Origin of the sequence: Kocuria oceani, from assembly GCF_029524215.1 — a bacterium.
Classification (GTDB): Bacteria; Actinomycetota; Actinomycetes; order Actinomycetales; family Micrococcaceae; genus Kocuria; species Kocuria oceani.
The window spans coordinates 281391-336853 of the sequence record NZ_JARAMH010000004.1 but is presented as its reverse complement, the minus strand read 5'-3'; the positions used below and the strand labels follow the sequence as shown (position 1 = coordinate 336853).

General features: G+C 74.4%; 54 protein-coding genes, 3 tRNA genes and 1 pseudogene (2 of these 58 cut by a window edge). 28 read left to right on the top strand and 30 right to left on the bottom strand.

The window, feature by feature from the left end; translation table 11 throughout:
* Nucleotides 1-267 carry the 5' end (the start) of a hypothetical protein gene (locus tag PU704_RS06900; RefSeq protein ID WP_047803681.1) on the bottom strand. 339 nt of this gene lie to the left of the window's left edge, so 267 of the gene's 606 nt are visible here — the first part of the coding sequence; the start codon lies at nt 265-267; its stop codon lies off the left edge, out of view.
* Nucleotides 268-469: 202 nt separating this feature from the next.
* On the opposite strand from PU704_RS06900, the gene PU704_RS06895 reads away from it, so the two are divergent.
* The 9 genes from PU704_RS06895 (at nt 470) to PU704_RS06855 (ending at nt 9133) form a co-directional block, all read left to right on the top strand.
* Nucleotides 470-1153, top strand: coding sequence for a response regulator transcription factor (locus tag PU704_RS06895; protein ID WP_139318471.1), 684 nt, complete (start codon nt 470-472; stop codon nt 1151-1153).
* Nucleotides 1154-1206: 53 nt separating this feature from the next.
* Complete coding sequence (gene mshD, locus PU704_RS06890; protein ID WP_277550784.1) at nt 1207-2142, top strand: mycothiol synthase; 936 nt, start codon at nt 1207-1209, stop codon at nt 2140-2142.
* A 56-nt stretch (nt 2143-2198) separates the two neighbouring features.
* Nucleotides 2199-4478 (top strand): RNA degradosome polyphosphate kinase, encoded by a 2280-nt coding sequence (locus PU704_RS06885; RefSeq protein ID WP_277550783.1) that lies wholly within the window; start codon nt 2199-2201, stop codon nt 4476-4478.
* Between the two features lie 86 nt (nt 4479-4564).
* A complete protein-coding gene (locus PU704_RS06880) occupies nt 4565-5686 on the top strand; it encodes an NUDIX hydrolase (RefSeq protein WP_277550782.1) in 1122 nt (373 codons plus the stop codon).
* Nucleotides 5687-5717: 31 nt separating this feature from the next.
* Entirely contained in the window at nt 5718-6572 is an 855-nt protein-coding gene (locus PU704_RS06875; RefSeq protein ID WP_277550781.1) for a thymidylate synthase, read from the top strand.
* A complete protein-coding gene (locus PU704_RS06870) occupies nt 6569-7135 on the top strand; it encodes a dihydrofolate reductase (protein ID WP_277550780.1) in 567 nt (188 codons plus the stop codon). The genes PU704_RS06875 and PU704_RS06870 overlap by 4 nt, the downstream gene beginning before the upstream one ends.
* A gap of 69 nt (nt 7136-7204) precedes the next feature.
* Nucleotides 7205-7597, top strand: coding sequence for a GNAT family N-acetyltransferase (locus PU704_RS06865; RefSeq protein WP_277550779.1), 393 nt, complete (start codon nt 7205-7207; stop codon nt 7595-7597).
* 10 nt (nt 7598-7607) lie between these two features.
* Nucleotides 7608-8750: an aspartate-semialdehyde dehydrogenase gene (gene asd, locus PU704_RS06860; protein WP_277550778.1), complete on the top strand. Its 1143-nt coding sequence runs from the start codon at nt 7608-7610 to the stop codon at nt 8748-8750.
* A gap of 2 nt (nt 8751-8752) precedes the next feature.
* Entirely contained in the window at nt 8753-9133 is a 381-nt protein-coding gene (locus tag PU704_RS06855; RefSeq protein ID WP_238986044.1) for a GntR family transcriptional regulator, read from the top strand.
* A 13-nt stretch (nt 9134-9146) separates the two neighbouring features.
* Here the strand turns inward: PU704_RS06855 and PU704_RS06850 are convergent, their stop codons facing one another.
* From PU704_RS06850 to PU704_RS06795, 12 genes and pseudogenes are all read right to left on the bottom strand, one after another.
* On the bottom strand, nt 9147-9542 hold the full coding sequence (locus PU704_RS06850; protein ID WP_277550777.1) for a PGPGW domain-containing protein: 396 nt from the start codon (nt 9540-9542) through the stop codon (nt 9147-9149).
* A gap of 10 nt (nt 9543-9552) precedes the next feature.
* Complete coding sequence (locus PU704_RS06845; RefSeq protein ID WP_277550776.1) at nt 9553-10668, bottom strand: UDP-N-acetylmuramate dehydrogenase; 1116 nt, start codon at nt 10666-10668, stop codon at nt 9553-9555.
* A 10-nt stretch (nt 10669-10678) separates the two neighbouring features.
* Complete coding sequence (locus tag PU704_RS06840) at nt 10679-11929, bottom strand: MFS transporter (RefSeq protein ID WP_277550775.1); 1251 nt, start codon at nt 11927-11929, stop codon at nt 10679-10681.
* The gene (locus tag PU704_RS06835; protein ID WP_075871775.1) at nt 11926-12405 is read right to left on the bottom strand and encodes a MaoC family dehydratase; all 480 of its coding nucleotides are present in this window, start codon (nt 12403-12405) and stop codon (nt 11926-11928) included. Before PU704_RS06835 ends, PU704_RS06840 begins: the two co-directional genes overlap by 4 nt.
* Nucleotides 12402-12857: a MaoC family dehydratase N-terminal domain-containing protein gene (locus PU704_RS06830; protein ID WP_047803692.1), complete on the bottom strand. Its 456-nt coding sequence runs from the start codon at nt 12855-12857 to the stop codon at nt 12402-12404. The genes PU704_RS06835 and PU704_RS06830 overlap by 4 nt, the downstream gene beginning before the upstream one ends.
* Nucleotides 12858-13104: 247 nt before the next feature.
* Nucleotides 13105-13178, bottom strand: a tRNA-Met gene (locus PU704_RS06825).
* Between the two features lie 61 nt (nt 13179-13239).
* Nucleotides 13240-13311: transfer RNA gene (locus PU704_RS06820), tRNA-Thr, on the bottom strand.
* A 478-nt stretch (nt 13312-13789) separates the two neighbouring features.
* Complete coding sequence (locus PU704_RS06815) at nt 13790-14995, bottom strand: glycosyltransferase family protein (RefSeq protein ID WP_277550799.1); 1206 nt, start codon at nt 14993-14995, stop codon at nt 13790-13792.
* A 133-nt stretch (nt 14996-15128) separates the two neighbouring features.
* Nucleotides 15129-15788: pseudogene (locus PU704_RS06810) on the bottom strand (response regulator transcription factor); the annotation flags it as partial.
* Nucleotides 15789-15797: 9 nt separating this feature from the next.
* Entirely contained in the window at nt 15798-17396 is a 1599-nt protein-coding gene (locus PU704_RS06805) for a sensor histidine kinase (protein ID WP_277550774.1), read from the bottom strand.
* Between the two features lie 87 nt (nt 17397-17483).
* Nucleotides 17484-19355, bottom strand: coding sequence for a DEAD/DEAH box helicase (locus PU704_RS06800; RefSeq protein ID WP_277550773.1), 1872 nt, complete (start codon nt 19353-19355; stop codon nt 17484-17486).
* A 239-nt stretch (nt 19356-19594) separates the two neighbouring features.
* Nucleotides 19595-21106 carry a DUF2079 domain-containing protein gene (locus PU704_RS06795; RefSeq protein ID WP_277550772.1) on the bottom strand — a complete coding sequence of 504 codons (1512 nt, stop codon included), beginning with the start codon at nt 21104-21106 and terminating at the stop codon, nt 19595-19597.
* A 6-nt stretch (nt 21107-21112) separates the two neighbouring features.
* On the opposite strand from PU704_RS06795, the gene PU704_RS06790 reads away from it, so the two are divergent.
* Nucleotides 21113-22105, top strand: a complete 993-nt coding sequence (locus PU704_RS06790) for a DNA-3-methyladenine glycosylase family protein (protein ID WP_277550771.1) — start codon at nt 21113-21115, stop codon at nt 22103-22105.
* A 62-nt stretch (nt 22106-22167) separates the two neighbouring features.
* Entirely contained in the window at nt 22168-22887 is a 720-nt protein-coding gene (locus tag PU704_RS06785) for a VIT1/CCC1 transporter family protein (RefSeq protein WP_277550770.1), read from the top strand.
* Nucleotides 22888-22986: 99 nt separating this feature from the next.
* Here the strand turns inward: PU704_RS06785 and PU704_RS06780 are convergent, their stop codons facing one another.
* A complete protein-coding gene (locus PU704_RS06780; protein ID WP_075871779.1) occupies nt 22987-23364 on the bottom strand; it encodes a thioredoxin family protein in 378 nt (125 codons plus the stop codon).
* 116 nt (nt 23365-23480) lie between these two features.
* Between PU704_RS06780 and PU704_RS06775 the strand changes: the two genes are divergently transcribed.
* Nucleotides 23481-24518, top strand: coding sequence for an LLM class flavin-dependent oxidoreductase (locus PU704_RS06775; protein ID WP_277550769.1), 1038 nt, complete (start codon nt 23481-23483; stop codon nt 24516-24518).
* Between the two features lie 15 nt (nt 24519-24533).
* Here PU704_RS06775 and PU704_RS06770 read toward each other — a convergent pair whose 3' ends face one another.
* The 4 genes from PU704_RS06770 to PU704_RS06755 all read right to left on the bottom strand — a co-directional run bounded on the left by PU704_RS06770 (nt 24534) and on the right by PU704_RS06755 (nt 27033).
* Entirely contained in the window at nt 24534-25214 is a 681-nt protein-coding gene (locus PU704_RS06770) for a class F sortase (RefSeq protein ID WP_277550768.1), read from the bottom strand.
* A gap of 86 nt (nt 25215-25300) precedes the next feature.
* Nucleotides 25301-25993, bottom strand: coding sequence for a hypothetical protein (locus PU704_RS06765; RefSeq protein ID WP_277550767.1), 693 nt, complete (start codon nt 25991-25993; stop codon nt 25301-25303).
* A gap of 564 nt (nt 25994-26557) precedes the next feature.
* Nucleotides 26558-26639 (bottom strand) — tRNA-Tyr (locus tag PU704_RS06760).
* Nucleotides 26640-26724: 85 nt separating this feature from the next.
* Complete coding sequence (locus tag PU704_RS06755; RefSeq protein ID WP_277550766.1) at nt 26725-27033, bottom strand: hypothetical protein; 309 nt, start codon at nt 27031-27033, stop codon at nt 26725-26727.
* 139 nt (nt 27034-27172) lie between these two features.
* On the opposite strand from PU704_RS06755, the gene PU704_RS06750 reads away from it, so the two are divergent.
* Nucleotides 27173-27664: a YajQ family cyclic di-GMP-binding protein gene (locus PU704_RS06750; RefSeq protein WP_277550764.1), complete on the top strand. Its 492-nt coding sequence runs from the start codon at nt 27173-27175 to the stop codon at nt 27662-27664.
* Between the two features lie 15 nt (nt 27665-27679).
* Here the strand turns inward: PU704_RS06750 and PU704_RS06745 are convergent, their stop codons facing one another.
* Both PU704_RS06745 and PU704_RS06740 read right to left on the bottom strand, forming a co-directional pair.
* Nucleotides 27680-28792, bottom strand: coding sequence for a tyrosine-type recombinase/integrase (locus PU704_RS06745; RefSeq protein WP_277550762.1), 1113 nt, complete (start codon nt 28790-28792; stop codon nt 27680-27682).
* A 4-nt stretch (nt 28793-28796) separates the two neighbouring features.
* Entirely contained in the window at nt 28797-29273 is a 477-nt protein-coding gene (locus PU704_RS06740) for a helix-turn-helix domain-containing protein (protein ID WP_277550761.1), read from the bottom strand.
* 112 nt (nt 29274-29385) lie between these two features.
* On the opposite strand from PU704_RS06740, the gene PU704_RS06735 reads away from it, so the two are divergent.
* The 7 genes from PU704_RS06735 to PU704_RS06705 all read left to right on the top strand — a co-directional run bounded on the left by PU704_RS06735 (nt 29386) and on the right by PU704_RS06705 (nt 35358).
* The gene (locus PU704_RS06735) at nt 29386-29595 is read left to right on the top strand and encodes a helix-turn-helix transcriptional regulator (RefSeq protein ID WP_277550760.1); all 210 of its coding nucleotides are present in this window, start codon (nt 29386-29388) and stop codon (nt 29593-29595) included.
* Nucleotides 29596-29734: 139 nt separating this feature from the next.
* Complete coding sequence (locus PU704_RS06730) at nt 29735-31987, top strand: AAA family ATPase (RefSeq protein WP_277550759.1); 2253 nt, start codon at nt 29735-29737, stop codon at nt 31985-31987.
* A 156-nt stretch (nt 31988-32143) separates the two neighbouring features.
* Complete coding sequence (locus PU704_RS06725) at nt 32144-32434, top strand: hypothetical protein (protein ID WP_277550758.1); 291 nt, start codon at nt 32144-32146, stop codon at nt 32432-32434.
* On the top strand, nt 32431-32766 hold the full coding sequence (locus tag PU704_RS06720) for a WhiB family transcriptional regulator (protein ID WP_277550757.1): 336 nt from the start codon (nt 32431-32433) through the stop codon (nt 32764-32766). The genes PU704_RS06725 and PU704_RS06720 overlap by 4 nt, the downstream gene beginning before the upstream one ends.
* Nucleotides 32767-32782: 16 nt before the next feature.
* A complete protein-coding gene (locus PU704_RS06715) occupies nt 32783-33133 on the top strand; it encodes a hypothetical protein (RefSeq protein ID WP_277550756.1) in 351 nt (116 codons plus the stop codon).
* A 304-nt stretch (nt 33134-33437) separates the two neighbouring features.
* Complete coding sequence (locus PU704_RS06710; protein WP_277550755.1) at nt 33438-34595, top strand: phage major capsid protein; 1158 nt, start codon at nt 33438-33440, stop codon at nt 34593-34595.
* A gap of 331 nt (nt 34596-34926) precedes the next feature.
* Nucleotides 34927-35358 carry a terminase small subunit gene (locus PU704_RS06705; protein WP_277550754.1) on the top strand — a complete coding sequence of 144 codons (432 nt, stop codon included), beginning with the start codon at nt 34927-34929 and terminating at the stop codon, nt 35356-35358.
* Nucleotides 35359-35427: 69 nt separating this feature from the next.
* On the opposite strand, the gene PU704_RS06700 is transcribed toward PU704_RS06705, so the two are convergent.
* Complete coding sequence (locus PU704_RS06700) at nt 35428-35913, bottom strand: hypothetical protein (RefSeq protein ID WP_277550753.1); 486 nt, start codon at nt 35911-35913, stop codon at nt 35428-35430.
* Between the two features lie 305 nt (nt 35914-36218).
* Between PU704_RS06700 and PU704_RS06695 the strand changes: the two genes are divergently transcribed.
* Nucleotides 36219-36380: a hypothetical protein gene (locus PU704_RS06695; protein ID WP_158041281.1), complete on the top strand. Its 162-nt coding sequence runs from the start codon at nt 36219-36221 to the stop codon at nt 36378-36380.
* 92 nt (nt 36381-36472) lie between these two features.
* On the opposite strand, the gene htpX is transcribed toward PU704_RS06695, so the two are convergent.
* Nucleotides 36473-37357 carry a zinc metalloprotease HtpX gene (htpX, locus tag PU704_RS06690; RefSeq protein ID WP_277550752.1) on the bottom strand — a complete coding sequence of 295 codons (885 nt, stop codon included), beginning with the start codon at nt 37355-37357 and terminating at the stop codon, nt 36473-36475.
* A 189-nt stretch (nt 37358-37546) separates the two neighbouring features.
* Entirely contained in the window at nt 37547-39307 is a 1761-nt protein-coding gene (locus tag PU704_RS06685) for a zf-HC2 domain-containing protein (protein WP_277550751.1), read from the bottom strand.
* A gap of 298 nt (nt 39308-39605) precedes the next feature.
* Between PU704_RS06685 and PU704_RS06680 the strand changes: the two genes are divergently transcribed.
* The gene (locus tag PU704_RS06680) at nt 39606-40085 is read left to right on the top strand and encodes a Fur family transcriptional regulator (protein WP_277550750.1); all 480 of its coding nucleotides are present in this window, start codon (nt 39606-39608) and stop codon (nt 40083-40085) included.
* 89 nt (nt 40086-40174) lie between these two features.
* Here PU704_RS06680 and PU704_RS06675 read toward each other — a convergent pair whose 3' ends face one another.
* A complete protein-coding gene (locus PU704_RS06675) occupies nt 40175-41599 on the bottom strand; it encodes an SseB family protein (protein WP_277550749.1) in 1425 nt (474 codons plus the stop codon).
* Nucleotides 41600-41823: 224 nt separating this feature from the next.
* Between PU704_RS06675 and PU704_RS06670 the strand changes: the two genes are divergently transcribed.
* Together PU704_RS06670 and rarD are read left to right on the top strand one after the other, a co-directional pair.
* Nucleotides 41824-43080 carry a DUF6882 domain-containing protein gene (locus tag PU704_RS06670; RefSeq protein ID WP_277550748.1) on the top strand — a complete coding sequence of 419 codons (1257 nt, stop codon included), beginning with the start codon at nt 41824-41826 and terminating at the stop codon, nt 43078-43080.
* A 21-nt stretch (nt 43081-43101) separates the two neighbouring features.
* Complete coding sequence (gene rarD / locus PU704_RS06665) at nt 43102-44043, top strand: EamA family transporter RarD (protein WP_277550747.1); 942 nt, start codon at nt 43102-43104, stop codon at nt 44041-44043.
* Between the two features lie 183 nt (nt 44044-44226).
* Here rarD and PU704_RS06660 read toward each other — a convergent pair whose 3' ends face one another.
* The 5 genes from PU704_RS06660 to PU704_RS06640 form a co-directional block, all read right to left on the bottom strand.
* A complete protein-coding gene (locus tag PU704_RS06660) occupies nt 44227-44376 on the bottom strand; it encodes a methionine/alanine import family NSS transporter small subunit (RefSeq protein ID WP_075872687.1) in 150 nt (49 codons plus the stop codon).
* Nucleotides 44373-46163 (bottom strand): sodium-dependent transporter, encoded by a 1791-nt coding sequence (locus PU704_RS06655; protein ID WP_277550746.1) that lies wholly within the window; start codon nt 46161-46163, stop codon nt 44373-44375. The genes PU704_RS06660 and PU704_RS06655 overlap by 4 nt, the downstream gene beginning before the upstream one ends.
* Before the next feature lie 123 nt (nt 46164-46286).
* Nucleotides 46287-47354: a polyprenyl synthetase family protein gene (locus PU704_RS06650; RefSeq protein WP_075872689.1), complete on the bottom strand. Its 1068-nt coding sequence runs from the start codon at nt 47352-47354 to the stop codon at nt 46287-46289.
* An 11-nt stretch (nt 47355-47365) separates the two neighbouring features.
* Nucleotides 47366-48661, bottom strand: coding sequence for a geranylgeranyl reductase family protein (locus tag PU704_RS06645; RefSeq protein ID WP_277550745.1), 1296 nt, complete (start codon nt 48659-48661; stop codon nt 47366-47368).
* Nucleotides 48658-49362 carry a demethylmenaquinone methyltransferase gene (locus PU704_RS06640; RefSeq protein ID WP_075872691.1) on the bottom strand — a complete coding sequence of 235 codons (705 nt, stop codon included), beginning with the start codon at nt 49360-49362 and terminating at the stop codon, nt 48658-48660. Before PU704_RS06640 ends, PU704_RS06645 begins: the two co-directional genes overlap by 4 nt.
* A gap of 122 nt (nt 49363-49484) precedes the next feature.
* Between PU704_RS06640 and PU704_RS06635 the strand changes: the two genes are divergently transcribed.
* The 4 genes from PU704_RS06635 (at nt 49485) to PU704_RS06620 (ending at nt 53615) form a co-directional block, all read left to right on the top strand.
* Nucleotides 49485-50924: an isochorismate synthase gene (locus PU704_RS06635; protein WP_277550743.1), complete on the top strand. Its 1440-nt coding sequence runs from the start codon at nt 49485-49487 to the stop codon at nt 50922-50924.
* A gap of 159 nt (nt 50925-51083) precedes the next feature.
* Nucleotides 51084-51923, top strand: a complete 840-nt coding sequence (locus PU704_RS06630; RefSeq protein ID WP_277550742.1) for an ABC transporter substrate-binding protein — start codon at nt 51084-51086, stop codon at nt 51921-51923.
* Between the two features lie 77 nt (nt 51924-52000).
* A complete protein-coding gene (locus PU704_RS06625; RefSeq protein WP_047803359.1) occupies nt 52001-52795 on the top strand; it encodes an amino acid ABC transporter permease in 795 nt (264 codons plus the stop codon).
* A 10-nt stretch (nt 52796-52805) separates the two neighbouring features.
* On the top strand, nt 52806-53615 hold the full coding sequence (locus PU704_RS06620) for an amino acid ABC transporter ATP-binding protein (protein WP_277550741.1): 810 nt from the start codon (nt 52806-52808) through the stop codon (nt 53613-53615).
* A gap of 208 nt (nt 53616-53823) precedes the next feature.
* Here the strand turns inward: PU704_RS06620 and menD are convergent, their stop codons facing one another.
* Nucleotides 53824-55463, bottom strand: partial view of a 2-succinyl-5-enolpyruvyl-6-hydroxy-3-cyclohexene-1-carboxylic-acid synthase gene (gene menD / locus PU704_RS06615; RefSeq protein WP_277550740.1) — the 3' portion only. It continues 79 nt past the right edge of the window; the window shows 1640 of its 1719 coding nt (coding positions 80-1719); its start codon lies off the right edge, out of view — the gene reads right to left on this strand; it ends in the stop codon at nt 53824-53826.

Below are 55463 nucleotides of genomic sequence, written 5' to 3'. Positions count from 1 at the left end.
CAGGGCCACCCCCACGACCGCGGGCAGCCACACGAGCTGCTGACCGGGCAGGGTCTGGACGAGCAGCGCGGCCACGACGCCGGCGGCGCTCATGATCACGTTGTGCCGGTGCCGGGCGGCGATGCCGGTGGCGGCGGGCCAGCCGAAGCCGATCACCAGGGACATCCCGGCGGCCAGGAGCAGCGGCGCGGGACCGGCGACCACGACCGCGGCCAGGGCCGCCGCCAGACTGAGCACGCTGCACGCGGCGATCATGGCGTATCTCATGGCGATCGGATTCCTGCACTGTCGAGGGTCGGGGCCGGCGCCCGGACCGGCGCGACCGGGCGGACACGAGCAACGATAGCGGCTGGCCGGGAGAGGGGGCCGGGGCGCGCGGCGCCCCGCGTCGGGGCCGGGTCGCGCGGGCGGGGATCGGCGCCGACTTATACTGACAGCTCAGCCCGTACGCCAGAGTGGAGAAGCACGAGTGTTCCAGATCCTGATGCTGACCGACGCGGACGGTCCCTCGGCATCGGTGCTGCCGGCCCTCGACCTGCTCAACCACCGGGTGACGGTCGCCCCGACCCGCACCGTCTCGGGCAGCCTCGACGGCCGCCACCCCGACGTGGTGCTGCTGGACGGGCGCACCGACCTGATCACCGCGCGCAACCTCGCCCAGCTGCTCACCACGAAGGGCCTGGCGGCACCGCTGCTGATGGTCCTGACGGAGGGCGGGATGGCCGCGGTGGCCGCGAACTGGATGGTCGACGACGTGGTGCTCGACACCGCCGGCCCGGCTGAGGTCGAGGCCCGGCTGCGCCTGGCCTCCTCCCGCACGGCCGAGGCGCCCGAGGACGACACCCGGATCCGCGCGGGCTCGGTGGTCATCGACGACGCCGCCTACTCCGCCCACGTCAACGGCCAGCCGCTGAACCTGACCTACAAGGAGTTCGAGCTGCTGAAGTTCCTGGCCCAGCACTCCGGACGGGTCTTCACCCGCGCGCAGCTGCTGAGCGAGGTCTGGGGCTACGACTACTACGGCGGCACCCGCACCGTGGACGTGCACGTGCGGCGGCTGCGGGCCAAGCTGGGCGCCGACCACGAGCACCTGATCACCACGGTGCGTAACGTGGGCTACAGCTTCGCCACGAGCCGGAGCCGGGAGCACTGAGCACCGGCCCACCGGCCCGTCCGTCCCGCCGCCCCGTTCCGCAGGAGGTCCAGATGCCCCAGTCCGTGCCGTACGAGCTCGACCGCCCGGCCGTCGCCCCGGTCGAGGAGATCACGGGCCTCGCCTCCCGGGCCGAGGCCGCGGACGGCGACCCGCCGTTCTCCGACCAGACGCTCGTGGACCTGCGGACCGCACCCGGCGGACGGGTGCGCACGGTCCTCGCACGGGCCTCCGGCGGGGAGCTGCTCGGCGCGGCGGTCCGTGTCCAGGAGCCCGACGACGACGCCGCGCTCGTGGAGCTCGTGGTGGACCCCGGGCACCGCCGCGGCGGGATCGGGGCGGCGCTGGCCGCGGCCCTGGCCGAGGAGACCGCGGACGCGGTCCGGGCGTGGGCCCACGGCGGCCACCCCGGCGCGGCGGCGCTGGCCGCCCGGCACGGACTGGTGCCGGTGCGCGACCTGCACCGCCTGCTCCGCCCGCTGGGCGGCGCGCCCGACCTGCCCCTGCCCGAGGCGATGCCCGCCGGCTACCGGCTGCGGGCCTTCGAGCCCGGCCGGGACGAGGACGAATGGCTGCGCGTCAACGCGGCCGCGTTCGCCGGCCACCCCGAGCAGGGCCGGATGACCCTCGAGGACCTCCGGCAGCGGGAGGCCGAGCCCTGGTTCGACCCGGCGGGGTTCCTGCTGGCGGTCCGGTCCGGGGAGCCGGGCACCGTGGCCGGCTTCCACTGGACCAAGGTCCACCCCGGGGACGGCGAGCGCCCCGCCCTGGGCGAGGTCTACGCCGTGGGCGTCGCCCCCGAGCACCAGGGCACCGGCCTGGGCCGGGCCCTGACCGCCGCGGGGGTCAACCACCTCGCCCGGCAGGGTCTGGGCGAGGTCATGCTCTACGTGGACGGCGACAACACCGCGGCGCTGCGGCTGTACGAGCGCCTGGGCTTCCGGCCCTGGCACCTCGACGTGATGTACGCCCGCGACGCCCCCGCCTGACCCCTCCGCCCGCGCCCCGGCCCGGTCCCGCACCGGCCCCACCAGACAGGATCACCATGACCACGCACCAGCAGGACGCCCCGCAGCCCGCGCCGGCCCCGCACCCGGCCGCACCCCCGGAGGCGGAGCCGGCGGCGCCGTCCGCGGACGGCGCCGCCGAGCTGGCCGACGCCGCCCGCGGGCACGGGGACCGCGACCGGATCGACGACCCCGTGCCCGCCGCCCGGCAGGTGCTCGAGGGCTCGCACGGACCCGAGCGCTTCCTCGACCGGGAGGCCAGCTGGATCGCCTTCAACACCCGGGTCCTGGAGCTGGCGGAGGACCCGGACCTGTTCCTGCTGGAGCGGGTGCACTTCCTGTCCATCGTGGCCTCCAACCTGGACGAGTTCTTCATGGTCCGGGTGGCCGGTCTCAAGCGGCGCATCGCCACGGGCATCGCCCGGCCCGCGGCCTCGGGGCACTCCCCCGCGGAGCAGATGGCCACCATCGCGGTGCGCGCCCACGAGCTGCAGGAGCGCCACGCGCGGGCCTTCCACGACCTGGTCCGCCCCGAGCTGGCCCGGGAGGACATCCACCTCATCGGGTGGGAGGACCTCGACGACCCCACCCGGGAGCGGCTCACCCGGGACTTCCACCGGAAGGTCTTCCCGATCCTCACGCCGCTGGCGGTGGACCCGGCCCACCCGTTCCCCTACATCTCCGGGCTCAGCCTCAACCTGGCCGTGATGGTCCGCAACCCGCAGTCGGGCAAGCGGCTGTTCGCCCGCGTCAAGGTCCCGGACCAGCTGCCCCGGCTGCTCTCGGTGGACGCGCCGGGCGCGGCCCGCACCCCGCACGGTCAGGCCCGCTTCATCCCGCTCGAGGACGTCATCGCCCAGCACCTGGACGACCTGTTCCCCGGGATGGAGGTCGAGGAGCACCAGGTGTTCCGGGTGACCCGCAACGAGGACCTGGAGGTCGAGGAGGACGACGCCGAGAACCTGCTGCAGGCCCTGGAGAAGGAGCTGCTGCGCCGCCGCTTCGGCCCGGCGGTGCGCCTGGAGGTCACGGACAGCATCAGCGCGGAGGTCCTCGAGCTGCTCGTCTCCGAGCTGGGCATCGACGAGTCCGAGATCTACCGCCTGCCCGCCCCGCTGGACCTGCGCGGGCTGGGGGTCATCGCCGGTGTGGACCGCCCGGAGCTGCACTATCCCCGCCACGTGGCGCACACCTCCCGCTACCTCAACGCCGCGGAGACCGCCAAGGCCGCCGACGTCTTCGCCGCGACCCGGTCCCGGGACGTGCTGCTGCACCACCCCTACGACTCCTTCGCCACCAGCGTGCAGGCCTTCCTGGAGCAGGCCGCCGCGGACCCGAAGGTCCAGGCGATCAAGCAGACCCTGTACCGCACCTCCGGGGACTCCCCGATCGTGGACGCGCTCATCGACGCCGCCGAGGCCGGCAAGCAGGTCCTGGCGCTGGTGGAGATCAAGGCCCGCTTCGACGAGCAGGCGAACATCTCCTGGGCCCGCAAGCTCGAGCAGGCCGGGGTGCACGTGGTCTACGGCATCGTGGGGCTGAAGACCCACTGCAAGCTCTCCCTCGTGGTGCGCCAGGACGACCAGGGGCTGCGCCGCTACGTGCACATCGGCACCGGCAACTACCACCCCTCCACCGCGCGCTTCTACGAGGACCTGGGCCTGCTCACCTGCGACCCGGAGGTCGGGGAGGACGTCTCGCGGCTGTTCAACCAGCTCTCCGGCTACGCCCCGAAGACCACCTTCCAGCGCCTGCTGGTCGCCCCCCGCTCGGTGCGCTCGGGGCTGATCGACCTGGTCGAGGCCGAGATCCGCCACCACCGGGCCGGGCGGAAGGCCCGGATCCAGGTCAAGTGCAACTCGATCGTCGACGAGGCCGTCATCGACGCCCTCTACCGGGCGTCCCAGGCCGGGGTGCCCGTGGACGTGGTGGTGCGCGGGATCTGCGCGCTGCGCCCGGGGGTGCCGGGGCTGAGCGAGAACATCCGGGTCCGCTCGGTGCTGGGCCGGTTCCTGGAGCACTCGCGGGTCTTCGCGTTCTGCAACGCGGGGGAGCCGCTGGTCTACATCGGCTCGGCGGACATGATGCACCGCAACCTGGACCGCCGGGTGGAGACCCTCGTGCGGATCACCGACCCGCAGCAGGCCGAGTCGCTGGTGCGGCTGCTGGCCCGGTACGCCTCGGACGCCACGAGCAGCTGGCACCTGGGCGCGGACGGGGTCTGGACCCGTCACCACCGGGACGCCGAGGGGCGCCCGCTGGTGGACGTCCAGGAGCACCTCCTGCGCAGCCGGGCCCTGGGCCGCCCCACGATCTGAGCACCGGTACCATCGTGGAGGTGCCACCCGAGGACCCCGGGCCGGGGCGCGGCGGTGCACCACGGACACGGGACGAGAGAGGGACCATGCCCAGGACCGCCGAGAACACCGCTCCGGGAACCACCGGGAAGACCGCCGGGAAGGTCACCGGGAAGACCGCCGGGAAGGTCACCGGGAAGACCACCGGGAAGAGCACCGGGACCCCTGCCGGGCCGTCCGGCGGGAGGACCCCGGAGGAGACCGCCGGGCGGGCCGCTCCGCGGGGCGGCGGGACGTCCGCGCGCCCCGCCGACGTGCTGGCGGCGGGGTGCCTGTGCTGGCGCCGGGCGGGCACCGGGGTGGAGGTCCTCCTCATCCACCGCCCCCGCTACGACGACTGGTCGTTCCCGAAGGGCAAGCAGGACGCCGGCGAGACCCTGCCCGAGACCGCCCACCGGGAGGTGGGCGAGGAGATCGGCCTGCTCCCGCGCCTGGGCGTCCCGCTGCCCACGATCCGCTACGGCGTCAAGGACGGCGTCAAGGACGTGCGCTACTGGGCGGCGGAGTTCGGCGCCGGTGCCCGGCCCGTGCCCGACGGGCGCGAGGTCGACGAGGTCCGCTGGGTGGACCCCCGGACGGCGGCCCGGATGCTGACCAACCCCTCCGACCTCGAGCCCCTGGCCGCGCTCGTGGACCTGCACGCCCGCGGCGACCTCGCCACCCGCCCGGCGATCGTGGTGCGCCACGCCAAGGCCAAGCCGCGCTCGTCGTGGTCCCGGGCCGAGGGCGACCGGCCACTGGCCGCGACCGGGAAGCGGCAGGCGCTCGCCGTCACCCGGCTCCTGCGGGCGTGGTCCCCCGAGCGGATCGTCACCTCCCCCTGGCTGCGCTGCCTGTCCACCGTGGTGCCCTACGCCCGCAAGGCCGGGGTGACCGTGCGGGAACGGCCCCAGCTCACCGAGGCCTCCCACAAGCGCCACCCCAAGAAGGCCGCCGCCGTGGTGCAGACCCTGTTCGACAAGGACGTCCCCGCCGCGCTGTGCACGCACCGCCCGGTGCTGCCGACCGTCCTCAAGGTGCTCGCCCGGCACATGACTCCCGAGCTCGCCGGGCAGCTGCCCGCCAAGGACCCGTACCTGTCCCCGGGCGAGATGATCGTGCTCCAGATCTCCCGCCGGCACCGCCGGCGGGTGGTCTCCGTGGAGCTCGTGAAGCCCTTCGACGACTGACCTTTCCGCCTCCCTGCCCGAGGAGCCCCTCATGACCTCCCCCTCCCCCGTGCCCACGCCCGGGTCCGAGCCCGTGCCGACCCCGTACGAGGACCTCCTGCGCGAGGTCCTCGAGACGGGCGCGCACAAGCCGGACCGCACGGGCACCGGGACCCGCAGCGTCTTCGGCCGCCAGATCCGCTTCGACCTCGCGGACTCGTTCCCGCTGCTGACCACCAAGCGGGTGCACTTCCGCTCCCTGGCGCTGGAGCTGCTGTGGTTCCTGCGCGGGGACTCGAACGTGCGCTGGCTGCAGGAGCGCGGCGTGTCCATCTGGGACGAGTGGGCCGACGAGAACGGGGACCTGGGGCCCGTCTACGGGGTGCAGTGGCGCTCCTGGCCCACCCCCGGCGGCGGCTCGATCGACCAGATCGCGAAGGTCGTGGAGCAGATCCGCACGAACCCGGACTCCCGCCGGCACGTGGTGACGGCGTGGAACCCTGCCGAGGTGGACGAGATGGCGCTGCCGCCGTGCCACGCCCTCTTCCAGTTCTACGTGGAGCCCGCCGAGGACGGGCCGGGGCGGCTCTCGTGCCAGCTCTACCAGCGCTCGGCGGACATGTTCCTGGGCGTGCCGTTCAACATCGCCTCCTACGCCCTGCTCACCGTCATGGTGGCCCAGCAGACCGGCCTGGTGCCCGGCGAGTTCGTCTGGACCGGCGGGGACTGCCACGTCTACGACAACCACGTGGAGCAGGTCCGCGAGCAGCTCTCCCGCACGCCCTTCCCCTATCCAAGGCTGCGGCTGACCCGGCGGCCCGGCTCCCTCTTCGACTACGCCTACGAGGACTTCGAGGTCCTCGACTACCGCCACCACCCCGCGATCCCGGCGCCGGTGGCCGTATGAGCGCGCACCCCGGACCGGACGCGCCGCAGGCCCCCGCGGGGACGGTCGGGGCGATCTGGGCGCAGACCGCCGAGGGCGTCATCGGCCGCGGCGGCACGATGCCCTGGTCCCTGCCGGAGGACCTGGCCTTCTTCCGGCGCACGACCACCGGCCACCCCGTGATCATGGGCCGGCGCACCTGGGAGTCGTTCCCCGAGCGCTTCCGTCCCCTGCCCGGGCGCACCAACATCGTGATCACCTCCGCCCCGGAGCGGGTGGTCCCCGGCGGCGGCGACGGCGCCGTGCGCACCGCGCGGTCCTACCCCGAGGCCGTCGCGCTGGCGCGGAGCAGCCCCGGCGCGGAGCGGATCTGGGTGATCGGCGGCGGGGAGGTCTACCGGCAGGCCCTGGCCGACCCCCGGGACCCCGTGACGGAGGCGCTCGTGACGGTCATCGACCTCGCCGTGGAGGGGGACACGCACGCCCCCGTGCTCGGCGACGGGTGGACCACGGAGCCGGTCGTGGGACCCTCCGTCTCCCGCACCGGGCTCGGCTACCGGGTCGACCGGCGCACCCGTTCCTGAGCCGCGGGCCTGTTCCGTCCGTCCCGGCGCTCCGGTAGCGTGAACCGCACCACGACCAGGAGGACGACCGTGACCGCACCGCACCCCGACCCGGCGATCCGCGACGACGAGCAGCTGCGCGTCGTGGAGAACGCGGACCTCGACCGCTACGAGCTGTGGAACGGGGAGCAGTTCATCGGCTTCGAGGGCTTCCGGAAGCACGAGGACGGCACGGTCGAGCTGCAGCACACCATCATCGCCGAGCAGTTCGGCCGCCAGGGCTACGCCCGCACCCTCGTCACGCTGCTCCTGGAGCGCTTCCGGGCGCAAGGGACCACCGTGCGCCCGACGTGCACCTACGTCCAGGACTACCTGCACCGCTTCCCCCAGTACCAGGACCTCATCGCCGCCGGCAGTGCGCTGCCCCCCGCCCCGGCGGTCAAGGAGAAGCGACGTCGCTGGGCCCTGCACCGCTCCCACTAGACTGGGGGCCATGACTTTTCGCTCGGGTGATCAGGTAGGGTTCGTCGGCTGGCGGGGCATGGTGGGCTCCGTGCTCATGCAGCGCATGCAGGAGGAGGGTGACTTCGCCGGCATCACCCCGGTGTTCTTCTCCACCTCGAGCGCCGGCCGGCCCGCTCCCTCGTTCGCCGGGGACGCCGGGGTGCTGCAGGACGCCTACGACCTCGAGTGCCTGGCCTCGCTCCCGGTGATCGTCACCGCCCAGGGCGGGGACTACACCAAGGCCGTGCACGGCGAGCTGCGCGCCGGCGGATGGGACGGGCTGTGGATCGACGCCGCCTCGACCCTGCGGATGAACGACGACGCCATCATCGTGCTGGACCCGGTCAACCGCGACGTCATCGACCGGGGCCTCGAGGCCGGCGTGAAGGATTTCGTGGGCGGCAACTGCACGGTCTCCTGCCTGCTCGTGGGCCTGGGCGGGCTGTTCCGCAACGACCTCGTCGAGTGGGCCACGTCCATGACCTACCAGGCGGCCTCCGGCGGCGGGGCCCGGCACATGCGCGAGGTGCTCACGCAGTTCGGGGCCCTGCACGGCGCCGTGGCCGACGCGCTCGCCGACCCCGCCTCCGCGATCCTGGAGATCGACCGCAGGGTTCTCGAGACCCAGCGCGGCGACGCCCTGGACAGCTCGATGTTCGGCGCGCCCCTCTCCGGCTCCTTGATCCCCTGGATCGACGCCGACCTCGGCAACGGGCAGTCCCGTGAGGAGTGGAAGTCCGCGGCCGAGACGAACAAGATCCTCGGCCGCACGGACCGCTTCGCCCAGGACTGGGTGCCCATGGACGGGCTGTGCGTGCGCATCGCCACGATGCGCTCGCACTCCCAGGCCCTGACGCTCAAGCTGCGCGAGGACCTGCCGGTGGAGGAGATCGAGCGGATCATCGACGCCGACAACGAGTGGGCCACCGTGGTGCCCAACACGAAGGAGGACACGATGCGGGCCCTGACCCCCGTGGCGACCTCCGGGACGCTGCAGATCCCCGTGGGCCGGATCCGCAAGCTCGCCATGGGCCCGGAGTACATCAGCGCCTTCACGATCGGCGACCAGCTGCTGTGGGGCGCGGCCGAGCCGCTGCGCCGCATGCTGCGCATCGCCACCGGCACCCTCTAGCCGTGGCCGGGACCGGGGTGCCCGCGGGGCTGGCCGTCGATCCGGCCGATCCGCGCCCGCCCTACGAGCAGCTGCGGCAGGCGGTGCTGCGGGGCCGGGAGGACGGCACGCTGCCGGCGGGCACCCGGCTCCCGCCGGTGCGCCGGCTCGCCGAGGCGCTCGGTCTCGCGGCGAACACCGTGGCCAAGGCCTACCGGGAGCTGGAGTCCGCCGGCGTGATCGAGACCCGCGGCCGCCTGGGCAGCTTCGTGCGTGCCGGGGACCGCGGCGAGGAGCTGGCCGTCGAGGCCGCCCGCCGCTACGCCGAGACGGTCGCCGGGCTCGGGATCCCGTCCGCACGGGCCCTGGAGCTCGTCGCCGCGCAGCTGCGCCGGTCCGGCTGAGCCCCGGCCGGGCTCAGGCCCCGGGACTGCGCAGGTGACGCGGCCCCGGCACCAGCCCGGCCGGGCCGGTCAGCGCCCGGCGGTGCCGGCCCTCCGCGGTGCGGGCCAGCCACCACCGCCACCAGCGCATGACCTGCCCCTTGGCCCACACGTTGAGCCGGTGCGCCCAGTGGTACTCGGTGCTCCAGATGCCCAGGCCCAGGAAGATCGCCAGCCACCCCGGTCCCGGGGCGACGAGCATGACCAGCCCGGCCAGCACGAACACCCCGCCGAGGACCGTCACGACGGTCTTGTAGGCGACGAAGACCAGCGGGTGGCCCCGGGCCCAGGTGCGCACCCGGCCCAGCGTCCGGCGCACCCGGCCCTCGGAGTCCTCCCCCTGGGCGATCTCGTCCTCGAGGCTGCTCACCGCGGCCGCCTCAGACCCCTGTGCCCACGATGACGGGCTCCGCGACCAGGTCGACCCCGTAGACCGAGGCCACGCCGTCGCGCACGGTGCGGGCCAGGGCCATGAGGTCGGCCGCGGAGGCGTCCCCGCGGTTGGTCAGCGCGAGCGTGTGCTTGGTGGAGAGCGAGGCCCGGCCCCCGGCGACCGCGGCGCCGTCGAGGTCCAGCACCTCGTTGCGCGTCCCGGGCAGCCCGAAGCCCTTGCCGAAGCCGGCGTGGTCGATGAGCCAGGCGGCCGAGAGCTTGACCCGGTCCTCCAGCGGGTGCCCGGCGGCGTCCACCACGGGGAACCGGGGGGCGTCGGCGGGCAGCAGGTCCCCGAGCGCGGCCGCGGGGAGGATCGGGTTGGTGAAGAACGAGCCGGTGCTGTACGTGTCCCGGTCGGCGGGGTCGAGCACCATGCCCTTGCCGGCCCGCAGGGCCAGGACCGTCTCCCGGACCCGCGCCAGCGGGGCCCGCTCCCCCACCTCGACGCCCAGCCGGCGGGCGAGCTCGCCGTAGCGGACGGGGGCGCTGTCCGTCCCGCGCGCGAGCCGGAAGCGCACGGCGAGGACCACGTGGCGGGGCGAGCCGTCCACGGTGCTGCGCTTGAGCGCCGAGTCGCGGTAGGCGAACGCCAGCTCGGCCGGGCCGAACTCCCGCACCCGGCGCTCGTGCCGGTCCCAGGCGCGCACGAGCTCCACGGTCTGGGCGACCTCCTGGCCGTAGGCGCCCACGTTCTGCACCGGGGTGGCGCCGGTGGTGCCCGGGATGCCGGAGAGCGCCTCGACGCCCACCAGCTCCTCGGCCACGGCCTGCGCCACGAGCTCGTCCCAGGAGTGCCCGGCCTGGACCTCCAGGAGCACGCTGGCGGCGTCCTCCGCCACGACCTGCACGCCCCGGGAGGCCACGTGCACCACGGTGCCCGCGTACCCGGCGTCGGCCGTGATGAGGTTGGAGCCGCCGCCGACCACGAGCACGGCCCGCCCGGCGGCGTCGGCCTCCGCCACGGCCTCCACGACCGCCCGCTCGGTCTCCGCCCGCACGTAGTGCCGGGCGGGACCGCCGACGGCGGCGGTGGTGAGGTCTGCGAGGTGAGGGGTCGTCATGGCACCCAGTTTATCGGCCGTCCCGGGGCGAGCCGGCGCCGACGGCCCGCGGCGGCGCGGAGGGGTTCGCCGGGCGCAGGGCGGGGACCAGGAGCAGGGAGACGACGACGAACAGCGCCACGGCGCCCAGCGCCGGGCGCACCCCGACCGCGTCGCCGAGCAGGCCCAGCAGCGGCGGGCCGCCGAGGAAGGCGCCGTAGCCGATGGTCGAGACGACCGAGACGTTGGCGGCCGCGTTCTCGGTGTCGTCCGCGGCGGCGGACATGCCGACCGGGAAGCCGAGGGAGACCCCCAGGCCCCACACGAACAGTCCCGCCAGCCCGAGCCCCAGCCACGGGGAGAGCACGAACACGCCGAGGCCCGCCGCGGCCAGGGTGCCCGCCGCCCGGAGGATCGTCACCCGCCCGAACCGGTCGAGCAGCGGGGTCCCGGCGAGCCGGCCGGCGGTCATCGCGGTCACGAAGATCCCGTAGCCCAGGGCGCCGAGCGCCTCGGAGGTGCCGTAGCCCTGGGTCAGGGCGAGCGCCACCCAGTCGTTGGCCGCGCCCTCGGCGAGGGCCACGCCCAGCACGAAGAGCCCGACCACGAGGTTGCGCGGGGTGCGCCACGCGCCGCGCACCCCGTGCGTGCGCGGGGACGCGGCGGCGACGGCCTCGAGGTCCAGGGACCCGGTGTCGGTGCGCGGCTCCGGCCGGGCGCGGGGGTCCTCCCCCTGGAAGGAGCGCACCGCCGTGCGGACGAGCGCCAGGACCACCACGGCCATGACCCCCGTGTGCCAGGCCACCGGCACCCCGAGGGCCGCGGCGCCGGCGCCGATCCCCGCGCCGAGCACGGTGCCGACCGAGAAGAACGCGTGCATGACCGGCATGACCGTGCGGCCGAGCGCGCTCTCGCAGGCCACGCCCTCGACGTTGGCGGCCACGTTCCAGGTGGCCAGGCCGGTGCCGAAGAGCAGGAAGCCGGCCGTGGCCACGGGCAGGGACCCGGCCGCGGAGGCGCCGGCGCCGATGAGCACGAGCCCGGCCGCGACGAGGGCGGAGGTGAGGCGCAGGGCGCGGGCCGGGCCCAGCCGCGCCACCGTGACCCCGGACAGCGACACGGACACGAAGGCAGCCACCGTCTGGGTGAGCAGCAGCGCCCCCAGCCCGGCGGGCGAGAGCCCGAGTCCGTCGGCGATGGCGGGCAGGCGGGTCAGCCAGGCCGAGAGCGCCAGCCCCGAGGCGAGGTAGACGGCGAGGACCGCGTCCCGCCAGGACCTCATGCCAGCTGCACCACGGCTTGGGCCTTCACCAGCACCTTGAGCTGCGCGGCGGTCGCCGGGTCGGCGTCCGGCGCAGCGAGGTCGGGGGCGGTCACGGTGAGGTCGACGCGCGCGGTGCGGGCGGCGGCGTCGAGCGCCCCGATCCGCCCGCTGACCGTGAGCGCGGTGGAGGCCTCGACCGCGGTCCCGAAGCGGTTGGGCACCACGACCGGCTTGGTGAAGCGGGTCTGGTAGTCGACGACGGCGCCGGGGTCGCCGGCCCAGTCGGTGACGAGCTGCACGGCCGCCCCCATGGTGAGCATCCCGTGGGCGATGACGTCGGGCAGGTCCACGGCCCGGGCGAACTGCTCGTTCCAGTGGATGGGGTTGAGGTCCCCGGAGGCGCCGGCGTAGCGGACCAGGTCCGCGCGGGAGAGCTCGATGCGGCGCTGCCCGATCTCCTGGCCCTTCTCGAGATCGTCGAAGGCGATGCTCATGCGTCCTGCTCCTCTCCGCGCACCAGCAGGGACGACACGGTGGTGGCGACCTGTTCGCCGTCCGCGGTGCGGATCTCGGCCCGGGACGTCACCATGGCGCCCGCGCCCATGGCCCGGACCTGGTCCACGTGCAGCTCGGCCACGAGCTCGTCGCCGGCGACGATCGGGCGGTGGTGGGTGAAGCGCTGGTCGGCGTGGACCACGCGCGAGAAGTCGATGCCGGCCTCGGGGTCGGCGATGAGCGCGGCGTCGGCGCGCTGGGCGACGACGATCGCGAACGTGGGGGGCGCCACGAGATCGGCGTGCCCGAGCGACCGGGCGGCCTCGACGTCGTGGTGGGCGGGGTGGCCGGCCTGGACGGCGCGGGCGAACTCGCGGATCGCCTCGCGGCCGACGCTGTAGGTCTCGGTCGGCGGATAGGTCCGCCCGACCAGATCGGGGTTCAGGGGCATGGCAGCTCCTCGCTGGACGGCGCCGCGCTGGAGCGGCAGGAACCCGCCCAGTCTACGGCGGGGCTCCTCGCCGTCGTGGCCCACCGTCCGGGCGCGCTCCGGCCGGTGGGCTCCCCGGCGGGGGGCCGGCCCGGCGCCGGCCCGGCGCCGGGCCGGCGCCGGGCCGGCGCCGCGGGGCCCGGGCGGGAAGCCGCCGGTGCGGCACGACAAAAGCCCGTGACCGGCAAGGGTCACGGGCTTTTCGCCGTAGCGGTGGACGGGCTCGATCCGTCGACCTCACGATTATGAGTCGTGCGCTCTAACCAGCTGAGCTACACCGCCAGGTAGATGGGAAACCGTGGCGCACGGCCTGGTGGCCGTGCCCACGGGATCTCATCACGAGAGCCCCGACCGGGAATCGATCCCGGGACCTCCATCTTACCAAGATGGCGCTCTACCACTGAGCTATCGGGGCAACGACGAAGACTCTACCAGCACGTTTCGGCAAAACAAAAATCGCCGCAGGCCCCCGCCGGGCGCTCGGCCGGCAGCTGCCTCCCCGGCCCGCGGCCCCCTACGGGGGGTGGTCCCTCACCGTCCTCCGGCGGCGCTCCCGGCGGCGCCGGGGAGCCCTGCGGCGAGGCGCGGAACATGCCGGGGCCCTCGCCGCCGCCGTCGTCCCGGCCGGGACCGGGCGGCGCGGGCCGGACCGGCAGGGGCAGCTGCGCCGGCGGTGCGGGGTCGACCGGCACGGACAGCGACGACGGCGTGGGGGTGCCGCCGACGGAGACGCCGTCCCGCACGACCTCCGTCCCGTCCGGACCGCCGAGCACGTGCCACAGCAGCAGCACCGTCCCTCCGACGAGCCCGAGCGACACCGCCGCCCGGAGCGCCCGTCTCCCGCCCCGTGCCGGGGACCCGGGCGGGACGGGCTCGGTCACCGGAGGCCGCCGTCAGGCGTTCAGCCCGGCGAGCACGAGCTCGGAGCTGTCCTCGGGGCACGGCCCGGGCAGCAGGCACGCGGCGAGGGCGGGCGCCACGCGCAGCCCGTCGAGGGCGAGGTGCCCGCGCGGCCGCACCGTGCCGACCACGCGGTGCAGCCATCCGCCGAGCGCGGCGCCGGTCAGGGAGTCCGGGGTCAGGACGTCGACCGCGCCGTGCCCCTGGAGGGCCCGGGCCCGGGCCAGCTGCTCCGGCCCGGCGCCTGCCTGGGGCACCACGAGCGCGGGGGCGTCCGTGCCGAGGATCTCCGCGACCGGGCCGTAGCCGGCCGAGGACACGACGGCGGCCGCGTCCGCGACCTCGGCGAGCGCGTCCGGCAGGCCGGGCAGGCCGGGCAGGACGAGCGTGCCGGGCACGGCGGCCGCGCGCACCTGGGCGGCGTGCTCCGCGGGCATCCCCGGCCCGGTGACCAGCACGTGGCGGTGACCGTGCGGGACCCGGGTGCGGGCGGCCGCGAGGGCCAGCCGGGAACCCTCGGGCCCGGTGCCCGCCAGCGTCAGGACGTGGGGCGCGACGCCGCCGGCGGTGCGCCGTCCGGGGGCGGCGCCCGCCGTCAGGTAGCCGGTGCAGCGGACCAGGCCGGCGAGCGCGGCGGGGATCTCGCCGGTGGACAGGGGGTCGTGCACGGCCGGGTCGCCGTAGACCCAGATCTGGTCGTACGCCTCCTGGAGCAGGCCGACGTCCTCGGGGGCGACCCACTCGGGGGCCGCGGCCCAGGACTCACCGAGCACCTCCGGCAGGCCCAGGACGACGACCGTTCCGGGAGAGCCGGCGCGCAGCCTCAGCAGCGGCTCCAGCAGCTCCCGGTCCGGTCCCCAGGGCCGGCCGTCCACCACGACCAGGTGCGGGCGGACGTCGGTGAGCACGGCGTCCACCATCTCGGAGCGCACGCGCGCGGCGGACACGGCCGGCCCGTCGGGGACGCGCCCGTCGGCGTCCTGCCCGACCCCGGGCAGGACCACCTGGTCGAACCCCTCGGGCCACGTGCGGGAGCCGGCGACGTCGGCGCCGGTCAGCAGCACGCCCGCCGCCCGGCGCCCGGTCAGCACCGGCAGCTGCCGGGCGAGGGCCCCGGCCAGCGCCAGGTTCCGCCGGGCGTGGCCCTGTCCCCCGCGGTCGTGCGAGTACAGCACCAGCCGCAGGTCGTCGTCGCGCATCGCGTCCTCCTCGCGGAGGCCCGGACGGTCCGGCGTGGTTCCTCCGCCGTCGAGTGTGGCCCCCGGACATGACGGGGACATGAGGCGTCGATGAGAGGGCTTTCATCGACGGCCCCGGGCCCGCGCAGAGGAGGGCCAGGCGGTAACCGGCCCCCCGCACGGTCACGATGCGCTCCGCGCCGAGCTTGGCGCGCAGGTGCCGGACGTAGACGTCGACCACGTTGGACGATCCGGCGAAGTCGTAGCCCCAGACCTTGGCCAGCAGCTGGTCGCGGGTGAGCACCCGACCCGGGTTCTCGAGGAAGGCCCGGGCCATGGCGAACTCACGGGCGGAGAGCTCGATCTCCCGGCCCTCGACCACCGCGCACCGCGTGTCCAGGTCCAGGGCCAGGCCCCCGTAGCTCAGCCGCTCCGGGGCGGACCGGTCCGCGGGACGGTCCCGCAGCCGGGCCCGGACGCGGGCGAGCAGCTCCTGGAAGCGGAACGGTTTGGCGAGGTAGTCGTCGGCCCCCTGGTCCAGGCCCGCCACCGTGTCCGCCACGGAGTCGCGGGCCGTGCACATGATCACCGGCAGCGAGCTGCCCATGGCGCGCAGCGCCGAGAGCACGGTGAACCCGTCCATGCCGGGCAGGCCGACGTCGAGGACGAGCAGGTCGAACTCCCCCGTGCTGGCGTAGTCGAGGGCGCTGCGCCCGTCCTCCACCACGGTGGTGGTGTAGCCGGCGGCGCGCAGGCCCTTCTGGACGAAGCGGGAGATCCGTTCCTCGTCCTCGGCGATGAGGATGCTCACCACCGGGTGCCCCTAGGCCCTGAGGCCGGCTCGCACCGGCGGGGAGGTGTCCGCGGCGGGGGCGCCCGCGGAGGAGCCCGCGGCGGGGGCCGCAGGGGCGGCGGGGGCGGCGGGCCGGGAGTCGGGCAGCCGGAGGGTGAAGGTGGCTCCCTGCCCGGGGCTCGAGCGCAGGGTCACGGTCCCGCCGTGGCCCTGGGCGATGGCCGCGACGATGGCGAGGCCGAGCCCGGAGCCCTCCACGGTGCGCCCGGACTCGGCGCGGCCGAAGCGCTCGAAGATCCGCTGCTGGTCCTCCGGCGCCACGCCCACGCCGGTGTCCCGGACCCACACCTCGAGGTGCCGCCCCGGTGTGCCGGTGCCGGGGCCGGCCGGTCCCGGCGCCCAGGCCGCTCCGAGGGCCACGGACTCCCCCGGACCGGTGAACTTGACCGCGTTGGCCGCGAGCTGGACCACGGCCTGGGTCAGCCGCTGCCCGTCGGCCAGGATCCGCCCCTCGGCCCGGGACTCCAGGATCCACCGCCGGTCGCCCAGTGCGCGCAGCCGCTCCAGGGTCCGCTCCAGCCACACGGGCACGTCGAGGGTGCCGGGGCGGATGAAGTCCGTCCGCTGGGCCGTGGCCAGCAGGAGCAGGTCCTCCACGAGCCGGTTCATCCGCTCGATCTCGTCCAGCAGGAGCGCCCGGGTCTCCTCCACGTCCGCCGGGTCCTGCTCGTCCATCAGCTCGAGGTTGCCGTGCAGGATCGTCAGCGGGGTGCGCAGCTCGTGGGCGGCGTCGTCGAGGAACTGGCGCTGCTGGACGAAGGCCGCCTCGATCCGGTCGAGCATGCCGTTGAAGTTCTCGGCGAGCCGGCCCACGTCCGAGTCGTTCTGCGCCACGGGCACGCGCTGTCCGAGGTCGTCGGGGCTGATCTGCGCGGTGGCCCGGCGCAGCCGGGTGATCGGGGCGGTGACCCGCCCGACCAGGACGTAGGCCACCAGGCCGGTGACGCCCACGGTCAGGGCCGAGACGCCGAGGTAGCGCCACAGCGAGTCGAGGATGATCGCCCGCTGGGCCCCCATGTCGACGCCCACCACGAGGTAGCCCTGGCGGGGGTCCGCGTCGAGGAGCACCGAGATGACGCCCAGGCGCAGCTGCCGCCCGCTCTGCTCGACGTCGAAGACCACGGTCTGCCCCGGGAGGGCGCGGTCGGCGACCGCGGCCAGCGTGCCGGGGTCGTCGAGCTCGAACCGGGACCGGTCCGCGTGCTCGAAGACCGGCTCCCCGTCGATCACCGCCAGCACGCTCTCGTACTGGCCCGGGACCGTGGTGGTCATGAAGGAGTAGAAGAGCCGGCGGAGGTCGGTGAACCGTTCCTCGGAGCGGGCGTCCAGGTCGTCGGAGAGGGGCGCCCCCGGTCGCAGGGGGCCGCGCTCGGCCAGCCTCTGCAGCTCCCCGGCCTCCTGGACCAGCTCGCGCTGCACCGACTCGTCGAGGTCCACGAGCCGCAGGTAGTGGGTCAGGCCGCCCACCGCGAGCAACGCCACGGTCAGGACGGCCAGGGTCGTGGCGAGCACCCTGGTGCGGACGGAACGCAGCTCCGTCCGCAGCCTCCCCCAGCGCGCGACCGCCATGCGCGGAAGTCTAGCCCCGGGAGCTGGGAAGAGGGTGGGCCGTCCGGCCCACCCTCACCCGGCGGCACCGGGGTGCCGCCGTCCGGCTCAGTAGTTCTTGTGGCGCGGCTTGCGGTGCGGCCGGTCGCCGTCGCGCTCCCCGGCCGAGTACCCGGGCTTGCGCCCCTGGTAGCCGCCGCGGGACTCCCCGCCCCGGGGGCCGCCGCGGCGGGGGCGGTCCTGGTAGGAGGAGGTGCTCCGCGGCCGGGCCCGGCCGCCGGCGCCCGCGCCGCGGTCGGCCTCGAGCTGGATGAGCTCACCGTTGATGCGGGTGCGGGAGAGCCGGTCCAGGGTGGAGGCGGGCAGGTTCTCCGGCAGGCCCACGAGGGTGTGCGTGGAGCGGATGTCGATCGCCCCGATCTGCTCGCCGCTCAGGCCGCCCTCGTTGGTGAGCGCGCCCACCACGGAGCCCGGGGACACGCGGTGGCGGTGGCCCACGGCCAGCCGGTACGTGGCCATGCCCTTCTCGGTGCGCGGCTCGCGCCGCGGCCGGTCGTCGCCGTCCCGGCCCGGGCGCTCGCGGTCCCGGCTGCGCTGCGGCGGCTCGGGCAACTCCTCCACGAAGAAGGGCCGCCCGTCCTGGGCCATCACGGCGATCGCAGCGGCGATCTCCACGGCGTCGACGTCGTGCTCGGCCTGGTACTGCTCGACGAGCTCGCGGAACTGGCCGAGGTCCTCGGACTCCATGGTGTCCGTGATCTGCTGGGCGAACTTGTCCTTGCGGGTGCGGTTGACGTCCTCGGTGGAGGGCATGCGCATGAGCTCCACCGGCTGGCGGGTGGCCTTCTCGATGGCCCGCAGCAGGTACTTCTCCCGCGGGGTCATGAACAGGATCGCCTCGCCGGAGCGCCCGGCGCGGCCCGTGCGGCCGATCCGGTGCACGTAGGACTCGGTGTCGTGGGGGATGTCGTAGTTGACGACGAGGGAAATTCGCTCGACGTCGAGGCCGCGGGCGGCGACGTCCGTGGCCACGAGGATGTCGATCTTGCCCTCGCGCAGGGCCTCCACGGTGCGCTCGCGCATGTTCTGCGGGATGTCGCCGTTGATGGCGGCGGCGGCGTAGCCGCGGGCCTTGAGCCGGTCGGCGACCTCCTCGGTGGCGGCCTTGGTGCGCACGAAGACGATGACGCCGTCGTAGTCCCCGACCTCGAGGATGCGGGTCATGGCCTCCATCTTGTGCGAGCCCATGACCTGCAGGTAGCGCTGCCGGGTGTTGGTGCCCGTGGTGGTCTTGCCCTTGACCGCGATCTCCTGCGGGTCGCGCAGGTACTGCTTGGCGATCTTGCGGATGGCCGGGGGCATGGTCGCGGAGAACAGCGCGACCTGCTTCTCGACCGGCGTCTGGGACAGGATCTCCTCGACGTCCTCCGCGAAGCCCATCCGCAGCATCTCGTCGGCCTCGTCGAGGACCACGTACTGCAGGTGGGACAGGTCCAGGGAGCCCTTCTTGAGGTGGTCGATCACGCGGCCGGGCGTGCCGACGACCACCTGGGCGCCGCGGCGCAGACCGGCCAGCTGCGGGCCGTAGGGGGAGCCGCCGTAGACCGGCAGGACGGTGAAGTCCTCGAGGTGGCCGGCGTAGGAGGAGAACGCCTCGCCGACCTGGAGGGCGAGCTCGCGGGTCGGGGCGAGCACGAGCACCTGGGTGTCGCGGGAGACGCCGTTGACGTCGGAGAGCTCGGCGAGCCGGGACAGGGCGGGCACCGCGAAGGCCGCGGTCTTGCCGGTGCCGGTCTGGGCGAGGCCCACGACGTCCTTGCCCGCCAGCAGCGCCGGGATGGTCGCGGCCTGGATGGGGGTGGGGTTCTCGTAGCCGACCTCGTCGAGGGTGGCGAGCACGCGGGGGTCGATGCCCAGCTCGGCGAAGGTGGTGGTGCGCTCCTCGGCGGTGCCGGGCGCGGTGGAGGTGTCGGTGGTCATGGGGCGGTGCCTCGTTCTGTGCGGGTGGCGGCCCGGGAGCGTTCCCAGGGGCGTCGGCCACGGTCGTGGTGTCCGGACGTCCCTGCCAACCACTTGGAGCCCCGCGCGGGGCGGGAGCGTCGGACTCGGCGCGGACGGGCCGCGGCCGAACACGATGCGCGTCATGGCATCGCGTTGCACGAGAAAGTGAGGGAGTGACCGGATTCGGTCCGACCACTCTATCGCACCCGGCGGCCCGTTCAGTCCCGGCGCCGCACGAGCACCAGGTGGTCCTCGTCACGCACCACCGTGTACTGGGGCCCGTAGCGCTCCCGGGCGTAGCCGGCGACGTCCCCGGGCGGGCTCCCGCCCCACGTGGCGCCGAGCCGGTCGACCACCACGTACTCCGGGGCGGGGTCGCCCTCGGTGCCCAGCCAGTGCACCTCGGCGCGGGGGACGAGGTGGTGGATCAGCGTCAGGTCCGTGGCCACGCTCGCCCCACGGGGGACGGCGGCGAGGACCGCCTCCTTGGCGGCTGCGCGGGGGTCCGGCCGGTACGCGACCGGGTCGGCGAGATCGGCCAGCGGCCGGCCGGGCAGCAGCACCAGCGCCACCGCCAGGGCCAGGGCCGGTGCGGCGCGGGCGAGCCGGTGCAGCCGCCCGTGCCGCAGGCACAGCACGGCGTCGAGCAGGGCGAGCAGGACCACGGGCATGAGCACCGCGCTGTAGTGCCACCCCGTGCCCCAGTAGCCGTGGTTCGGGGAGAGCATCCGCCACGCCAGCGTGGGCAGGGCCACGAGCGCCAGCGGCGAGCGCAGCGCGAGCACCACCCCGGTGGCCAGCAGCGCCAGCCAGGTCAGCGCCTTCTGCCCCGGCACCACGAGGGAGACCAGCGCCGCCACGGGGTCGGCCGCCGCGGCGGCGAGGTCCAGCCGGTCGGCGTAGGCGAACCGGCCGTCCGGGCTGAGCGCGGGCAGCACCACGGCGATCGCCAGGACGGAGCAGGCGAGCCCCCACACGGCGAGGCCCAGACCGAGCAGCACCGGGCCGCGGTCCCCGTCCGCCTCCCGGTGGGCCCGCCAGGCGAGCACGAGGCCGAGCACCGCCACGGTGACGCCGAGGTCCTCCTTGACGAGGGCGACGGGCGCGGCCCACAGCGCGGCCGGCGTCCAGCGCCGCTCCACCAGGCAGCCCAGGGCGAGCACGAGCAGCGGGAGGGCGAAGGCGACCTCGTGGAACTGCACCGCCACGGCGGCCTGCAGCCCGAAGCTCAGCCCGTAGGCCAGCCCCAGGGCCGCACCCGGCGCCGGACCGAGACCGCGGACCGCGAAGCCGGTCAGCGCCGCGGCGGAGACGGCCACGAGCACGTCCTGGAGCACCAACAGGGTCAGCGCGGAGGGGAACAGGGCGTAGAGCGGGCCCAGCAGGACGAGGATCGGGTGGAAGTGGTCGCCCAGCAGGTTGGCGCCGTGCCCCTTGAGGTGCACGACCGGCCCGTGCCCGCCCGCGTAGGACTTGGCCAGCTGGGTGAATATCCCCAGGTCCCAGGACGGGACCTCCCACCGGTGCCACTGCAGCAGGGACCACCACACGTACAGGACGAGCACCAGCGCCCCCACGCCCGGGGGCACCAGCCGCGCCCGCCCGGTGAGGGGTGCGGGCGGCGGGGCCGGGGCTGCGGGGCGCCGGAGCGCGGTGGCGGGCATGGCCTCCTCGGTGGCTGGGCGGCCCGCCCGGACCGGCGCGGCGCCGTCGGACAGGACTGCCATCATGGTCTCATGACCGCCACCGCTCCCCCGTCCGCCGGCCCCCGCCCGGCCCGGCCCGCGGACGCCGAGCTGGTGTGGGACCCCGAGGGCGCCCTGCACCTGGGGCAGACCCTCGGGGTGCTCTCGCGCGGGGCGGGCGATCCGCTGGTCCGGGTGACGGCGCCCGACTGCGTGTGGGTCACCGCCCGCACGGCGGCGGGACCCGTGGCGGCGCGGTTCTCCCGCGCCGGGGCGGGCCGGCCGCTGCAGCGGCCCGTGCTGGTGCGCGCCTGGGGTCCCGGGGCGGCGGAGTTCCTCGCGGAGGCCCCGCGGTGGGCCGGGGCGGAGGACTCCTGGGCGGAGTTCGAGGCCTCGGAGGCCTTCCGCGCCCTGCCGCACCGGCTGGCCGCGGCGCGTCACCACCACCCGGGCCTGCGGCTGCCCTCGACCGGGCGGCTGCTGGACCGGGCGGTGCTGTCGGTGCTGGAGCAGCGCGTGACCGTGCGCGAGGCCGTGGCCGCGCACCGCCGGCTCGTCCGCCGCCACGGCGAGCCCCCTCCGGGGCCGGCCCCCGAGGGGATGCGCATCCCCCCGGCCGCCGAGGCGTGGCGGTCGGTGCCCTCGTGGGAGTGGCACCGGGCCGGGGTCGACGGCGCGCGGGCCGCCACCGTCCGGCGCGTGGCCGAGCGGGCCCCGGCTCTGGAGCGCCTGGGCCGCGGCCCGCTGGACGCCGGCCTGCACCGGGCCCTGCGCTCGATCCCGGGTCTGGGCCCGTGGACGGCCGCGGAGATCCTTCAGTGCACGCACGGGGACCCCGACTCGGTCAGCGTCTTCGACTTCCACCTCGCGGACACCGTGTGCTGGTTCTTCGACCGCCGTCCCGGTGACGACCGGCGGATGCTCGAGCTGCTCGAGCCGTGGCGGGGAGACCGGCAGCGGGTCGTGCGCCTGCTGCGGGCCTCGGGCTTCCGCAAGCCCTCGTTCGCCCCGCGGCTGCACCCGGAGGACCACCGGCACCGGTGACGCCCGGTGAGGACATCCTGTCCTTCCTGGCAGGACGGCGCCGCCGGGCGTTCAATGGAGCCATGACGACCGAACACGTGATCGAGGAGCCGCACGGCGCGGGCTACACCGAGCGGATGAACAAGCTGCGGGCCGGGGTGCTGGGCGCCAACGACGGCATCGTCTCGGTGGCCGCGGTCGTGGTGGGCGTGGCCGGCGCCACGACGAGCACCAGCGCGATCGTCCTGGCCGGGGGCGCCGCCCTGGTCGGCGGTGCCCTGTCCATGGCCCAGGGCGAGTACGTGTCCGTGTCCAGCCAGGCGGACTCCCACCGGGCCCTCGTCGAGAAGGAGAAGCAGGAGCTGCTCGACATGCCCGAGGCCGAGCTCCGCGAGCTCGCCGAGATCTACCGGGCCAAGGGTCTGTCCGTCGGCACGGCCCGGCAGGTGGCGCGGGAGCTCACCGAGCACGACGCCCTGGCCGCGCATCTGGACGCGGAGCTCAACATCGACCAGGAGGACATCGTCAGCCCGTGGGGCGCGGCGGTCGCCTCGGCGCTGTCCTTCCTCGTGGGGGCGATGCTGCCCATGCTGGCGATCCTCCTGCCGCCGGAGGCCTGGCGGATCCCGGTCACCTTCGTCGCCGTGCTCGCCGCCCTGGCCGTCACCGGCTGGCTGGGCGCCCAGCTCGGCGGCACCCCGCAGCGCGGCCGCGCGGTGGTGCGCGTGGTGGTCGGCGGGGCGCTGGCCCTGGTGGCCACCTTCGCGCTCGGCTCGCTGTTCGGCGTCGCCGGCGTCGCCTGACCCGCGCGTCCCGGGCTCGCGTTCCGCCCACGACGACGCCGGGCCCCGCCTCCTCGGAGGCGGGGCCCGGCGTCGTCGTGGGCGGGAGCGGAGCGACGCTCAGGCGTCGGTCGCGTCCTGGGACTGCTTGGCGACCTCCGCGCGGACCTCCTCCATGTCGAGGCCCTTGACGGCGTCGATCACCTGGTCGAGAGCGGAGGAGGGCAGCGCGCCGGGCTGGGAGAACACGAGGATGCCCTCGCGGAAGGCCATGAGCGTGGGGATCGAGGAGATCTGCGCCGAGGCGGCGAGCATCTGCTGGTCCTCGGTGTCGACCTTCCCGAAGACGATGTCCTCGTGCTTCTCGGAGGCGGCCTCGTAGGTGGGCGCGAACTGCTTGCACGGTCCGCACCACTCGGCCCACCAGTCGAGCAGGACGATGTCGTTCTCGGCGATGGTCTGGCCCAGGGTGTCCTGGGTGATGTCAACGGTAGCCATGGGATCCAGCGTAGGGGCCGGGCCACCCGGGCGGCACCGGATTTCACTCGTGGCTCAAGACGGGCCCGCGCTGCTCCTACACTGGGGGCCACGACCGGGACGGGCGGAGGCGCACCATGGCATTCGAGATCGGCATCTTCTCCCTCGGCGAGGTCGTCCAGGACCCCGTCACCGGCGCCCGGCCCGACACCCGGCAGCGGCTCGGGGACATGATCGAGCAGGCCGAGGCCGCCGAGCGCGCCGGCCTGACGGTCATGGGCGTCGGGGAGAACCACGGCACGGACGTGGTGGCCGCCTCACCGGTGGTGCTGCTGTCCGCGATCGCCGGCCGCACCAGCCTGCTGCGCCTCACCACCGCCGTGTCCGTGCTCACCGCCGGCAACCCCGTGCAGCTCTACGAGCAGATCGCGATGCTGGACAACATCTCGGGCGGGCGCGCCGAGATGGTCGTGGGCCGCGGCGCGTCCGCACGCGTGCTGCGCGCCCTGGGGCTGGAGGACGCGGACCACGACGCCCTGTTCGAGCAGAAGCTGCTCCAGCTGCTGGAGCTGCTGGAGACGAACCCCTCGACCTTCGACGGCCGGCTCGCCGGCCGGGAGGCCGAGCTCGACCTCCAGCCGCGCCCGCTGCAGGCGCGGCTCCCGGTGTGGGTGGGCTCCTCCGGGACCCTGCACTCGGTGATCCGCGCGGGGGTGCTGGGCCTGCCCCTGGCCCTGCTGCGCACGCACGGGCTCCTCGCCGAGGCGCTCCCGGCCGTGGCGGCCTACCGCCAGGCCCTCGAGGAGTCCGGCCGGGACCCGGCCACCCCGGTGGGCCTCAACGTCCCCGGGTTCGTCGCCCGCACCGCCGAGCAGGCGCGTGAGCTCAGCTATCCCTACTTCGCGGCGGGGGCCCGCAGCCACGGCCCCGTTCTCGCGCGCGATCCCCGGTGGACCCGCGAGGAGTACGACCGGCAGTGCGCTCCGGACGGCTCCCTCGTGGTGGGGGACGTGGACGAGGTCGTCGCGAAGATCGTGGCCCAGCAGCAGGCGCTGGGCCACGAGCGGCTGCTGCTGCGGATGGACGCGGGCGGCGTTCCCCACCACCTGGCGCTCGAGGCGATCACGCTGCTCGGCACCGAGGTGGTGCCCCGGGTGCGGGCCGCGCTGTGCTGAGCGCCCCGGCTGTCCTCAGGCCTGCCCCGACGGCACCGGCGAGGCCGTGAGCACGACGTTCTTGCCCCACAGGTCCTCGGTGTAGCAGCTGACGACGACCAGCCGGTCCGGCACGATCCGCCAGATGTCGCTGTCCTTGAGGGTGTTCTTGTCGTGGGTCACCACGGAGTCCACCCTGTACTCGAGGGTCCCGTTCTCCGTCTCCAGCTCGATCTCGCTCCCCACGAGGCCGGGGTCGCTCAGCCGGTTGAACGGGGCGTCACGGCCCTCCCAGCTGTGCCCCGTGATGTACGTGGTGTTCTCCGAGCCCTCCCCCGGCATGCCGTACGGGGTGAGCCAGTAGCCGTCCAGGGTGTCCGGGGGGACCAGCATCTCGGTGGCCAGCTCCTGCTCGCTGGGGGCCAGGGGCAGCACCGCCACGTCGAGCCGGGCGTCGTCGACCCGCAGCCGGACGGGCGCAGCGGCCTCCGGGCGGGACTCGCCCGGCTCCTGCGCGGCCACGGCGGTCGGACCCGGGGTGGGCGCCGCGGTGGCGGACGCGGCGGGAGCCCGTGGGACGGGCTCCGGCGGGGCCGCGCCGAGCGGGTCCGTCAGCAGCACCGTGGACAGGACCGCCACGGCGCCGAGGCCCCCGGCCGCGGCCGCCCAGCGCGCCCCGGACCGGCGGCGCGGTGCCTGTTGCTGCGTGGGGTCCATGCGGGAGGCCTCCGTGCTCGGGTCGGCAGATGACTGCGCCCTGGTGCCGCGCGAGCGCGGCACCAGGGCGTCTCAGCCTAGCGGGATCAGGCGCGGGTGCGGCGCATCCGGAAGGCCACGGCCCCGGCCACGGCCGCGACGGAGGCCAGCAGCGCGGCGAGCACGCCGGCACCGGGTCCGGTCTCCTCGGCCGTCTGCATGTTGATGCCCTGGTTCACGCCGGAGGCAGAGTCGCCCTCGGCGCCGGTCCAGTCGGCGGTGTCGTCCGAGCCGGTCCAGTCGTCGGCGCCGGTGAACAGCGGGCCGCAGTTCCCCTGGAACAGGGCGACGAGCGCGGCCCCGTCCTCCATGAACACCTCGCCCTGGGCCCGCGCCTCGCGGGCGGTGGACTCGAAGTTCGCCGCCGCGCTGGAGGAGGCCGCGTAGGCCGCGTCGATCGCCGGGTCCTCGGTGGCGTCCGCGTAACCCTGCTGAAGCCCGAGGATGGCGTTCCACGCACCCTGGGCGCGCTCGATGGTGTCGTCGTTCACGATGGCATCCTCCAGCACCGCCTGCTGGGCCTGGAGCTGCGCCAGGACGTCCTGGTCGGTCACGAGGGAGTTGAAGTGCACGCTCGTGTCGTGGAGGTGGTCTGCGGCCGTGACCAGGTTGCTCACGGTGGCGCTCATCTCGGGAGCGGCGCAGGTGTCGGCGTGGGCCGCCGGAGCACCCAGGAACAGGCCGCCCGCCAGGACCGCGGCCGACGAACCGGCGGCCACCCACTTCTTCACAGCAGTCATATCGGTACGTCTCCTCAAATCGTTCAGGACCCCGGGCCTGCCCCTGGGGTACCAGCGCGCGGCACAGTTCTCCTGACGTCCCGGGGTCGTGCACCGGCGGGATCGCGGCAGGGTTCGTCGTGCTGCTGGTTCATCCGGTGCGGGGGGTCCCTGCGCCCAGCTCGGGGGGTGCTGGAACGCGGCCGGATGATGCTGTCGGTTCAAGCTATAAGGATTTGCATCTTTTTAGCAATTGTTAATGGCGCATCGGCGCGGCGGCTCCGCCGCCTGATCCCCTCTTCGGGGGGCGCCGCCCGCGGGACGGCGGGGACGACGTGCCTGCAGCGCCGGACGGCGGCACCCCGGTGGCCGGCCCTTCCCGGCGACCACTCGGGTGCGAAACCGGTCCTGCTCGTCCCGGCGGCGAGGGACCGCCGCGGGCCCTCGGCACGCCTGGAGGACCTCGGAGCCGGCGCGCGCCGCGGTGACGCACTCGGCGGCGACCGGGCCGTCAGCACCCCGACACGAAAAAGCACCCCGGACCTGTGGTCCGGGGTGCTTCCGATGTCCTGAGACATCTCCCTGTGGCAGATGAGGGATTCGAACCCCCGTAGGCAATGCCAGCTGATTTACAGTCAGCCCCCTTTGGCCGCTCGGGTAATCTGCCGGGGTGCGGCCCCCGCGTGCGGGAGCAGTTCAACAGTACAGAAGATCGGGCGGTATGCGAAATTGCCCGACCACGCCCGGCGGGCTCAGGACACGATGCGGTGGTGGACCTGCAGAAGGAAGCGCTCGGCCTGCTGGGTGGTGATCTCCCCGTGGGTGACGGCCTCCGCGAGGTCCTCGGCGATCCCGGCCAGCCGCTCCGCAACCTCGGGTCCGATCGCCGCCGGGGCCGTGGCGACCGTGCTCCCCGCAGCGGCGGTCGCGTCGGCCGCGGCGGGGCCGATCCCGATGCCCATCAGCAGGGCGGCCGCCAGCGCGGTGGCCGCGACGGCGGTCCCGCGCAGGCTCCGAGCCGCACCGGGCACCACGTCGTCGGGGTCCTGGGAGGTGCTCATGCCGCCATCCTCGAAGGCCGACCTGGACGGATCCTTGGGTTCGGATCACGAAACGGTGACGGGGACCGCCCGTTAGACTGGCGCCCAGTCCGGCGGGACGCACGTGGCCCGCCCCACAGCTCACAGTCCGGGAGGCACAATGGCCAGCGAATCCTCGTTCGACGTCGTCAGCAAGGTGGACAAGCAGGAGGTGTCCAACGCCCTGAACCAGGCGCAGAAGGAGATCGCCCAGCGCTACGACTTCAAGGGCGTGGGGGCGGAGATCGACTTCTCCGGCGAGAAGATCCTCATGAAGGCCAACTCGGAGGAGCGGGTCACCGCGGTGCTCGACGTCTTCCAGTCGAAGCTCGTCAAGCGCGGCATCTCCCTGAAGTCCCTCGACGCCGGAGAGCCCTTCGCCTCCGGCAAGGAGAACCGGATCGAGGCCTCCGTCAAGGAGGGCATCGCCCAGGACCAGGCGAAGAAGATCACCAAGCTCATCCGCGACGAGGGCCCCAAGGGTGTGAAGGCCACCATCCAGGGCGACGAGCTGCGGGTGTCCTCCAAGTCCCGCGACGACCTGCAGGACGTGATCGCCCTGCTCAAGGGCTCGGACCTCGAGGTCGACCTGCAGTTCATCAACTACCGCTGATATGCCCTATTTGCCCTAGTCAGCGGCGCGGGCTACCCCGTCAGTCCGCACAGAGTCCGCAGGAGCTCCAAAAACCTGCCCCATGAGGCCGGCCGCGGCCCGGCGCGTCGTGTCCTCCGCGGTCGGCCACAGATGGGAGTACGTCCCGAGCGTGATCGACGCGTTCGAGTGCCCGAGCGCCCGCTGGACCGTCACCACGTCGCACCCGGCCGCGATCAGCCCCGAGGCGTAGAAGTGCCGCAGATCGTGAAGCCTGAACTCCGCGCCGGCCGCTGTGGTCGCCTTGCGCCACCAGTAGCCGACCGCGGCGCGATCCGGAGGGTTGCCGTTGGGTCCCCGGAACAGCCACCCCTCCGCGCCGATGACGCCGGCCTCGACATGGGAGGCGAGGAGGTGCACGAGCGGCTCCGGGAGGTAGACGTCCCGTTCGGACCCGTACTTAGGCGCCCTCACCTCGACCGTTCCGGCGCTCGCCCGCTGGACTTGTCGGGAGACGTGCAAGGTGCGACGGAGGAAGTCCACGTCCCCGAGCTGGACGCCGGCGGCCTCCCCGAGCCGTAGACCGGCGAACGCGCAGAGGGCGAACAGCGGCGCGTAGTGCTCGTCTGCCGCTTCGAGCACCCGGCGCACCTCCCCCGGCGTCGGGACCACCATCGCGTGCTCCCGCTTGCGCGTGGCCGGGAGCCGCACGCCACGCGTCACGTCCTCCGCCAGGCGCCGGTCGGCCACGGCGGCGCGGACGATGATCTTCACGTAGTTGTACCGGGTGCGGACCGTGGACGGCGCCAGCGCCTCCGACATGCCCTTCACCCATGCCTCAACGTGGGAGCGCCTGAGCTTTCCGAAGGGGACGGACGCAAACGAGCAAGAGGCTACGGCCGTGCCGGCGGCGGCCCTCGTGCCGGCGGTCCAGACTTGCCGGGCCACGAACTCCGCGTAGTAGCCGGCGAGCGTCTCACGATCGTGGGCGGGGTCCACGTAGCGGCCGGTGCGGACGGCCGTGGTCACCTCGTCCAGCCACGCCTGGGCGTCCATCTTCCGGGGAAAGTGCCGGGCGTGCTCGCGGCCGTCGCCGTCCCGGTAGCGGGCGCGCCAGGAGCCGTTCTCGCGGCGTTGGATGCTCGCCACGGTCCTACTCCTCGCCCTGACGTTGGAGGACCTGGACCGGCGTCCAGAAGGCTTCGTCCATGAGTGCGCGGTCCAGCGGGTCCAGCCGGTCCAGCACCTCGCGAGGAACGGCCTCGAGGGCGGCGCGCGCCCGCTGGACGCCGCGGGCGGCCGTCAGGAGCCTCTCGTGCTGGCGCTCGACCTCCGCGACGGCGGCGCGGAGGGTCCGCAGCTGAGCGTCCTCGACGTCCCCGCGATCCTCGCCCAGTAGCGCCGAGGCCGGAACGCCGAGCGCCCGCGCGAACGCCAGGACTTCCTCGACGGGCGTGGGGCGGGCGCCGCGCTCGACCTTGGCGACCATCGTCTGTGTGACGGGTGCGCCGCGGCGGGTGGCGAGGCTGGCGAGGGCGTCCTGTGTGAGGCCGGCGCGTGTGCGGTGCTCGCGGAGCGCCGCGCCGAACGCGAGGCGCGCCTCCTGGCCGGTGTTGCCTTCAGTCTCCATAGGCATAAATGGTAGTTGCTCACAGAGCTTGACACAACGACACACAGCCGCTCATGCTTAGTCTCACTGGGACTACTTCAGATAGTTCCAATGAGACAACAGGAGAAGCACGATGAGCACCACCACCGCCCGCACCGCGGACCGCCTCCTCTACGTGGAGGAAGTGGCCGAGATGCTCCGCAAGTCCCCGAACGCGCTCCGGTACATGATCAGCCGCGGCACCGCCCCGAAGTCCGCGAAGGTCGCCGGCCGCCGCATGTTCCGCGAGTCGGACGTCCTCGCCTGGATCGACGGATGCTTCGACGCCGAGGACGCGGCATGAGCGCCGCCGGACATGCGGAAGGCCGGCGCCTCACCGAACGCCGGCCTTCCTGAACCACCCCGAACGACCGCCCCCACTCACAGGGAACAACCGTCAGCGACGCCGCCGCGCGCCGCACAAGAGAAAGAGAACCGTTCTCATGTACTCCGATTCTACCGCCGGCACCGCGGACGTGGGGGCCGCAATGCGCGCCGCAGTGGACGAGCTGGACCTGGCCGGCCTCGCCGCCCTCCCCGTTCAACCGGGAACCAAGAGGCCCGCCGTCCAGTGGAAGGACCTCCAGGGGCAACGCCCCACCGAGGAGCAGCTCGCCGCCTGGTTCGCCCCCGAGCGCCTCGCCGCCGGCGTGGGCGTGGGCGCGATCATGGGCACCGTCTCCGGCGGCGTGGAGCTGACCGAGATTGAGGGGCGCGCCGCCGAGCAGCTCCCTGCGATCGCGGAAGCCATGCGCGCCGCCGGCCTCGCCCTCCTCTGGAAGCGCCTCCAGGCCGGCTGGCTCGAGATTTCGCCAAGCCGCGGCGTCCACTGGCTCTACCGTCTCGAGCTGCCCACCGGCGAGCCGTTCCCCGGCAACACCAAGATCGCGCAGCGCCCAGCCGGCGAGGACGAGCGCGGCCGGCCGATCGTAGAAGTGCTGGCCGAGACAAGGGGGGAGGGCGGGTTCTGCGTACTCCATCCGACTCCGGGGTCCCACCACGAGACGGGCCGCCCCTGGGTCCGTGTGAAGGGCGGACCGCTGTTCCCGGCCGTCCTCACCCTCGAGGAGCGCGCCGCCTTCCACACCGTCCTCCGCGACGTCCTGGACGAGATGCCGGAGCCGCCGGCGCGGAGTGCTGCGCGGACGGACACGGCCGGACGGACAGACGCCTACGGGGACGGGGAGTCGCCCGTGGAGCACTACAACCGCGTGACGGACTGGGAGACGATCCTGGTCCCGAACGGGTGGACGCACGCCTACACGAAGGGCAACGGGGAGAGGCATTGGTTCCGGCCCGGCAAGGACCGCGGCCAGATCAGCGCCACGACCGACCGGCCGAACGACGACGGCGCGTCCCGCCTCTACGTCTTCAGCACCTCGACGGACCTGGAGGCGGAGGTCCCGCTGACGAAGGCGTACGTTGCCGCGCACTACGCCGGGGAGAGCATGTCCGCGCTCGCCGGCCGCCTCCGCCGGGAAGGCTACGGGGATCCGCTCGAGGGGCGGCCGGACGTCCTGGACCTGACCGGACTGCCACGGGCCGGCGAGCGCCACCAGGCGCCCAGGGAGGCTCACCAGGACGCCGCGGACGGCGAGGGCGGGGAGGAGCCGCACGCGCTGAGCGAGCGGGAGAAGCTGATCCTCCTGGAGATGGAGCGGCTCCACGTCCGCGCGGAGGCGAAGCGCAGGCTCGACGCCCAGGAGTGCGACGCCCAGGCGATCCCGGCGCCCGTCCGCCTGGACGAGTTCCTGGCCGTCCCCGACGAGGAAACGGCCTACCGGGTGGAGCAGCTCTGGCCCACCGGCGGGCGCGTCATGCTCGCCGCCCAGTACAAGGCCGGGAAGACGACCCTCATGGGGAACCTGCTCCGCGCCCTCGTGGACGGGGACGACTTCCTGGGCGAGTTCAGCACGGCGCCCGTCCGTGACGTCGTGCTGATCGACAACGAACTGGACCCCCGGACCGTCCGCCGGTGGCTCCGCGCCCAAGGCATCCGCAATCAGGCCGCCGTGCGCGTCCTCCCCATCCGCGGGAAGGTGTCCTCGTTCGACCTCCTGGACGAGGCCACGCGGAGCGCATGGGCGGACGTCATCCGCGGCGCGGACGTGGTGATCCTCGACTGTCTCCGCCCCGTCCTTGACGCGCTGGGGCTGGACGAGAACCACGACGCCGGCCGCTTCCTCGTGGCCTTCGACGCCCTTATCAGCGAGGCGGGCGCGGAGGAGGCTGCCCTCGTGCACCACATGGGCCACAACGGGGAGCGGTCCCGTGGTGACTCCCGGATCCTCGACTGGCCGGACGCCACATGGAAGCTCGTCCGAGAGGACTCCGAGGACCCCTCCTCCCCGCGCTACTTCTCCGCGTTCGGCCGCGACGTAGAGCACCCGGAGACAGCTCTCCAGTTTGACGAGCTGAGCCGGCACCTCAGCATGGGCGCCGGCTCCCGGAAGGACGCGAAGGCCGAGGGCGCGCTGACTGACGTTCTCGCCCTCCTGGACCGAACCTCCGGCGGACTGTCCGGCCGGGCGATCAAGGACGCGCTGCTCGGGGAGTCGGACTGGTCCCGCCAGCAGATCGAGGACGCGATCAAGCTCGGGCGCAAGCGCAGGGAGATTTTCGCCCAGCAGGGTCCGCGTAACTCGACCATCCACACCCGGAATCACCCGCCCAAGGGGTCCGCTCATGAGCTGTGAAGCGGCTCCAGCCGCTCCAGTGTCCCAGTGTCCCGCAGTGCCCCAGCAGTGTCCCGGCACGGTCAGTGTGAGTGTCCCAGTGTCCCTATACAGGGACACTCACACACTGCACGCCCGGCGCCGGACGAGTGTCCCGACAAGAAAGAGAGAAGAACCATGATCCCGAACACGGCGACAAACCTCCGCGCCGTCTACTACTGCGAGACGCCCGAGGGGCAGGAGCCGCGAGCGCTCCCCGGTCAAGGGAGGGGCGGCCTCCTCATGCTGGAAGTACATGCGTGGGACGCCGAGGGATACCCACTCGTCATCTCCCTCGACGCCGGTCGCCTGGTCCGCGCCGAACGACTCCCCGACCACGAGGCCGCATCGGTCGGACTGGAGTATGCCGGCATGGAGTACCTTCCCGCGGCTATGGCACGCGAGCTGAGCGAGGAGGCCGACCAGTGACCGCCCGCAAGCCGCCCGAGCAAGCGCTCGCCAACCAGCACGGCACCGCCCGCCAGGTCCTCGAGCAAGCGCTCGCGGCCGCCGAGCTGTCCGGCCGCCCGATCCCCTGCCGAGGCGCGGAGGCACCCGCCTGGACCGATCCGGACACGGAGACGCTCGAGGTCGCCGCGCTCCTCTGTGAGAACTGTCCGGCGCTTCAGGAGTGCCGGAGCTACGCCGTCCAGGCCGGCGAGGACGGCGGGGCGTACGGCGGCCTCACTCCCGCCCAAATCAGGCGCGCTCGCCGGCGCGCCCAGGAACAGAAGACCCGCCGCGCGGACCGCGCGGCCTGAAGGTAGGAGCAAGGCCATGAGCCAGCACGACCACGAGAACACCGTCCGCGCCGTCGCCACCTGGCGGGCGATGCGGATCATCACCCGCGAAGCCTCCGGGAACTTCGACCTGTCCCGTCAGGCACTCCGGGAAGCGATGCGTGATCAGGACCCGGACGCCTCCTCCGCGTTCATCGCCGCGCTGATCGACGTCGGCGCCCGCTTCTGCAAGCTCGCCGCCGAAGGGCACGAGATGGACCTCCGCGGCCTCGACCTAGCCTTCGTCCGAGATGCTCACCAGGGCGTCCAGGCCGCCCTGGCGGCCGAAGGCGTGGACGCGGACCTCGAGGCGCTCCTGGGCGCGGAGGGCGACGACCGTCAACGGTGACGGCGCGCGGATTACGATGGGAAGCGTCGGGCCGGGGTAGCAAGCTCACAGTCCGCCCCGCCCGACACATTGCCTGAAGGTCCCGCCAGCCGGGGCGCGAAGGAACGCCGAGGAGTCCACCGGGACCAAGGCGGACCCCCGCGCCTCGGCGGCCAGGCCGCAAGGCACACGGATAGGGCACTCCGCCGCGAGTCCTCCGCCGCAAGGCGTTGAGGCCGCCGCCGAGACTCCGCGGATCCGATCAACACACACGCAGCGCGCACGCGCCCCAAGTGCCGTGCGCCCACCTGATCGGAGAACCATCATGAAGACCATCGAGCAGCTCGTGACCGAGGCGAAGACCCTCGTCCAGAAGCACCACGACGGGACCCTGACCCTCGCGGAGGCCGAGCGCATGAACGCCGTCTCCGCAGAGCTGAAGACCGCCCGCGACGCGAAGGCCGCCGCCGGTCCGACCGCCGAGGAGCGGGAGGAGGGCGAGCGCCTCCTCCGCGCCCTGTCCGTCCCCGGTCGGAAGTCGGACGACGGCGAGGACCGCCGCCTCACCCGCGCCGTGTTCAAGTCCGCGGCCCGCGACCTCGCACGCAAGGCGAAGGGCAGCGCGGACGCCTTCCAGGCCAAGGCCCTGACCGTCGGCCAGTACGACGCGCCGCTGACTCTGGCCGCCCCGGCCAGCCTGGGCGAGGCGCCCGCCGGCCTCCTCGAGCAGGTCCCCACGTACGTCTTCGGGGATCGCTACTACTCGTTCCTGAAGCAGACCACCCGGGACCTGAACGCGGCCGTGGTCGCCCCCGGTGCGCTGAAGCCGACCAGCACCATCGGGCTGTCCCAGGTCCGCGACGAGCTGGCCGTGGTCGCCCACGTCTCCGAGCCGGTGGACGAGTACCTCCTCGCGGACGTCCCGTCCGTGGCCGAGGTCGTCGGCAACGAGCTTCTCTACGGTCTGCACTCCGAGCTGGAGCGCCAGTTCCTCCACGGCACCGGGTCCGCCAACGGCGAGCTGAACGGCATCCTCAACCAGTCCGGCGTCCAGGTCATCAACACCGGCGCCCGGCCCATCGACCGGCTCCGCTCCGCCCTGACCGCCCTCGAGGTCCAGGGCTACCGGGCCGGCGTCATCGCCCTGCACCCGCTCGACTGGGAAAAGGTCGAGACGGCCACGGCCTCCGGGTCCGGGGAGCTGCTCCTCCCGTACGGTCCCACTGCCACCGTGGACCCGATCACCCGCCGGCTGTGGGGCGCCCGCGTCGCCACGTCCACCGCTGTCAACGTCGGGGAGGCGATCGTCATCGACCCGCTGACCGTGGGTCTGGCGACGGACGGGAACATCAGCCTGAACATCGGACAGCCGGGTGACACCTTCAACCGGAACCAGGTCGTGTTCCGCAACGAAGGCCGCTTCGGCGTAATGCTCAAGCAAGCCGCGGGCGTCGTCCGTGTGACCCTCGAGGGCGCGGCGTGATGATCCCGCACAGGTTGCTGGCCGTGGTCCTCGCCGTCGTGGAGACGGCAGTCCGGCTGATCCTGTGAGCGGGTGGACCCGGTGCCGGTATCCGGTGCCGGGTCCGTCCCGTTCAGGGGTTCCCGGCGGGGAGGGGCGGGTCCCGTCTTGAAGCACGGTCCCCGGAGACGGGGGCTCCGGTAGCCGTCCACGCGCGATGAAGTTCGACCCACCCCCCTCCAGCCGGTCGCAGGAGCCGCCAGGAGCCCACAGGAACGGCCGGAGGATCCCCTGGCGGTCCACGGCACGACAGGCGCCCACGAGGGCGCACAGAGACGACAGGAGCAGGACGATGATCGAGCAGGAGAAGACGCTGACGGAGGCCGTGGAGGAGGCCCTGGCCGGCATGGACTGGCTCAAGCCGGCGGACGACGCAATGGTGCAGCTCGTGCGGAAGTACGCAGCCGTGCTGGACGACTCCTCCGCGCCCGGGACGGACCCGGCCGTGGCCGTGAAGGCCCTGTACCTGGCGCCGCACATGACGCGGGCGCTGGAGCAGTTGGGCGGCACGCCGACCGCGCGCGGGGAGTTCCGGGAGGCGGAGAAGGCGGAGCGGGCAGCGGCGCCGGTGGAGGACACGCTGGCGCGCCTGTCCGCTCGCGCCCGTGGGATCGCCGGGTCGCAGGGCGCCGTGGAGGAAGAGGACGGCGAGGAGCGGGAGCCGGTCGCCGCGGTGGCGGCCGGGCCGGGGCGGCCGGGGCGCGCTCGCCGGCGGACCCGCTGACCGCCCCTCCGCGCCGTGAAGGCCGGCCACCCGCTCGAGGTGGCCGGCCTTCGTCGTGTCCGGGGCCAGTCAGTCGAGCGTTGCCGACAGGACGTGCACGGCGTGGAGCAGGGCGTCCACGGCGCGGGAGTCCTGGCCGCCCCGAGCCTCCAGAGTGATGGGCGTCCACCCCGGTCCGCGGCCCAGCTCGACCTTCAGCCGGATGATCCCGGAACGGAGGCGGCGCGCGCCGTCCGAGATGTGCGGGACCACGTTCAGCGCCGTCAGGTTCAGCCGCATGATTTGCACGTCCAGCGGCCTCCGCTCGCCGTACTCCGTCGTCAGGACGGTGGAGGCCGTGAGGACGTGGAGCTTGCCGGACTCGTCGCGTGTGGCGTCGCTGACGTCCGTGGGCCAGACGTACAGGGGCGCCGTGTCCCCGAGGACGGCGGCGAGCCGGGTCAGCGCGTTGCCGGTGGGCGCGGAGGTGCCCATCAGGTGAAGCGTGTCGAGGTCCGCAGACAGGAGGTCGTAGAGGCGTTCGGCGCGCTCCGTGAGGTCTTCGTGAGTGGTCATCGCGTCTCTCCGATCGGTGGGGGGCGGGGGGATGCTCCGAGCGTAGCGGCCGCTTCGGACGAGCTATCGCAGTCCGCAGAGAGTCCGCAGAAAGTCCGCAGGAGCACCGTCTCCGGCTCACTCCCAGTCACACGAGTTCCGCGGAATGGCGCGGATTCTAGGCGTTCAGTCACGGGCGCAAATACCCCGGCCCAGTTCATCAACTACCGCTGAGCCCGGGCGCCGGCCGCGGCGGGGCGCCGCGGCGTCGGACGGTCCCTGCGGCACGTCTGGTCGGCGGGTCCGCCCGGGGCTACGGTCGGTGCATGATGACCGCGCACCGGCTCGAGGAGATCCGCAGCTTCCACGCCGCGCTGTCGAGCAGGTACCGGACGGATCCCGCAGCGATCAACGCCCTGGAGCGGCACGCGGTGCTCAGCATGATGGCCGAGCTGCTCGAGCACGCCGAGGAGACGCTCGAGCGGTGACGACGACGCCCCGCCTGCCGTGCGGCAGACGGGGCGTCGTCATGCCCGATGGAGGTCTCCGGCACCTGTCCTCAGGGGGACGGCGCGCCGGCTCAGCGGCGGCCCAGCCCGGCCATGCCCTCGAGCCGGGCCACGCGGTCGGCGGTCGGCGGGTGGGTGCGGAACAGGCTGGACGCCCCGCCGCCCCGGAAGGGATTGGCGATCATCAGGTGCGAGGTGTTGACGAGCTTCTGGTCCGCCGGGTTCAGCGGCCGCACGCTGGTGCCCGCCTCGATCTTGCGCAGGGCCGAGGCGAGGGCCAGCGGGTCGCCCGTGAGCTGGGCGCCGTCCTGGTCCGCGTCGTACTCGCGGGTCCGGGAGACGGCGAGCTGGATGATCGTGGCGGCCAGGGGGGCGAGGAAGGCCAGCAGCAGCCCGACCAGCGGATTGCCGCGGTCGCCGTCCCGGCCGCCGCCGAAGATGGCCGTGAACTGCAGGAACTGGGCCGCGGAGGTGATGATGCCGGCGACGGCCGCGGCGATCGAGGACGTGAGGATGTCGCGGTTGTACACGTGCATCAGCTCGTGGCCCAGCACGCCGCGCAGCTCCCGCTCGTCGAGCAGCTGCAGGATGCCCTCGGTCACGCACACGGCCGCGTGCTCGGGGTCGCGCCCCGTCGCGAAGGCGTTGGGGCTCATGGTCGGGGCGATGTAGAGCCGCGGCATCGGCTGGTTCGCCCGCCGGGACAGCTCTCGCACGATCCGGTGGTATCCGGGGGCCTGCTGCTCCGTGACGGGAATGGCGCGCATGGACCGGAGCGCCAGCTTGTCGCTGTTCCAGTAGCTGTAGGCGGTGGAGGCCAGCCCGATGAGGGCGAAGACCCAGATGAAGACGCTGCTGCCCGTGCCGCTGGCCACCACCCACCCGATCGCGAGCAGCACCCCCCACAGGCCGCCGAGCAGCAGGACGGTCTTCAGTCCGTTGTGGTGCTGGTGCATCGTGGGCGCGGCTCCTTCTGCCGGGGGCGTGGACTACTGCTCAGGACAACGGCGCCGGGGGCCGCCCTCTTCCCGCCCTGCCGTGCGCACGGCGAGTTCCCAGGCGGCTCCGAGCATCGGATGCCCGAGCCCTCTTCTTGGAGCACCCCCGGGTGCTCCGCCGGCCCGACGGCGCGGCGGAGCCCCGGCTCAGGCGCTCGGGGTGGATCCGCCGGCGGGAGCACTCCCGCCGGGCGCAGGGTCGGTGGCCGGCGCGGTGGCCGGGACGTCCGGGGCCGACGGTCCCGGCTCGGGCGCCGGCGGCCTGCCGGGGGTGTCGGCGGGCGGGGTGCTCGGCGGCGCCGGCGGGGCGCTGGGCGGCTCGGCCGGGGCGGTGCCCGGCTGCTCGGCCGGCGGGCTCGCCGGAGGCGTCGTCGGCGGGGCAGCGGGCGGTTCCGCCGGGACGGTGCCCGGCTGCTCGGCGGGCGGGGTGCTGGGCGGTTCCGCCGGGACGGTGCCCGGCTGCTCGGCGGGAGGGGTTCCCGGCGGCTCCGCCGGGCGGTCGCCGGGCCGGTCCTGGACCGGTGGTCCGGCCGGGTCGCGGGGAGCCGGGGCGGGACCGTCCTGGGGCGCAGGTGTCCTGCCGCTCCCTCCGTCCGTCGCGGCGCCGCCGGAGCCACTCCGCCCGTCCGGGGTGCCCCGCCCGTCCGGGGTGCTGCCGCCGTCGGCGGTGCGCTCCCCCGCCGGCGCGTCCGCTCCGGTGCGCTCCGCCGCGGCGCCGTCTCCTCCGTTCGTCCTCGAGGAGGCCGCGGTCCGGTCACCGTCGTCGCCCGGTGCCCCCGCCCCGCCGTCCGTGGCGTGGCCGTCCGCCGTGCCGATCGGCCCGCGGGCCGCGGTCCGGGCGGTAGCGGCGGCCTCCGTCAACGGGCCCGGAGAGGGATCGACGACGGGCAGGGACGGCACGCCGGCGCCCGAGCAGGGACCGCCGGCGAGCGCCCGGTCGTCCCCGTCCTCGGCGGTGGACGTCGACGAGGAGCCGCTCGGGGTGCCCAGGCCGGCGCCCCCGCCGTCGGCGGCCCGGGTCGTCCCGTCCCCCGGCCCGCCCGGGCCCGTCACCGCCAGCCCGGCGAGCGCGGCGGCCGCCGCGAGCGTGCCGGCGCCCAGCAGGACCTTCCGTCCCCGCCGCGCGGTGCCGACGGCGGCCAGGGACCCTCCGGCGAGGTCCGCCCTCGGGACGGCGGCCGGGCGCTCCGCACCCGCCCGGCCGGCCGTGCGCACGATCTCGCCGAGCTCGTCCACGGTGTTCCCCCACAGGGGCACACCGGCGAGGACCGGCAGCACCCAGCCGCGGAGACCGGCCTCGGTGTCCTGCAGGTACAGGAGGTCGGCGGTGCAGCGGGGGCACCCGTCCAGGTGCGCCTCGACGTCGCTCCGCCGCGGCCCGGGCAGGACCCCGTCCACGAAGGCTCCGAGCTCCCCGGCGCACTGCTCGCAGGCGGACGTGCGGGGGTGGTCGAGCCGGAGCCTCCGGTAGGCGGCTCGCAGCCCGGCGCGCGCCTCGAGGTGCAGCGCGGTGGTGGCGGCGGTGCTCAGGCCGAGGACCGCGGCGGTCCGCTCCAGCGGCAGCGCCTCCACCTCGGCGTGCCACAGCACGGCCTGCCAGACCGGGGGCAGCCCGAGGTAGACGCGGGACACGGCCTCGGCGGAGCGCGGCGGCTCGGCCCCGGCCCGGCCCACGACGCCGACCAGCCGGGCGCGGAGGAAGGCCTCCGGTCCGTCGCCGGCGGGCAGGTCCGCGACGACCTGGTCCACCGCGGTGCCGGCCAGCTGCTCCGCGTCGGGGCGGCTGGGGGTGTGGAGGCGAGCCACGGCCACGGCCGTGGGCCAGTGCCGGTCCCTGAGGTCCTGGAACGCGTGGGGCTGTCCCGCCCGCACGGCGGCGAGCAGCTCCTCGTCGGTGGTGCGCGTCATGGGTCTCCGTCGCTCTTGGGAGGGGGCGGCTGCAGGGCGGTGCGGGGCGACCCGGAAGTGCTCTCGCGATGCCCGGCCCCCTACCCGGACGGTGCCGGCGCGCGGCCGAGGCGTGCGCCTCCTGCTGCGGATCCCCCGATCCCCCGCACCCCATCGTAGGTGGGGCCGCGGGACGGTGGCACGGCGCCCGCGTCACGCCGCCTTTTCGTTCGTAACACGGGCGTGGGGGCGCACACCGGCGGGCCTGGTGACCTCCCGCACTATTGTGAGTTCATCGTGATAACGCTACGGTAGTGGCATGCAGACAACGGAACGCCCCGCCCCGGACGCCGGCCGCACCGCCGCGTGGTCGGACCGGTTGCGCTCCCACGGCCGCCGCGTCACCAAGCAGCGGCTGGCCGTCCTCGACGCGGTCGAACGCCGCCCGCACTCCACCGCGGAGGACGTGGTGGCCGAGGTCCGCGCGGTGCTGCCGGCGATCACCGTGCAGTCCGTCTACGTGGTGCTCTCGGACCTCACCGCGGTCGGCATGCTGCGCAAGTTCGAGCCGCCGGCCTCGCCGGCCCTGTACGAGACCCGCACCGGGGACAACCACCACCACGCCTACTGCGTGCGCTGCGGGGCGGTCGTCGACGTCGACTGCGCCGTCGGCCACGCCCCGTGCCTCACGCCCTCGGAGCACCACGGCATGCAGCTGCTGGCCGCCGACGTCGTCTACCAGGGCATCTGCGCCGACTGCCTGGCCGCCGCACCGGCCCCGCTGAACGACGCCGACTGACCGTCCCCGGCTGAACGAGGCCCGCCGAACGCCCCCCTCCCCGGCCTTCGGCCCCGGCCGAGCGGCGTCGACGGGCGCCGCCGCCGGGCTCAGTCCTCGCGCGGTTCCCGGGCGGCGCGCCGCCCCGCGGACGGTTCCGCCCGCTCCTCCTGCGCGTCCTCCTGCTGCGCGTCCGGTTTCTGAGTGTCCTCCTTCTCCACGAGGGCCAGCAGCTCCCGGAGCTGCTCGGCGGTCAGCGTCGCCACGGGCGGGTGGGCGTTGATGCACACCTTCGCCGCCCCCGAGTCCAGGGCGAAGCCCAGTGCCTGGCGCGACGGCGCGGACCGCACCTCCAGGCCCGGGTCCAGGGCGGCGACCTCCGCCGCGGAGGTGAACAGCAGCAGGGTGTCGGGGGTCGCGCCCTCCTCCTGCGGCTTGGCGTAGACCGGGACGGCCCGTTCACCCTGCACGCGGGCGCCGAGCAGCAGCACCCCGTCCGGGGCCAGGAGCCCGGCGAGCAGCTGGGACATGTTGTTCTCGAGCATCGCCGCCTTGACCACGTCGTTGTGCGGAGCCCGCACCGCCCACTGGATCTGGGGCCGGCTGATCCGGCAGCCACGGTGTGCGGGGTCGATGACCAGGTGGTCGTGCTGGGGGTCGTCCGCCAGCATCTGCAGCACCTTCACGGCCGACTCGCGCAGCAGCACGGGCTTGCCCCCGTCCGGGTGGTGCCGGTCGAACATGGCCTGTGCCTCGGCGGCCGACGTGTACGCGGCCAGCGACCGGGTCCCGTCGGGTTCGGAAAGGGTCTGGACGCGCAGCGTCGATCCCGGCCCGACAGCCTGCCCGTCGGGGCCCTCGACCAGCGTGCTCGAGGTGACGTCGAGCAGCAGGGACCCGGCCATGCACTGGCGGATGACCTCGATCATCGCCTTGTTGTCGGGGGCCTCCACGAACCGGTCGATGGCCGCCCGCACCAGCGGGTGCACCACGCCCTCGCGCTCCGGCTCCTGCTCGGCGCCCGGGTCCAGGGCCGGCAGCTCGACGCCCTCCCGCGCGGCGAGCTCGGTCGCCCACCCCGGGATCCTGGCCCGGGTGCGCGGGAAGCTCCGGAGGTGCTCGAGCAGGTCCTGTGCCGTCCAGGACCCCTCGGCCCCCCACGGCCGCGGCTCGCCCTCGAGGTCGTAGGTCCCGCCGATCCGGTGGGTGGGCTCGGGCCAGCCCTCCGCGAGGATCACCACGGTCGCGGTGAACCAGGTCCCGCGGCCCCGCACGTAGGAGCGGTCCCGCAGCTGCTCGACCGCCGGGATGACGGCGCTGTCCTCCTTGATGGGGCCCACGGTGCCGGGCACCGTCTCCTGCCCGCGCTGCTCGCGCACGCGCAGGTGGACGCGGCCGCCCTGGAACTTGAGGTCCACGATCATCCGGTCCCATCCCGGCTCGGTGCGCAGCACCGAGAGGATCCAGGTGCCGATGGTGTTCAGCAGCTCCTGCCGGCCCGGTCCGGGGGTCGGGGTGGCGGGGGTCTGGCTCATGCGGTGGCTCGTTCCCGGCCCGCGCGGGGCCTGCTCGGATCGTGGTGGTCTCGTCGGACGGCCACGGGCGGGACGCGGCGCCGCGGAGCCCGGAGGCCTCGCCCACCACCCTACCGAAGGCCCTCCGCCGCGCCCCTGCACCGCGGCGCCGGCGGGGTCCCCGACGCACGCCGGAGGCCCCGCCGTGACGCTCCCGCGTCCGGGATGGTTGCTAGCCTGGACGCATGACGAAAACGCTGCAGGATCTGATCGACGAGTCGATCTTCATCTCCACCGAGTACCAGGCCAGGCTGGCCGAGCTGACCCAGGGCGCCGAGTGGGACGTCGACTTCTCCGCCCCCGCGTTCACCCTGCAGACCGACCCGCCCGTGAGCCTCACCCCGTACCTGCTGGGCACCGAGTCCGCCTCGCGCGGGTCCTGGATCTGGTCCTGGCAGGAGCTGGGCCACTTCCCGGACACCGTGGTCTCCGCCGCGGTGCAGGCACGGGAGGCCGGCCGGCGCCTGGGCGTGGAGGAGCTGTCCACCGACGAGCTGCCCGTGGCGGACGGACTCGCCCGCCGGCTGACGCTCGCGGCCAAGGCCGTGACCGGTGTCTACGCGCACTACCCCGCGGGCGCCGGCGGCGGGGTCACCGCGTGGCTGCTGCTGGAGGGCCCCGAGTTCGAGCTGCCCGAGCTCACCGTGGAGCGGATGATGCGGGTCATCGCCGAGGCGCTGACCACCGACACCGCGGTGGACCACAACCTCGCGGTGGACTCCTACGCCAAGCTGCGCGGCGCGCACATCGAGTGGGACACCGAGGCGACGTGCGTGGTCACCGTCCGGGACGGCGCCCAGCGCTTCTGGTTCGACGACCACCAGATCTCCGGCGTCGAGCCCGCCGAGCCCACTGTCGGCCCCGACGTGCTCGCGGACCTCGCGGCGGACGCCCGTGCCCGGGCCGTGGCCCTGCGCGAGGACCGGGCCGCCGCGGAGAGCACGGCCGCCCGCGAGGCGAGCCGGCCGCAGGCCGCCGCGCCCGAGGCGGCCCCGGTGCCCGCCGACGCCCGGCAGGAGGAGTCCGAGCCGCTGGAGGTCCCCGACTTCGTGGAGACGGAGCACGTGGCCCCGGAGCACGCGGCGCCGGCGCGCGAGACCGAGCAGCCCCGGGAGACCCCGGAACCGGTCGCGGCCGCCGCGGACGGCGATCTGCCCTTCGACCAGGAACCCTCGGACCGGGACGTGCGTCCCGGCCGGGTGAGCACCACGGTGGTTCCCGGGCCCGAGCCCGTCCGCCCCGCCGCGGAGGAGCCCCGCGAGCCGGTCGCCGAGCGGACCCCGGAGCCCGCCGCCGAGCGCGAGGTGGAGCGGGAGGTCGTGGCCGGTCCCGGCGTCCCGGGCAGCGCCGAGGCCGAGCCCGTGGTGGAGGGCGAGGAGCCGGCCGAGGAGGAGCAGGGCGAGCGGAAGAAGGGCTTCTTCAGCCGATTCTTCGGCCTCTGAGCCCCGGCGGTACCCTCGAGCGTGACCGCATACAACACCGCGCCCGGCCCGGATCCCGACGAGCAGTCGAGGACCCGGGCCGGTCTGCTCGCCGGCTTCGGCGCCTACGGCATCTGGGGCCTGCTGCCCCTCTACTTCGTCGTCCTGGAGCCGGCCACGCCCTTGGAGATCGTGGCGCTGCGCGTGCTGTTCTCCCTGCTGTTCTGCCTGGTCCTGCTCGCGCTCACGCGGCAGCTGGGCACGCTGGGCCGGGCCCTGCGCACCCCGCGCACCCTGGCGGCCCTCGCCCTCGCGGGCCTGCTCATCGGGATCAACTGGTTCCTCTACGTGCTCGCGACGACCACGGGGCACACCATCGAGGCCTCCTTGGGGTACTTCATCAACCCGATCGTGGCCATCCTGCTCGGCGTGGTCGTGCTGCGGGAGCGGATGCGGCGGCTGCAGTGGGCGGCCGTCGGGGTGGGGTTCGTCGCCGTCGTGGTGATGGCCGTCTTCTACGGCAGCGTGCCCTGGCTCTCCCTCGGCCTGGCCTTCTCCTTCGGCCTCTACGGGCTGGTCAAGAACCGGGTGGGGGCCTCCTTCCCCGCGGTGGTGACCCTCACGGTGGAGACCCTGGCCCTGACCCCCGTGGCCGCGATGGTCGTGGCGGCGCTGTCGGCGGACGGTTCCCTGACCCTCGGCACGGAGGGCCCCGGCCACGCCGCGCTGCTGCTGGCCGCCGGGGTGATCACGGCCGTGCCCCTGATCCTCTTCGGCGCCGCGGCGAGCCGGCTCCCGCTGTCCACGGTGGGGATGATCCAGTACCTGACGCCCATCATGCAGTTCCTGCTGGCCGTGCTCGTGCTCGGCGAGCAGATGCCGCTGGTGCGCTGGGTCAGCTTCTGCTTCGTGTGGCTCGCCGTTCTCCTGCTCGTGCTCGACGCCGTGCGCACGCCGCGGGCGCGGCGGGCGGGGCGGGCCTGAGCCGGTCCCGGGGCACTTCCGCGGCGACGGCCGCGGGAGGCTCGGGGCGGACCGGGAAGCGGCCGGCGCGGGCCCCCGCAGCTCCGCGAGGACCCGGGACCGGTCCGAGGACACGAAGAGGGCCCCCGGTGCCGCGCGGCGCCGGAGGCCCTCCTGCCGTTCCGGGCGGGCCCGGGACGACGGTCAGGTGGTGCGGGGGTAGTCCTCGGAGCCGAAGCCCTGGTCGTCGTCCGGCACCTCCGGGGTGCGCCGCAGGTGCAGCACCGCGGCGACGAAGCCGCCCCACAGCAGCAACGCGGCGACGATCATCATGATGACGGCGGACGTGGTCATCGGGGGTCCTCCTCGGACGTGGACGGGGTGGCGGACGGGGTGCTGGACCCGGTGCCGGACGCGCTGGTCGTCCAGGGCGCGGCCGGGGTGGCGGCCCCTGCGGCGTGCTTGCCCGACGGTGCGGCCGCGCCCTGCTCCACCGTGCGGTAGGAGAAGTCCTGGTCCAGGGCCGGAGTGCGAAGTGCGGTGTCCGACCAGCGGGACAGCGGCTGGTCGCCGCGGATCCGGTTGCGGTCCACGAAGGCGTCCAGGATCGCCGGGGAGGGACTCAGGTCCGAGGCCGCGGACGAGGCCGGCCACGGCAGCCGCGAGAGCAGCAGCGCGATGACCACCAGGCCGACGGCGGTGCCCCAGCCGAACGTGTTGACGAACCACGCCGGCATGTCACCGTAGCCCTCCGCGAGGGTCGTGGTGAGCGTGTTGATGAGGATGTAGCCCAGCACGATCGGGGTGACGCCTCCGACCACGACCATCCACGCCCGGCCGAGCTTGAACGAGGAGACGGAGTTGAGGTGGTCCCGCAGCGTGGGCAGCGCCGAGAAGCCCGCGGTGAGCAGCATGACGGACACCAGGGCCGCGGCGACGATGCCGAACTGGTTGACGAAGTTGTCGGTCACGTCGAGGAGATTCAGGCCCGTGGTGGTCGTGAACAGCGCGAGCGAGATCAGGGCCATGGGCAGGACCACCAGCAGGACCGCACTGCGCCGACGCAGCCCGAGCTTGTCCTGGGCCGCGGCCACGACCACCTCGACGATCGACACCAGGGACGTGAATCCGGCAAAGGTCAAGGTCGCGAAGAAGAGCACACCGATCAGGGTGCCGAACGGCGCCTGGGAGATGATCGTGGGGAACGCGATGAACGCCAGGCCGATGCCGGAGGTCGCGACCTCGTCGACGCTGGTGCCCGCGGCGCCGGCCATGAAGCCCAGCGCCGCGAAGACGCCGATGCCGGCCAGCAGCTCGAAGCTCGAGTTCCCGAAGCCGACGACCAGGCCCGAGCTCGTGAGGTCCGTCTTGGGCTTGAGGTAGGACGAGTAGGTGATCATGATGCCGAAGCCCACGGACAGCGAGAAGAAGATCTGGCCGTAGGCGGCGACCCACACGGAGCTGTCGGCCAGGGCCGCCCAGTTCGGGGTGAAGAAGGCGTTGAGCCCGTCGGTGGCTCCCGGCAGGGTCAGGGCGATGATCACGATCGACAGGAACATCAGCACCAGCAGCGGGATGAGCACGAGATTCACCCGGCCGATGCCCTTCTGCACGCCCAGCAGCAGGACCACCAGCAGCGCGGCCCAGGCGATCGCCGTGGCGATCAGCACGGTGGGGACGAAGTCGAAGCCCACCGTGATCTGCTCCGAGCTCTGCAGGACGTCGGTGAGGAAGTAGGCCGCCGGGTCGTCGCCCCACGCCTTGCTGAACGAGAAGATCGTGTAGAGCATGGCGTAGCCGAGGATCACGGCGTAGTACACGGCGATGACGAAGCTGATGCCCATCTGCCACCAGCCGATCCACTCCGTCTTGGGATGGAGGCGGCGGAAGGCCAGGGGCGCGGACGCGCGGAAGCGGTGGCCCACTCCGTACTCGAGCATGAGCAGCGGCAGCCCGGCGGTGAGCAGGGCGACCAGGTACGGGATCAGGAAGGCGCCGCCGCCGTTCTCGTAGGCGATGTACGGGAAGCGCCAGATGTTGCCCAGGCCGACGGCGGAGCCGATCGCGGCCAGGATGAAGACCGTGCGGCTGGAGAACGCCTCGCGGGGCGCCGCGGCACGGCCGGGTGGGGACTGGGTCATGGTGGTCCTCGGGTGCGGGAAGTGGTCTGGGGACGGCTACAGGCTAGTCCGTCCGGCCGCCGCGCCGCGCCGGGGTCCGCCCCGGTGCCCGGCCGTGCCGGGCGGGGCCTCCGGACTCCTCGCTCAGGCCTCGCGGTGGACGACGGCGTGCGCGAACGCCACGAGCGCGCGCTTGGCCACCGAGTCCGGCAGCGGCGCGAGGGAGGCGATGGCCTCGTCGGCCCAGCGGCGGGCGATCCGCCAGGCCTCGTCCGTGGCCCGGTGCCCGGAGACCGCGGCCACGGCCTCGGCCAGGGCCGCGTCGGACGCGAGGTCGCCGTCGAGGAGCTCGACGGCGCGCCGGGCCTCGGCGTCGCCCTCCCCCGCCATGCGGCGCAGGAGCAGCACCGGCAGGGTCGGCACGCCCTCGCGCAGGTCGGTGCCGGGGGACTTCCCGGAGACCTCGTCCTCGCCGGCCACGTCGATGACGTCGTCGGCGAGCTGGAAGGCGATGCCGACCTTCTCCCCGTACTCGACCATGACCTCCACGACGTCCTGCGGGGCACCGGCCAGCACGGTGCCGAAGTGCCCGCAGGCGGCGATGAGGGAGCCGGTCTTGCCCGCGAGCACGTCGAGGTAGTGCTCCAGCGGGTCCTGCCCGTCGCGCGGGCCGACCGTCTCGTGCAGCTGGCCCAGCACGAGCCGTTCGAAGGTGTCCGCCTGGATCTTCAGGGCGCGCTGGCCGAGGTCGGAGACCATGGAGGAGGCGCGGGCGAAGATGAGGTCGCCGGTGAGGATCGCCACCGAGTTGCCCCACACCGTCTGGGCGGTGGCCACGCCGCGGCGCAGGGGCGCGGAGTCCATGACGTCGTCGTGGTAGAGGGTCGCGAGGTGGGTGAGCTCGACCACCGCGGCGGCCTCGAGCACGGCGTCGTTGACGCCGCCGCCGATCTCCCCGGCCAGCACGGTCAGCAGCGGGCGCACCCGCTTGCCGCCGGCCTGGAGCAGGTGGCGGGAGGTGACGTCGGCGAGGTGGTCGGCGCTGCGCACCGCCTCGTCCAGGCGCTCCTCGATCCGGGCGAGTGCCTGCAGCACGACCGGACCCAGCCGGTCGTCGGTCGCGATGAGGTCGAAGCCGGCCGGCAGCTTCACCTGATCGGTGCCGAGACCCGTGGAGGGGCCGCCGGCGCTCGAGGAGGAGGTTTCAGTCACGGTCCACCACTCTAGCGAGTTTTCGGGGGCCGGGTGTTGTCCGTGGGGGGCGTCAGGGCGTCCAGGAGGGCGACCACGCGGTCCTCCCACGCGGTGGCCGGACGGTCGGAGAGCTCCGTCATCACCCGCACCACGAACCGCATCAGGGCGGGCACCGCCATGCCGGTGCGCACGGCGGCCTTCATCACGGCGGGGCTGCCGATCAGCTGGGCGAGGACGCGGCCCTGCGTGAAGTGGGCGCCCCACTCCTGCCGCACCCGGCCGGGGTAGCCGGCGAGCACGCGCTCGCGCTGGGCCGGGCCGTTGGCGGCCGCCGCGGCCACGACGTGCTCGGCGGCGTAGCGGGCGGACTCCATCGCGTTGGAGATGCCCTCGCCGTTGAACGGGGAGACGAGGCCCGCGGCGTCGCCGAGCAGGAGCATGCCCGGGACGTGGTGCGGGGTGCGGTTGAAGGCCATCGGCAGGGCCGCACCCAGCACGCGGCCGCGGCGGTGCTCCTCGTCGAAGGTCCACTCGGCGGGCATGGAGGCGGTCCAGCCGGCGAGCACCTTCCGGTAGTCCAGGGACCCGAACGCCGGGGAGGTGTCCAGGATCCCGAGCCCCACGTTCGCCGTGCCGTCCCCGACGCCGAAGACCCAGCCGTAGCCGGGCAGCAGCGCCCGGCGCGGGTCGTGGCCGTCGGTGAGCTCGAGCCAGCCCTCCATCCAGTCCAGCTCCGAGCGGGGGGACTCGTAGTAGGCGCGCACCGCCACGCCCATGGGCCGGTCGCCGCGCTTGTGCAGCCCGGCCGACACGGCGGCCCGGGCGGAGTTGCCGTCGGCGGCGAGCACGACGTCGGCGCGGTGCTCCTCGGTCTCGCCGGTGCGCCGCCCGGCGTCGTCGAGCACGTGCGCGCGGGCGCCGACGACCCGCCCGGTGCGGTCGCGCAGCACCCCGGTGACGGAGCGGCGCTCCAGCACCTGGGCACCGGCGCCGCGGGCGTGCTCGGCGAGCTGCTGGTCGAAGCCGGTGCGGGTCCGCACCAGCCCGTAGCCGGGGAAGTCGCTGAGCTCCGGCCAGGGCACCTCGACGGTGCGCCGCCGGGCCACCAGGCGCAGGCCCCGGTTGCGGGCGTAGCCCAGCTCGGGACCGTGCGGCAGGCCCATGAGCTGCATCTCCCGCACGGCCCGCGGGGTCAGCCCGTCGCCGCAGACCTTCTCCCGGGGGAACGCGGTCTTCTCCAGGACCGTGGCCCGGATCCCGTGCGCCGCGAGCCAGTACCCGGCGGTGGCACCGGCCGGGCCGCCGCCGAGGACGAGGGCCCTCATCGGGCCGGGCCGGGCTTCACGGCCCGGTGCACGGCCACGATGCCGCCGGTGAGGTTGCGGTACTGCACGCCCTCCCAGCCCGTCTCGAGGATCTGCGCGGCCAACTCCTCCTGGTCCGGCCACGCCGCGATGGACTCGGCGAGGTACTGGTAGGCCGCGGGGTTGGAGGAGGTGCGCGCGGCGATCCCCGGCAGCGCCTTCATGAGGTACTCCGTGTAGACGGTGCGCAGCGGGGCCAGGGCGGGGGTGGAGAACTCGCAGATCACCAGCCGCCCGCCCGGGCGGGTGACGCGCAGCATCTCGGCCAGCGCCCGGCGGTGGCCCTGGATGTTGCGCAGGCCGAAGGAGATCGTCACGGCGTCGAAGGAGGCGTCCGCGAACGGCAGCTGCGTGGCGTCGGCCTGCACGAACTCGATGTCGGGGCGGCGGGCGCGGCCCACCTCGAGCATCCCGAGCGAGAGGTCCGCGGCCACGACGTCCACGCCGGCGTCGGCGTAGGGCTCCGAGGAGGTGCCGGTCCCGGCGGCGAGGTCGAGCACCCGCTCCCCCGGCACCGCCGCGACGGCCTCCGCCACGACCCTGCGCCAGCCGCGGGCCCGGCCCAGCGAGAGGATGTCGTTGACGAGGTCGTAGCGCGGCGCCACGTCGTCGAACATGGCGGAGACTTCGTGCGGCTGCTTGGACAGGTCGGCTCGGTTCACCCGGTCATTGTCGCACCTCCCTCCGACGCCCCGGTCCGCCCCCGGCCCGCCCGCGCCCGGCGGTCCCGGCGCCCGCGGGCACGGGCCGGGGCTGTCGGCCGCGCGGCTTAGACTGGGGGGCGATGTCCTCCACCGACCCCGCCACCGCCCCGCCGGTCCCCGTGCTCCACGCCCTCACGGTCCCGCTGTCCGCCCTCGGCGCGGACGCCCCGGACCTGCGGGAGCTGCTGGCCGGGCCCGACCTGCTCTGCTGGACCGTGGACGGGCGCGGCCTCGTGGCCCACGGCCGGGTCGCCGAGCACACGGTGCGCGGCCCGGACCGCTTCACCGCCGCGCGCGTGTGGTGGGACGACGTGGTCGCCGCCGCCGTGGTCGAGGACCGGGTGGGCGTCCCGGGCACCGGGCTCGCCGCCTTCGGCGCGTTCACCTTCGCCTCGGCCTCCGGGGCCGGGTCCGGGCTCGTGGTGCCGGAGCTGCTCGTGGGCCGCCGCGACGACCTGGCCTGGGTCAGCCTCGTGGTGGCCGTGGCGCCCGGCACGCCCTTCGCGCTGAGCCTCGACGACGTGACCGCGGCCTGGCTGCGCCGCTTCGGCACCGCCCCCGGCCGCCCGCCGGCCGCCGGGGACGACCCGGTCCCGGTGCCCGCCTCCGTCCGGCTGTCCCCCGGCACACTGGGCGAGCACGAGTGGACCGGGGCCGTGCGCGACGGCGTGGACCTGATCCGCGCGGGCCGGCTGGAGAAGCTGGTGCTGGCCCGCGACGTCGTGGCCCGCACCGACGAGCCGCTCGACCCGGTGGCCGTGGTCCGGGACCTCGCCCACCGCTACGACCAGTGCTGGACGTACTGCGTGGGCTTCGGCGGGAGCGCCGCGGGGCGGCTGATGGGGGCGACCCCGGAGATGCTCGTGCAGGTGCTCGACGGAGCGGCCCACGCCCGCGTGCTCGCGGGCACCCTGGACCGGGACGCGGCCCCGGTGGGCGAGGACCCCCAGGAGTACGCCGCCCGGGTGCTCGGGGAGTCCGAGAAGCAACAGCATGAGCACGGCTTCGCGATCGACTCCCTCGTGGCGTCGCTGGCGCCCTACACGGACGCGGTGACCACCTCCCCCGAGCCGTTCATCCTGGAGCTGCCCAACGTGTGGCACCTCGCCTCCGACGTCACCGCCGCGCTGCGCCCGGGCCCGGCCGGGGACCCGCCCTCCGCCCTGGAGCTGGCCGAGGCGCTGCACCCGACCGCCGCCGTCTGCGGGACGCCCACCGCCGTGGCGGCGGCCACCATCCCGGAGCTGGAGCGGATGGACCGGGGCCTGTACGCCGGGCCGGTCGGCTGGCTGGACGCCGCCGGCAACGGGGACTGGGGCATCGCCCTGCGCGGCGCGGTGCAGGAGGACGAGCGCACCGTGCGGCTCTACGCCGGGTGCGGCATCGTGGCCGCCTCCGACCCGGAGGCCGAGCTCGCCGAGACCTGGGCGAAGCTGCGGCCCATGCTCCAGGCCCTCGGGCAGCGCGCCGACGGCGCCGCCGAGCGGCTCGTGCCCGCCCCCGGGCTCTCCGCCCGCTGAGCCCGCTGCACCCGGGCTCCGGCGGCGGCGCGCCCGGACGCCCGGATTGCACCGTATCCTTGTGTCCCGAACGCAGTCGGGGGTGACCGCCCCGTAGAGCCGGCTCCTCGCGCGGCCCGACCGCGCCGTCGACCACCGCTCCTACCGGAGGAACCGCCCATGCCCCGCCCGTCCCGCCGCCGCGCCGCCGGCCTCCTGTCCGCCGCCGCCCTCGCCCTCACGGCCTGCTCCGGCGGCTCCGCCGAGGACACCGCCGCGGAGACCGCCGCCGGGTCCGCGACCCCGGTGGACGGCGGGTCGGCCGCGGTGGCCCTGGTGGAGCCCGGCTTCCTCACCGTGTGCTCGGAGTCCAACTACCCGCCGTTCGAGATGGAGCAGGGCGGCGAGATGGTGGGCCTCGACATGGACCTGGGCCGGGAGATCGCAGCCGACCTCGGCGTGGAGATGAAGAACGTCACGCTCGGCTTCGAGTCCATCCAGTCCGGCGCCGCCCTCGACACCGGCCAGTGCGACGTGGCGATCTCCGCCCTGTCCATCACCGAGGAGCGGCGGAGCGTGATGGACTTCTCCGACCCGTACTACGACAACGAGGTCGGCCTCGTGACCGACGGGGAGGACGGCGTCGCCTCGATCGACGCCGCTCGCGAGGAGCAGGTGCGCGTGGGGGTCATGCAGGGCACCGTCGGGGAGACCCAGGCCCGGGAGCTCGGCCTCGACACCGTCCAGTTCGAGGACGCCACCACGCTGTTCACCGGGCTCAGCACCGGCGCCGTGGACGCCGTGCTCGACGACGTCACCGCGATCGCCGAGCACGCCCAGGACGACCCGGACTTCGTGGTCCAGGAGACCGCGGACCTCGACGACCAGCTCGGCGTGGCCGTCCGGAAGGGCGACGCGGCGATGCGCCAGGCCGTCGACGCCACCCTGGACCGCATCGAGGAGGACGGCACGCTCGAGCAGATCGTCGAGCAGTGGATCCCCGTCCAGGAGAAGGACTGACCGAAGGACCCCGTGCCCCGCACCCGGGGCGCCGGCTCCGCCACCGACCGCCCGTACCACCCAGAACGGACCACTCCATGGCCATGACCATGCACCAGAGAGCCCGGCTCTCCCGCGGCATCCAGTACGCCGTCCTGATCCTCGTCGTCCTCGCGCTGCTCGCGATCGCCGACTGGCCGCTGCTGATCGAGAAGGTGTTCAACCCGGAGATCGCCGCCCAGCAGTTCCCCGGCATCATCACCACCGCACTGAAGAACACCCTCATCTACACGCTGCTCGGCTTCGTGGTCGGTCTCACCGGGGGTGTGGTCCTGGCGCTGATGAAGCTCTCCTCCGTGGCGCCCTACCGGTGGCTGGCCACGCTGTACATCGAGTTCTTCCGCGGCGTGCCCGCCCTGCTGGTCTTCCTCGCCTTCGGCTACGGCATCCCGCTGGCCTTCGGCTTCCGCTTCAACCACTACGTCACGGTCATGGTCGCCCTGGGCCTGGTGGCCGCCGCCTACATCGCGGAGTCGCTGCGGGCGGGCCTGCAGGCCGTGCCGAAGGGTCAGTACGAGGCCGCCCGCTCCCTGGGCATGTCCCACGCCCGGGCGATGGTCACGATCGTCATCCCGCAGGCCCTGCGGATCGTCCTGCCGCCGCTGACCAACGAGGTCATCCTGCTGACCAAGGACTCCTCCCTGGTCTACCTGCTGGGCATGGGCATCGGCCAGTACGAGCTCACCAAGTACGGCCGCGAGGCGATCTCGGGCTCCGGCGCCGGCCTGACGCCCCTGGTCGTGGCGGGCATCTGCTACCTCATCATCACGGTGCCGCTGGGCATCCTGACCCGCCGCTTCGAGTCCAAGACCGACCGCATGAAGAAGTCCTAGGAGCCAGACGATGAGCACTGCATCCTCCCCGCAGCCCGCACCCGCCGACGGCCTCGCCGGCGCCGCGTCCGTCGTGATCGACGGACTGCACAAGTCCTACGGCTCCCTCGAGGTGCTCAAGGGCATCTCCCTGAGCGTGGGAGCCGGCCAGGTGGTCTGCCTCATCGGTCCCTCCGGCTCGGGCAAGTCCACCCTCCTGCGCTGCGTGAACCTGCTCGAGAGACCACAGCAGGGGCGGATCACGATCGGCGACTTCGACGTCACCGACCCCGAGGCCGACGTGGACCGGATGCGCCGGCACGTGGGCATGGTCTTCCAGCAGTTCAACCTGTTCCCGCACCTGAGCGTCCTCGAGAACTGCACCGTGGCCCAGGTCAAGGTGCTCAAGCGGGACAAGGCCGAGGCCGAGCGGATCGCCCGGGCCAACCTCGACCGCGTGGGCCTGGCCGAGAAGTCCGACAACCACCCCGACCAGCTCTCCGGGGGCCAGCAGCAGCGCGTGGCCATCGCCCGCGCCCTGTCGATGGACCCGTCCCTGATGCTCTTCGACGAGCCCACCTCCGCCCTCGACCCCGAGACGGTGGGCGACGTGCTGTCCATCATGCGCGACCTCGCCGCCGAGGGCATGACGATGCTCGTGGTCACCCACGAGATGGAGTTCGCCCGCGACGTCGCCGACAAGGTCGTCTTCATGGACGGCGGCGTGGTCGTCGAGGAGGGCCCCGCCGCCCAGGTCATCGGCACCCCGAAGGAGCCCCGCACCCAGTCGTTCCTCTCCCGGGTGCTCAACCCCACCCAGGTGCAGGCCCCGGAGCGCTGACCCGGCGGCCGCTCCGCCCGCAGGCCGCCGCAGGGCCCCGTCCCCTCCCCGGGGACGGGGCCCTTCCGCGCGGTCCGTTCCCGCGGTCCGTTCCCGCGGTCCGTCCATGCGGACCGTGCACGCAGCCCGTCCCACGGTCCGGCCGGGGGACACATCCCGGGGCGCCAGCACGCCGCCGGGACGTCGCGGGGACGCGGACGGGCTGGGCTCAGTCCGCGGGACCGGCCACCGCGGCCCGGATCCGGGCGTGCAGGGCCCGCAGCTCCCGCCGGTCCACCCGCACCTCGAGCACGGAGCGGCCGCGCACGGGCCCGGCGAGCGCCGCGGCGAGCTCCGGCAGGCTGTCCGCCCGCCGGTGCGGGACCCCGTAGCCCGCGCAGAGCGCGTCCAGGCGCGCCTCGTGCGGGGTCCCGAAGAAGCGCTCGACGACGTCGCGGTACTCCTGCTGCTCCCCCAGCGCGCCGTGCTCGAGGGTCGCGAAGATCCCGCCGCCGCCGTCGTTGAGGACCAGGACCTGCAGGTCGGGCTCCCGCTCGCCGGCGCCCAGCAGCAGGGAGGAGGCGTCGTGCAGGAAGGTCAGGTCCCCCACGAGGGCGCGGACGGGGCGCCCGGTGCCCAGCGCCGCGCCCGCGGCGGTGGCCACCGTCCCGTCGATCCCGGCGAGCCCGCGGTTGGCGACCACCAGCGGGGACACGGGGCCGGGGCGGGCGGCGAGGTCCAGGTCCCGCACGGGGTTGGAGGAGCCGGCGACGAGCACCGCCCCGTCCTGCCGGCAGGCCTCCCACAGCGCGGCGGCCACGGCCGGGCCGGTCGGGCGCCCCGGGGGCTCCGCGGCGAGCAGCCGCGCCACGGCACCGTCGGCGGCGCCGCCGGCCTCCCGCCAGGCGGCCGCCCAGCCGGGGGCCCCGCGGCCGGTGAAGGCGGCGGCCTCCGCCCAGCTCCCGAGCACGCGCTCGCGCCGGCGCCCCGGGTCGTACCAGGCCACGGGGCCGGGCTGGACGGCGGCGGTGGCCACACCGGCCCGGGCCAGCAGCGCTGCGACAGGGCGGGAGAGCGTCGGCCGGCCGGCCAGCAGGACCCGCTCGATCCGCCGCCCCAGGGGCGCCTCCAGCAGCAGCCGGTAGGCGCCCACGGCCTGCGGACCGGACCGGGCGTTCGAGGACGGCTCCGCGAACAGCGGCAGCCCGCAGGCCTCGGCGAAGCGGGCGGCGGCGGGGCCGGCGCCGTCCCCGGCGACGACCACGGAGCGGGCCTGCCCCGCGGCCGGGGACGGGGCGACCACGGGACCGGCGGCGACCGCGCGCGGGGCCGGGTCCGGGGCGGTCTCGGCGCGGGCCGCCAGCCGGCGCGCCCGCCCGGCGAGCTCGGCGCTGTCCTCCGGGGCGGGGTGCAGCGGCTCGCGCAGGGCCACGTTGAGCTGCACGGGCCCGGCGGGGCGGGCTCCGCCGGGCCCGCGGCCGGTGAGCGCGGCCAGGGGCCCGGCGAGGCGGGCGGGGACGTCGCGGTCCTCGGGCAGGAGGTCGAGGGCGGCGCGCACGTGTCCGCCGAAGATCCCGGGCTGGCGGGTGGTCTGGTTGGCGCCGGTGCCGCGCAGCTCCGGCGGGCGGTCGGCGGAGAGCACGACGAGGGGCACCTCGGCGTGGTCGGCCTCCATGACCGCCGGGAGCAGGTTGCCCACCGCGGTGCCCGAGGTGGTGACCACCCCGGCCGGGCGGCCGGTGGCCCGGGCGATGCCGAGGGCGGTGAAGGCGGCGCCCCGCTCGTCCACGCGCACGTGCACCTCCAGGGCGCCGGCGGCGTGGGCGGCCGCCGCGGCGTAGGCCAGGGGCGCGGAGCGGGAGCCGGGGG

Coding starts and splice junctions, on each gene's coding strand:
- PU704_RS06735 (WP_277550760.1), top strand. CDS start 29,386: ATGAGCACCACCACCGCCCGCACCGCGGACCGCCTCCTCTACGTGGAG.
- PU704_RS06620 (WP_277550741.1), top strand. CDS start 52,806: ATGAGCACTGCATCCTCCCCGCAGCCCGCACCCGCCGACGGCCTCGCC.
- PU704_RS06695 (WP_158041281.1), top strand. CDS start 36,219: ATGATGACCGCGCACCGGCTCGAGGAGATCCGCAGCTTCCACGCCGCG.
- PU704_RS06755 (WP_277550766.1), bottom strand. CDS start 27,033: ATGAGCACCTCCCAGGACCCCGACGACGTGGTGCCCGGTGCGGCTCGG.
- PU704_RS06775 (WP_277550769.1), top strand. CDS start 23,481: ATGGCATTCGAGATCGGCATCTTCTCCCTCGGCGAGGTCGTCCAGGAC.
- PU704_RS06645 (WP_277550745.1), bottom strand. CDS start 48,661: ATGAGGGCCCTCGTCCTCGGCGGCGGCCCGGCCGGTGCCACCGCCGGG.
- PU704_RS06740 (WP_277550761.1), bottom strand. CDS start 29,273: ATGGAGACTGAAGGCAACACCGGCCAGGAGGCGCGCCTCGCGTTCGGC.
- PU704_RS06770 (WP_277550768.1), bottom strand. CDS start 25,214: ATGGACCCCACGCAGCAACAGGCACCGCGCCGCCGGTCCGGGGCGCGC.
- PU704_RS06660 (WP_075872687.1), bottom strand. CDS start 44,376: ATGACCACGTCCGCCGTCATCATGATGATCGTCGCCGCGTTGCTGCTG.
- PU704_RS06630 (WP_277550742.1), top strand. CDS start 51,084: ATGCCCCGCCCGTCCCGCCGCCGCGCCGCCGGCCTCCTGTCCGCCGCC.
- PU704_RS06730 (WP_277550759.1), top strand. CDS start 29,735: ATGTACTCCGATTCTACCGCCGGCACCGCGGACGTGGGGGCCGCAATG.
- PU704_RS06685 (WP_277550751.1), bottom strand. CDS start 39,307: ATGACGCGCACCACCGACGAGGAGCTGCTCGCCGCCGTGCGGGCGGGA.
- PU704_RS06830 (WP_047803692.1), bottom strand. CDS start 12,857: ATGCCCCTGAACCCCGATCTGGTCGGGCGGACCTATCCGCCGACCGAG.
- PU704_RS06655 (WP_277550746.1), bottom strand. CDS start 46,163: ATGACCCAGTCCCCACCCGGCCGTGCCGCGGCGCCCCGCGAGGCGTTC.
- PU704_RS06870 (WP_277550780.1), top strand. CDS start 6,569: ATGAGCGCGCACCCCGGACCGGACGCGCCGCAGGCCCCCGCGGGGACG.
- PU704_RS06845 (WP_277550776.1), bottom strand. CDS start 10,668: ATGACGACCCCTCACCTCGCAGACCTCACCACCGCCGCCGTCGGCGGT.
- PU704_RS06765 (WP_277550767.1), bottom strand. CDS start 25,993: ATGACTGCTGTGAAGAAGTGGGTGGCCGCCGGTTCGTCGGCCGCGGTC.
- PU704_RS06675 (WP_277550749.1), bottom strand. CDS start 41,599: ATGAGCCAGACCCCCGCCACCCCGACCCCCGGACCGGGCCGGCAGGAG.
- PU704_RS06805 (WP_277550774.1), bottom strand. CDS start 17,396: ATGGCGGTCGCGCGCTGGGGGAGGCTGCGGACGGAGCTGCGTTCCGTC.
- PU704_RS06715 (WP_277550756.1), top strand. CDS start 32,783: ATGAGCCAGCACGACCACGAGAACACCGTCCGCGCCGTCGCCACCTGG.
- PU704_RS06680 (WP_277550750.1), top strand. CDS start 39,606: ATGCAGACAACGGAACGCCCCGCCCCGGACGCCGGCCGCACCGCCGCG.
- PU704_RS06780 (WP_075871779.1), bottom strand. CDS start 23,364: ATGGCTACCGTTGACATCACCCAGGACACCCTGGGCCAGACCATCGCC.
- PU704_RS06670 (WP_277550748.1), top strand. CDS start 41,824: ATGACGAAAACGCTGCAGGATCTGATCGACGAGTCGATCTTCATCTCC.
- PU704_RS06875 (WP_277550781.1), top strand. CDS start 5,718: ATGACCTCCCCCTCCCCCGTGCCCACGCCCGGGTCCGAGCCCGTGCCG.
- PU704_RS06635 (WP_277550743.1), top strand. CDS start 49,485: ATGTCCTCCACCGACCCCGCCACCGCCCCGCCGGTCCCCGTGCTCCAC.
- PU704_RS06790 (WP_277550771.1), top strand. CDS start 21,113: ATGACCGCCACCGCTCCCCCGTCCGCCGGCCCCCGCCCGGCCCGGCCC.
- mshD (WP_277550784.1), top strand. CDS start 1,207: ATGCCCCAGTCCGTGCCGTACGAGCTCGACCGCCCGGCCGTCGCCCCG.
- PU704_RS06835 (WP_075871775.1), bottom strand. CDS start 12,405: ATGAGCATCGCCTTCGACGATCTCGAGAAGGGCCAGGAGATCGGGCAG.
- PU704_RS06795 (WP_277550772.1), bottom strand. CDS start 21,106: ATGATGGCAGTCCTGTCCGACGGCGCCGCGCCGGTCCGGGCGGGCCGC.
- PU704_RS06800 (WP_277550773.1), bottom strand. CDS start 19,355: ATGACCACCGACACCTCCACCGCGCCCGGCACCGCCGAGGAGCGCACC.
- PU704_RS06885 (WP_277550783.1), top strand. CDS start 2,199: ATGACCACGCACCAGCAGGACGCCCCGCAGCCCGCGCCGGCCCCGCAC.
- htpX (WP_277550752.1), bottom strand. CDS start 37,357: ATGCACCAGCACCACAACGGACTGAAGACCGTCCTGCTGCTCGGCGGC.
- PU704_RS06725 (WP_277550758.1), top strand. CDS start 32,144: ATGATCCCGAACACGGCGACAAACCTCCGCGCCGTCTACTACTGCGAG.
- PU704_RS06625 (WP_047803359.1), top strand. CDS start 52,001: ATGGCCATGACCATGCACCAGAGAGCCCGGCTCTCCCGCGGCATCCAG.
- PU704_RS06815 (WP_277550799.1), bottom strand. CDS start 14,995: ATGCGCGACGACGACCTGCGGCTGGTGCTGTACTCGCACGACCGCGGG.
- PU704_RS06700 (WP_277550753.1), bottom strand. CDS start 35,913: ATGACCACTCACGAAGACCTCACGGAGCGCGCCGAACGCCTCTACGAC.
- PU704_RS06785 (WP_277550770.1), top strand. CDS start 22,168: ATGACGACCGAACACGTGATCGAGGAGCCGCACGGCGCGGGCTACACC.
- PU704_RS06840 (WP_277550775.1), bottom strand. CDS start 11,929: ATGAGGTCCTGGCGGGACGCGGTCCTCGCCGTCTACCTCGCCTCGGGG.
- PU704_RS06750 (WP_277550764.1), top strand. CDS start 27,173: ATGGCCAGCGAATCCTCGTTCGACGTCGTCAGCAAGGTGGACAAGCAG.
- PU704_RS06880 (WP_277550782.1), top strand. CDS start 4,565: ATGCCCAGGACCGCCGAGAACACCGCTCCGGGAACCACCGGGAAGACC.
- PU704_RS06705 (WP_277550754.1), top strand. CDS start 34,927: ATGATCGAGCAGGAGAAGACGCTGACGGAGGCCGTGGAGGAGGCCCTG.
- asd (WP_277550778.1), top strand. CDS start 7,608: ATGACTTTTCGCTCGGGTGATCAGGTAGGGTTCGTCGGCTGGCGGGGC.
- PU704_RS06710 (WP_277550755.1), top strand. CDS start 33,438: ATGAAGACCATCGAGCAGCTCGTGACCGAGGCGAAGACCCTCGTCCAG.